Source organism: Hymenobacter sediminicola, assembly GCF_014250515.1.
Classification (GTDB): Bacteria; Bacteroidota; Bacteroidia; order Cytophagales; family Hymenobacteraceae; genus Hymenobacter; species Hymenobacter sediminicola.
Genome location: NZ_CP060202.1, coordinates 2,141,522 through 2,199,192 on the forward strand (window position 1 = coordinate 2,141,522; position 57,671 = coordinate 2,199,192).

Genomic DNA, 57,671 nt, shown 5'->3' on the forward strand with positions numbered 1-57,671 from the left:
GGCGTGACCATCTGGCGGGAGTGGGCCGACTCAACCGGCGAGTTGGGTCCCATCTACGGCAAGCAGTGGCGCAGTTGGGCAGCTCCCGATGGCCAAAGCATCGACCAGATTGCACAGATGGTGCACCTGCTCCGGACTCAGCCCGATTCGCGCCGCATGGTGGTATCGGCCTGGAACGTGGCCGAGCTGCCCCAGATGCGCCTGACGCCCTGCCACGCCCTGTTTCAGTTCTACGTGGCCGATGGCAAGCTCAGTTGCCAGCTCTACCAGCGCTCCGCCGACGTGTTTCTGGGCGTGCCCTTCAACATTGCCAGCTACGCCCTGCTCACGCTCATGATGGCGCAGGTAACCGGCCTGGAGCCCGGTGAGTTTATCTGGACCGGTGGCGATACCCACCTCTATAGTAACCACCTGGAGCAGGCCCGCCTGCAGCTCACCCGGGAGCCCCGCCCGCTGCCCCAGATGCGCCTCAACCCCGCTGTGCAGGATATTTTTGCGTTTCAGTACGAAGACTTCACGCTCGAAAACTACGAGCCCTGGCCGGCCATCAAAGCTCCCGTGGCAGTATAGCCGTTGGCAAGCTAGAAGGCACAGCGCATCAGCGGGCTCCATATTATCGCGCCGCAATGAAAAAGATACTGCCTGCGCTGCTGCTTGGTCTGGCCTGTGCAGCATGGCGGCCTGAGGCAGTCTGTGCCCAGAGCGCAGCTTACAACCGCTGGGATGCGCGGCCGGTACCTCCGGTTAAGCCAAAGTCCTCATCAGTGCCTCGGTCGGCAATGCGGTTGCAGCGCGGCATCGGGCAGCACCTCGCCAGCCAGCGCCGCCTGCCCGCCGATTCTCTCTTCTTCCGGTATGTGTGGGGTAAAATCAAGTATCCTGCGGCGGCGCTGCGGGCTGGTCTGGAAGGACAGGTGAGCGTACGGCTGACCATTGCCGCCGATGGTACTGTGACAGACGCTCAGGGGGCCGGCAGCAAGCTGCAGCAGGTTATTTCGGGAGTAACTCCGCAAGCCAAAGCAGCCGGAGAGGCCCAAATGGTGGAGGATGCCTGCCGGGTTCTGCGCGGGCTACTGTTTGAACCGGCCGCTACCAGCACCGAGGAAGTTATCAGCGTGAACTATGTTATCAGATAACGCTAGGCTTAGTATAGGACTTACAGAGGAATAAATGTTCTTAGTAAAATTTAATTGAACTATATAAAATCCAAATAAAAACCGGCGCCGTAAATGCTTGCATGACAGCAGCCGGTACCACCAGTCCGCCTTTCAGCCCCCTTTCCCGGCAGCACCGCGCCTGGATTGCACTTTATTCCCTGGATTCCTATCACCGCAAACGGGAGGAAGTCCTGCGTATCAACGACATCACTGAAGAAGACCTGCAGGAGTTTGAGGAAAGCTGGCTAAAGCTGCGTTGTCGGCCGGCAGGAGTCTTGCGCTAGGGCTACTACTCAGCTTGTAGTAGTTGTTGCAGTAGAGTATGCTCGGAAGGGTAGCGCGTTGTACCCAACTGCTGCACCACCCTGATGCCGGCCACATTTGCCGTGAATACAGTTTCTGCTTGCTGCAGTTCGTCTGGGTGGCATTGCACTTCCTGCGTGGGCAGGCCCATCTGCCGGGCCACCTGCAGCAAATGCGCCCGCCGCACGCCGGCCACGCAACCAGTTTCTAAAGCAGGAGTGAACAACTGTCCATCCCGGACCCAGAATACCGCAGCCGCTACACCTTCGGCCACATGGCCGGCCACATCCAGTAGCAGTAGCTCATCGAGGCCGCGCTGCTGCCGTTCGCGCGCCGCCAGCACGTAGGTCAGGGCGTTGGGGCCTTTGCAGAACGATACCGCGGAGGCCTGCGTGCGTACGGTTTCGGCAAAGCCGCAGGAATTTATTGGGGTATTATGCGGCTGAAAGGGCTGACTGGTTGCTAGCCACTCGGCCGCATCCGTAGCGGGAGTATACAGGCCGCCGCCGCCGCGCCACAACTGCAGCCGCACGCGGTATTCAGCCGAATAGGGCACCTGAGCACTTATGAGCCTACTCACTATGGTCGTCAGAGCCTCGGCAGTAGCCAGCGCGGCCGGCAACGCCAGCCCTAGCACGGCAGCGGCTTGTTGCATGCGGGCCAAGTGGTATGGCAGATACCGGACCGTGCCGGCTTCCCACACCATTGTCTCGAAGAAACCGTCGTTGAAAAATAGGCCCCGATTGGGCAGCGGCAAGGTAAACTCCGCTTCAGAGTGCAAGTGGCCGTTGAAAAGAAGCATAGCTGTTGGAGGCGGGTTGTCGGTCGATAATTGCTGGCTTTAGGCTATACCTCATGTGGCCGAACTAAACTGACAACCAACGAGCAGCCTACAACTCTCTACACAAGTACAAACCGCTTGCCGGGCAGGGCTTTCACCAGACTCCGGAATTCCAACCCGAGCAGGAGCGAGGCAGTGGTATGAATGGGCAGCTGGGCTTTCCAAGCCAGGTTGTCGAGGTGCTCTTCCCGGCCTGATGCGGCCTGCAACACCGTAACCAGCTGAAATTCTTCGGGACTGAAATCCAGCGCGTCGTAAACGGCCGGGCTTTTGGGCTTGCCGGTCAGGTGCAGGGCCAGGTCCCAGTTGAGTAGCTGCTCGATGTCCTGGGGCTCGGAGTAAAGCGCGGCGCGGTTGGCTTTGATAAGCTCGTGGCAGCCTTCGGACGCCGGAGAGCCCAGTGGGCCGGGCACGGCCAGCACGTCCCGGTCGTAGCCCTGGGCCAGGTCGGCCGTTATCAGGGCGCCGCCTTTGCGGGCCGCTTCCACCACCACGGTTCCGTCGCAGAGACCCGCAATAATCCGGTTTCTTGAAGGGAAGTTATACTTGTCGGGCGGCGTGCCGAAGGCGAATTCCGTAAGCAAGCCACCCTGCGTGAGCATCTTCTCGGCGGTTTTGCGGTGGGCGTGGGGGTAAAGCACATCCAGCCCCGTGGCCATCACGCCCACCGTTTCCAGGCCTTCCTGCAACGCCGCCCGGTGCGCCGCAATGTCAATGCCGTAGGCCAGCCCGCTCACAATCAGGGGCCGATGCGAGGCAACTCCGCTTACTATTCGTTCTGTTTGCTCGCGGCCATAATCGGTGGCCTGGCGGGTGCCCACAATAGCCAAGGTTTTGGCTTGATTCAGATCAGCAGTGCCCTGGTAGTAGAGCAGGGTAGGTGCATCGGGCAGTTGCTTGAGCCGGGCTGGGAAGTGTTTGCTGGTGTAAAACAGCAACTGCACACCTTCCTTTTCGGCTTTGCGAATGGAGTCTTCCGCCTGCTTTAGCGCTTTGGTGCGGTCTGCGCCAGTCAGGATAGCCTCGGTAGCCGGCCCGATACCCGGAATCTTGCGCAGCTTACCCGGCGGCAGGTGCAGCACGTTTTTGGCCGAGCCGCCGTAGCTCATCAGCTGCCGCGTCAGCTGCGGCCCGATGTTAGGGAAAAGCGTTAAGGCGACTTCGTGGAGAAGGGTGTCGTCGGGAGGATGAACATTATTGGTAGAAGATGGAAGCATAGCGTCGGACGGGTTAGCAAATAATCAGCGAGCAATAATCAAAGTACCCACAGTAATGACACAAGCATAGCCCACAAGAGCGGGAAAATGCCAGCCAGAATTCCGTTTGCCCATGCGCGGTATTGGCGCTTGTGCAGGTGCCAAATCAGCAGCAGAGCTAATACAATAAATAACAGCAGAACAGTAAATGCAGCCTTAGCGTCCTCATCTGAGCTTTTGCTATAATTCGCGACACCCGCCAAGAAGGCCAGGAACATCACAACCGCTTCGGCCAACAGGGTGAGGCAGAATGCCAACAAACCGGTCCAGAATCTTTGTATCATCCCTGCGCCTTCCCAATAGCATCCAGCTCCTTCTTCATGGTCACCATGAACTTGCGGACTTTCTCCAGGCTCTGAATCACGTCGATTTTTTCCTTGAGCTGGGGGCCTTTCTGCTTGAGCATGTCGCGGGCACCGGGAATGGTGTAGCCGCGCTCCTTCACCAGATGGTAGATAGTGCGGAAAATATCCACGTCCTGGGGCGTATAGAGGCGGTTGCCCTTCTTGCTTTTGCGCGGACGCAGCTCCTCAAACTCAGTTTCCCAGAACCGGATCAGCGACGGGGCCACATTGAACTGCGCGGCTACTTCGCCAATGGTGAAGTACTGCTTCTCGATGTCGCGCTCTTTGTAGGGCATGGGGGCAGGCAGTAGCGCTAACCGGAGTAAGACGTAAGTCAGGCTTCAGCTTCGCGGATGGTGAATCGATACTCGTTTTTGGCTGGAGAAGCCGCGAAGCTCGAGCTTCGCGTGACATTTCTCACTTCTATCAAAGTCGGCTAACTTTGCCCGAAGCGCTTTTCCACCGGAAAGGCGAAAAGTAACCAAAATACCGGCCGCCGCCAATTTGGAGTGGTCCGGTTTCCACTGAACCTCCCAACTCACCAGCCACGGGCCTGGTGTTCCGCTTATGTCACTCCCTACCGCCAGCCACGTCCGCCAGCAGTTCCTGGATTTTTTCGCCTCCAAAGGCCACCACATTGTGCCCTCGGCGCCCATCGTGGTGAAGGACGACCCCACGCTGCTGTTCATCAACTCGGGCATGGCCCCGTTCAAGGATTACTTCCTCGGTAACAAGCCCGCGCCGTTCAAGCGCATTGCCGACTCCCAGAAGTGCCTGCGCGTATCGGGCAAGCACAACGACCTGGAAGAGGTAGGCTACGACACGTACCACCACACCATGTTCGAGATGCTCGGCAACTGGTCGTTTGGGGACTACTTCAAGAAGGACGCCATTGCCTGGGCCTGGGAGCTACTCACGGAGGTATACAAGCTGCCGAAAGACCGCCTCTACGTGACCTACTTTGAAGGAGACGCCGGCGACAAACTGGCGGCTGACACCGAGACGCAAGATCTGTGGCGCCAATACACCACCGACGACCGGATTCTGCCCGGCAACAAGAAGGACAACTTCTGGGAAATGGGCGATACGGGCCCTTGCGGCCCCTGCACCGAAATCCACATCGACCTGCGCGACGAGGCCGAAGTAGCCCAGAAATCGGGCCGCGAGCTGGTAAACGCCGACCACCCGCAGGTGGTGGAGGTGTGGAACAACGTATTCATGGAGTTCCAGCGCTTGGCCGATAAGAGCCTCGTAAAGCTGCCCGCTCAGCACGTAGATACCGGTATGGGCTTCGAGCGCCTGATGATGGCTGTGTCGGGCGTGAAGTCGAACTATGACACCGACGTATTCCAGCCCCTGATCCAGTTCATTGCGTCGGAAGTAGGCATGGAGTACCACGGCACGGCCCCGGCCACCGTGAACGACCAGCCGGCTACGGAGAACGAGAAGACGGATATTGCCATCCGCGTTATTGCCGACCACATCCGGACCATCAGCTTCACCATTGCCGATGGCCAGCTGCCCTCGAACGTGAAGGCCGGCTACGTAATTCGCCGGATTCTGCGCCGCGCCGTGCGCTACGCGTTTTCGTCGCTAAGCCAGAAGCAGCCGTTCCTGTATAAGATTGTGCCCATCCTGGCCGATCAGATGCGCAACATTTTTCCCGAGCTGAAAGCGCAGCAGCAGTTTGTGCAGCGCGTGATTGAGGAAGAGGAAATTGCTTTTCTCAAGACGCTCGAAAACGGCCTACGTCGCCTCGAAACGCTGGAAGAAGGCTTCCGTCAAAACGGTAACCGCATTGATGGCAAAACCGCTTTTGAGCTCTCCGATACCTTCGGCTTCCCGCTAGACCTCACCGCCCTCATTGCCCGCGAGAAGGGCCTGACGGTGGACGAGGAAGGCTTCAAGAAAGAGCTGGATGCCCAGAAAAACCGCTCCCGCAATGCCCAGGAGGCCGAGCAGAGCGACTGGACCATCGTGCGCGAATCGGAAGAGCAGCCTGCGTTTGTGGGCTACGACCAGGAGGAGGCCCCAGCCCGCATCCTGCGCTACCGCCGCACCGACCGCAAAGGCAAAACCGAGTACCAAGTGGTGCTCGATCAGACGCCGTTCTACGCCGAATCGGGCGGGCAGATTGGCGACACGGGCTACCTGGAGTCGCCGCTGAGCAAGGTGCGCGTGCTGGACACGAAGAAGGAAAACGACCTCATCGTGCATACGGTGCTGGAGCTGCCCGAAGACGTAAACGGCGAGTTCCTGGCCCGCTACGACCACGCCCGCCGCGCCCAGATTCAGCGCAACCACACCGCCACGCACTTGCTGCAGGCGGCCCTGCGCGAAGTGGTTGGCTCACACGTGGCTCAGAAAGGCTCGTTGGTAAATGAGAAGCTGCTGCGCTTCGACTTCAGCCACTTCACCAAAGTAACCGACGACCAGCTCCGCCAGGTAGAAACGCTGGTAAATGCCCGCATCCGCCAGCAAATTCCGCTGGATGAGCGCCGCAACGTGCCCATCGACGAGGCCAAAAACCTAGGCGCAACCGCCTTGTTCGGCGAGAAGTACGGCGAATTCGTGCGTGTCATCACCTTCGACCGCGACTTCTCGGTGGAGCTTTGCGGCGGCACCCACGTGCGTACCACCGGCGACATTGGTTTCTTCAAAATTACCTCGGAAAGCGCGGTAGGGGCCGGTGTACGCCGTATTGAGGCCGTAACAGCTGAAGCGGCTGAAACCTTTGTGAACCAGCAATTGGAGCTTATAGGCCAGGTGCGTGAGGCGCTGGGCAACCCGCAGCATCTCATTCCGAGCATCGAGAAGCAAACGGAAGAAATTGCTGGCCTACGCAAGCAGATTGAGCAGTTTGCCCAGCAGAGCATCAACCAGCAGAAAGACCAGCTGGTAGGCCAGGTGAAGCCGCTCAACGGCGTGAACTTCCTCGCTGCGCAAGTGCAGGCATCCTCTGCCGATGGCCTCAAGACCTTGGCCTTCAACCTGCGTCAGTCGGTACCAAATCTGGTGGCCGTGCTGGGTGCTGAAATTGATGGCAAGCCACAACTCGCCGTAATGTTGGATGATGAGCTAGCCAAAAGCGGCAAGCTCAACGCTAGCACATTGGTGCGCGAGCTGGCCAAAGATATCCAGGGTGGCGGCGGCGGTCAGCCGTTCTTCGCTACGGCCGGTGGCAAAAACGTAGGAGGGCTGGGCGCGGCCATCGGCAAGGCCGAAGAATTGGTTTCGAAATCCTTGTAAGTCAGAACATATAAGTGGTTTGGGAACGGAGGTGGCGTTGTGCCAACTAGTTCCTAATCATGTCAAGGGCTACAACAACGGGGCCGGCTGCTCTTAGCGCAGCCGGCCCCGTTGTTGTAGCCCTTACTCGTGCCTGTAAGGCTTCGCGGAGCGTTAGGCTGTCGTTTTCTTTTCGGAGATATAGTCGTTTACTACCTGTTCCAGTACCTGCAGCGGCAAGGCTCCGTTCTTCAACACGACATCGTGGAAATCACGCAGGTCGAACTGTGGCCCCAAGGCTTGCCGGGCTCGTTCACGGAGTTCCAGGATTTTCAGCATACCTACTTTGTAGGCGCAGGCCTGGCCGGGCATCACAATATACCGCTCCACTTCAGCCTCCACATCAGACTGAGCCATGCCCGTGGTGCGGCGCATGTAGCTGATAGCCTGCTCGCGGGTCCAGCGCTGGTCATGGAGGCCGGTGTCTACTACGAGGCGGGCGGCCCGGAATAGCTCGGCCCGCAGCCAGCCCAGCTTGTTATATGGGTCTTTTTCGAAGCCTAACTCCGAGGCTACCCGCTCGGCGTACAAGGCCCACCCTTCAGAATAAGCTGTGAAAGGCACTATGGTGCGGAAGGTAGGCAACCCTTGCAGTTCCTGCGCAATGCCAATCTGGAAGTGGTGGCCCGGAATGCCCTCATGGTACGCCAACGTGCGCATCCCGAATTTGGGTGTCGCTTTCACGTCGTAGAGGCTGGCGTAGAAGATGCCCGGGCGCGAACCGTCGAGTGCCGCGGGCTCGTAGTAGGCGCCGGCCGACGTTTTTTCCTTGAATACGGGCACCCGCTGCACCTTGATGCGGGCCTTCGGGCGAATACGAAACGCGCTACCCAACCCCTGGTCTACTTCGGCTAGGATACCTTGGTAATCAGCCAGGATCTGGGCGCGGCCGCTGTCCGAGTCGGGGTATAGGAACCGGGCTTCTTCGCCCAGCCGTGCCATCGTCGGCCCCACGCTGTCGGCCCCGGGCACCTGCTCGGCTTGCAGAATGGCGCGCATTTCGGCCGTGATACGGGCCACTTCGCGCAAACCCAGCGAATGAATTTCGGCGGCGCTGAGGGTAGTGGTAGTGCTGCGCTGCAGGCAGTAGGCGTAGTAGGCTTTGCCGTCCGGAAACTTCCATACGCCCGCGTCATTGGTCGAGCGAGGGCGCAACGCAGTAAAGTAGGTTATCAGTTGGCGATAGGCGGGATACACGCTGCCTTGAATATGCCGTTTGGCCTCAGCCAGCACCTCGGCCTGAGCGGCCGGGGTAAGGTCTGCGACTTTTTTTGTTTTCTCGGCCAGCGACGTATAGAGAATGTTCTGCTCCGGCTGCTGCGCCACAAAAGCCGACATTTCAGCCAGCACCTTATCAATCACGAAAGTAGGCGGCACTATGCCGCGCTGCTCCCGAATTTTCAGACCTTCCAGCACTTGCGCGAACTTGAGGCGCACGGCCGCCAGCCGCTCGTTGTAGTAGTCAGCGTCGCGGCGGTTACGTACCTGGTGCACGTTGGCCATGAAGCTCGGAAACTCGTTTTGCACCCCAAACAGCTGATTGACGGGGTAGTTGTGGTGGCGGAACGCTTCCCCGGCCGCCGCGTTGGCCATGTACCAATCGAGCACCTGGTAGTTGAGGCGGTCCTGGCCCCGCATACCAGTGGTGTCGTAGCTGTGCAAAGTTGCCCGTGTTTCGCGCAGAAACTGAAACTGCCGGTTGGTCTCGGCCTCCGAGGCGTCGTCCAGTTTCCGGTTGTGCCCCTGAATACCCAGGCCCTCTACCAGCCGCAGCCGGGAAAGCAGTTCGGGCGAGTCGAAGGCGAATTTTACAAATACCTTCTCGTAGAAGGCCCGAATAAAGAAAGGTTTGAACCAAATGGTGTTGACAGCCAACACGGCCACTAGCAGCAGCACCGCCGTGAGTGTGCGAAGGATGATTTTTTTCATGTAGTATCTGGAATAGCAGGATAGTTGAAACTGCATGCTATTTAACAGGTATATTTCGTAATTCTTATATTATGTCCGGCTGCCACTTAGCACTAAGCAAGCCGGTAGGAGCGTCGGTGAGCAGCCATCAGCAACTGGTACACTAATGGAGCCACGCACGATTACGGAAGTCATTTCGGCCCTCGACAGCATCGTGCAGCAGTGCCAGCAGCGGCGTGACCGAGCCGGCTACTTTGCGGCCCTGTATAAGCGCATGACCGTGGCAGTAGCGGAAGGCATTGCGGCTGGGGCGTTTGAAGACGGACCGCGCATGGAGCGGCTCGATGTAGCGTTTGCCCGGCGCTACCTCCAAGCCTGGCAGGCCTATCAGCAAAAAGGCGAGTGCACTGATGCCTGGGAATATGCTTTCGATGGGTGCGGTAACCAGGCCCTGACCGTGTTCCAGCATCTGGTGCTGGGCATCAACACGCACATCAACCTCGACTTGGCTATTGCCGCCGCAACCGTAGCGCCGGGGACCCAGATTCATGCCCTGCATACCGATTTCAACCGCATCAACGATGTCATCAGCTCCCTCATGGACGATGTGCAGCAGTGCTTGGAGCAGGTGTGGCTACCGATGCGTTGGCTTAAGCGTGTGGCCGCTACCCAGCAAACCGATGTGCTCAACTTCAGCATTGGCGCGGCGCGGAAGGCGGCCTGGGCCAACGCCACACTACTGGCCCACCTGCCGGCAGCGCAGCAGCCGCCACACATCCGGGCCATGGACAAAGCGGTGCATGCGCTGGCCCAGCGCATTGGCAGCCCCGGCTGGCGGTCGAGGGCGCTGCTGCAGCTTGTCCGGGCCACGGAATACGAGGACGTGGCCCGCACCATCCGGCTGATTGATACAACGGTAGTCCGGTAAAGCAGTGGCTGCGGCGGGTTGGCTGTGTAACCCTTCTGTTTCCGCCTTCACCGCTACCCTTCACGGGCGACTTTGCTCTAACCTATGGCGGCCATTCGCACGCCGGAAAGCTTTTATAAGGTCGGCCAGCAGGCAACTTTTCTCAGGCAGATAGTTTTAACTTGCAGCCCCGGCGGCCAACCCGCCCTATTTTTCTATGGACGACAGCATCAAAGCCAAATACCAGCCCGTCATCGGCCTCGAAGTGCACGCGCAGCTGCTCACGCGGAGTAAAATGTACTCTTCGGATGAAAACGAATACGGTGCGCTTCCCAATAACAATCTGAGTGTCATTACGCTGGGCCACCCCGGCACGCTGCCCCGGGTGAACTACTCGGCCGTGGAGTTTGCCATGAAAATGGGCCTGGCCACCAACTGCCAGATCCGGCGCGAAAACCTGTTTGCGCGCAAAAACTACTTCTACCCCGACCTTCCCAAGGGTTACCAGATTACGCAGGACAAAACCCCGATCTGCACCGGCGGCCACGTCGAAGTTCGTCTTTCCGATGGCTCGACCAAGAAAATAGGCATCACCCGCATCCATATGGAAGAGGATGCGGGCAAGAGCATGCACTTGGCTGGCGAAGTGGAAACCCTCGTGGACCTGAACCGGGCGGGTGTGCCGCTAATTGAAATTGTGTCGGAACCGGATATCCGCAACGCGGAGGAAGCCTATGCCTACCTGGCCGAAATCAAGAAGCTGGTGGAGTACCTGGGCATCTGCGACGGCAATATGGAGGAAGGCTCACTGCGCTGCGACGCCAACATTTCGGTGATGCTGCGCGGGGCCGACAAGTTCGGAACCAAAGTGGAGGTGAAGAACATGAACTCCTTCCGGAATGTGCAGCGCGCCATCGAATACGAAATTGAGCGGCAGATTCAGATGGTAGAGGCTGGCGAAATCATCGACAGCGAAACCCGCGGCTTCGATGCGCAAACTGGTACCACCAACGGCCAGCGCAGCAAGGAAACCATGAACGACTACCGGTACTTCCCGGAGCCCGACCTGCCACCCGTTATCATCGACGATGCCTGGCTGCACCGCGTGCAGAGCGAGTTGCCGGCCCTGCCGCAGCAGCTCTACGCCCGCTTCACCGGCGAACTGGGCCTGTCTGACTACGACGCCACGGTGCTGACGGCCGAGAAGGAACTGGCGCTGTACTTTGATGAACTGACCTGCCTTACGCCCAATGCCAAAGCTGCCGCCAACTGGGTGACGGGCCCCGTGAAAGCCTACCTGAACGAGCGGGCACTTGCCCTCGACCAGTTCCCGCTGAGCACGCAGCACCTGGCCGATATCATTCAGCTGATTGACGACAATAAAGTAGGCCACTCGGTAGCCAGCAAGCAGCTATTTCCACACCTGCTCGACAACCCAACGCAGACTGCCGCCGCCGCTGCCGAAGCGCAGGGCTTGCTGCAGCAGTCGGATGCCGGGGCACTGGAAACCATGATTCAGCAGGTGCTGGACGCAAACCCGGCCAAAGTAGCCGAGTACCGTGCCGGCAAAAAGAGCCTCACGGGCATGTTTATGGGCGAGCTAATGAAACTGACCGGCGGCAAGGCCGACCCGAAACTGGCCAACCAGCTCCTGCGCCAGAAGCTGGACGCGTAACACTGCGCCACACGCTATGCAACCGAAACCCTCCTAGCTGGTCTCCAGTGGGAGGGTTTTTTATGGGTCAGCTCAATTCCGTTGTTATGCATTCTGCTAAGCTATTCATCCTACTTGTGGCCTCCTCCTTCGCGCTGCCTGCCGCCGCCCAACGTGCTGCCCGCTCCAACTACGTAGTGCGGGGCCAGCTCACGAACGCGCCTGCGGGCACTTGGGTCTACGTAACCGATTACCTGACCGGGCAGCACGTTCCGCTCGATTCTGCCACTACCGATTCCAAAGGCCGTTTCCGGATTCGGGGCCAGGTGGCGGCACCCGGCACCTACAACCTGCGCGTGAAGGGCCAAGACCGGACAGCCGGGCTGGCACTGGCTCCCGGCAGCCGCCTGCGGGTGCGGGGTGATGCGGCGTCGCTCTGGAGTACCGGCGAGGTAACCGGTTCTGCTGAGGCTGTGTCGCTGGCTACCATGAACCGGGAGCACGCCCGCATTCTGGCACATGTAGACGCGCTGGCCCAGCGTCGGCAGACCACCACCGACACCGCCACGCTGCGGCAGATAGGGCAGGAGTGGGACACCAGCTTCGCGGCCCTCACGGCCGCCTCTCTGCGGGTGGCTAGGCAGTCGTCGTATGTTGCGCCGTTTGTGGCGGCTTCGTTTCTGAGCGGCAACGGCGCCAACGTCGCCTTTCTGGATTCGGCTACCAGCCGCTACGCACAGCAGTGGCCGGCTTCGCCCTACACCAAGCAGCTGCTGCACTACCAGGCCATGCGCCGGGCCACCACCATCGGGCAGCTTGCTCCCGAAATCAATTTGCCCACACCCGACGGCCGGCCGCTGCCGCTGAGCAGCCTGCGCGGCAAGTATGTGCTCGTGGATTTCTGGGCCAGCTGGTGCGGCCCCTGCCGGCAGGAAAATGCGGTGCTGGTGCGCACGTACCAGCAGTTCCGACCGAAAGGCTTTGAGGTGTATGGCGTGTCGGCAGATAGCAAGCCGGAGGCCTGGCTGGCCGCTATCCGGCAGGACGGCCTGCTCTGGCCACAGGTGCTGGATGTGCCTTCTGCTACCAGTGTGGCCAGCACGGTATATAATATCTATGCGTATCCAACTTCGTTTCTGCTTGATCCGCAGGGCCGGATCATTGCCAAAGACTTTCGGGGTGATGCCCTGGCCCAAAAGCTGGGAGAGCTGCTGCCTTAGGTAAGGTGGGTGCTGTCAGCAGAGTCTAGTTTTGGAAAAACCACCCTTGGATATCCCACCAGGCGGTGGTTTTTCGTTAGAAGCCGCGAACAGAGGAAGAAATGAGGTTGTTAGCTTGCCGTAGCCGGACGATTGTTCTCAATTCCGGCGAAATCGGCAACTTGCAGCTGCAACCGTTGTCTTTTGCGAAACCATTGCCGGCGGGACCGTCGGCTTTCTTACTGAATATGTTGAAAATGAAAAGTCTGCTGTTTGTTGGAGCTGTGCTGGGCATGGCCAATGCCTGCACCAAAAACACGACGCCCACCACAACTGGGGCAGCCAACACGGCTGGCTACCAGCTCAGTGGCCAACTGACTAATGCTCCTGCCGGTACGAAGGTATACTTGGCGGAACTGGGCGAAACGCAGTTCATCTCGCGCGACACCGCTACCCTCGACGAAAAAGGCCAGTTCCGCTTCACGGGCACTGTGCCGGAGCCCGGACTTTATCAGGTGAAAACCACTGACCAGAGCCAGGTATTGCTGGCCCTGAGCAACGGTAGCACCGTGGAGCTGAGCGGCGACGCTAACAAGCTGGCCGAAACCTATACCGTGAAAGGCTCCAAGGACTCGGAGTTGCTGCAGCAGCTGAACCGCACCATGCAGCAGTCGAAGGAGCAGATGGGCAAGCTGGAGGCGCGCTACAACCAGAACGCTAACGCCAACCGTACCGACTCCATGCGGGCCATTGAGCAGCAGTTCTACCTGGCCCAGGCCCGCAGCACCAATAATGTGAAGGCCCTGGTGAAGCAGAATCCCAAGTCGGTGGTATCGGCTTTCGTGGTAGCCAACCTGATTAATCCGGAGGAGCAGTTTGGCTTCGTAGATTCCATGACTACCCAGTTTAAAACCACACTGCCCGAGTCGCGCTACACCAAGGTGCTGGCGGCCAAGCTGGAGCCCATGCGCGCCACGGCAGTAGGCTCGGCCGCCCCGGAAATCAGCCTCGCGGCTCCTGATGGCAAGACATTGCCCTTGAGCAGCCTGCGCGGCAAATACGTTCTGATTGACTTCTGGGCCAGCTGGTGCGGCCCCTGCCGCCGCGAAAACCCCAACGTGGTGAAAGCCTACAATAAGTACAAAGGCAAAGGCTTCGAAATCTACGGCGTAAGCTTCGACCAGGACCGCGAAAAGTGGCTCAAAGCCATTCAGGCCGATGGCCTCACCTGGAAGCACGTTTCGGACCTGAAAGGCTGGGAAAGCGCCGCCGGCCAGACGTACAGCATCAAGTCCATTCCCGCCTCCATTCTCCTCGACCCACAGGGCCGCATCATCGGCAAAAACCTGCGCGGCGAAGCTCTGGAAGCTAAGCTGGCATCGGTGCTGAAGTAAGTGCTGGCATTTCTACAAAAAAAGGCCGGCCCCATGCGGGGCCGGCCTTTTTTATTAACACTTGCTGTCCTGTATATAATGCTGAATCAAGGAATCTTCTTGTAGGTTTCCAGAACGAGGTAGGCAATGCCTGATTGGTTGTGACCTTCTAGTTCTACTATTAAAGTTTGAGCCAAACCACTACTACTTACTCTTATAATTTATATTAATGTAATTAGTACTACTTATTTCATTTTATTCTGTAACCAAAGGACAGTAAAGAAAAAAGCGTCGTTGGTATAAGAATTAGTATTACTATGATTGTTCTTCGCAGTCTTGCATCGTATAATTTATCAAAATGAGAAATTATATGTATCCCCTTATCCTTGTAAGAAAATATAATATAATTTAAAACTATGAAAGGTGACCAGAATAGAAGCGTGGGAATTTGAGCGCGCGCCCACGCACCGACAAAGTTAGTTAACGCAATAATGTATAAACAAATTAGCAAGTTGATAGACCAGAACGATCCATCTAACAAATCATCATTTTTCATATCAGGTTTTATACGACGCGCGAGGCGGGCAATCGAATAATAAAGCAGATGATAATAGTTCATGAAACTAATATTCTAGGCGTTGATATTCTTTCAGCGTTTGCAGTTTTTCTTGGCAAAAAGAATGCTTTTCCTTCTGCGTTGTCAATGATATAATCAACTACTCCTGTGTAATCGGACGACCATACAAATCCAGCAACTACTATAACGGGTGCCGCTGGGGCTATTTCCTACAGAAACATCCGCTGCATAGACTGCCACAGCTGCTTTTTGCGGCCGGCGTCGTATTCCAGCATCTTAATTTCGCTGGCGCCGAGGAAGGCGGTGTCGCCGTAGAGTAGCACCGGCTCGTAGGGTTGGGTGGTGTACACGGCCACATCAAGGAGGTTTTTGCCGAAAGCCAGGAACTGCCTGGCCGCCAGCTGCTGGCGCAGGCTGCACAGGGCCACCGGAAACTTTTCGTGCTCCACATTCACCAGCACCACGTCTTCCATCACCAGCCGAATGGCCTTGAGGATGTTGTTGAGGAACACGTTGCGGGGTAGCTTCTTGAACTCCTCGGGCGACACGCGCACCAGAATCAGCAGGCCGTTGGGGTTGCTGCCCAGCGTGGCAAACGGAATGTGCGCCACCGGCGACTGGGTAGGCGTGGGCTGAATACGGCCCGGCTGCGAAGGCGGCGCGGCTGGGGCAGCCGGCAGTTCCGCCAGCGTTGCCACATTAAACAGCGGCCCTGCCGCCGACATATCCGCTGTGGCCACAACCGATGGCGCGGCTGCGGGAGGCACCACAGGTGGCACTGGTACGCTGGCGGGCGGAACTGGCGCTGTAGCCACCGGCACCGGGCGCGGGGCGGGAGCAGCCGGAGCAGCCGGTATATCGGGGGTAGGAGCCGCGGCCACCGGAGCAGGCGCCGGAAGTGGGGTCGCCGCCGGGGTGGGCGCTTCTGCCGCCGCCACTACGGGCGGCACGGCAGCCGCGGCGAGCTCCGGCACCACATATAGCGAAACGCCGGTGTACAGATTCTGGAAGAAGGCCAGCGAGGCGGCAGTATCCATAAGATAAGGAGCGGGTACAGAAGTAAGATACAGCCGTTTCGGAGCTAGCCGTGGTGCCCGGCCCAAGGCTTCCAGGCCCGAGCTGGCGCTACTCGATAGCAAACATGGATTTCAGCTCCGTAGCATCTTCCGGCTTCAGGCGGCCAGCCAGGAGCAGGCGGAGCTGGCGGCGGCGCAGGGCCCCCTCAAACAGGCTATGCTCCTCAGGCGTTTCCGGCACAGCTTCCGGCACATCTATCGGGCGGCCCGACTGGTCCACAGCTACAAAGGTGAAAAAGGCCTCGTTCGACTTGAATTTAGTGCCGCTCGGAATATCCTCGGCCCACACATCAATGTGCACTTCCATGCTGGAGCTGAAGGCCCGCGTCACCTGCGCCTGTAGCGTCACGACACTGCCCAGCTTGATGCCTTCCCGAAACGACACATTATCCACGGAAGCCGTCACAACGATGCGGTTGGAGTGCTTCTGGGCCGCAACGGCGGCGGCAATATCCATCAGGTGCATCATGCGGCCGCCCATCATATTGTTGAGCGTGTTGGTGTCGTTGGGCAGCACCAGCTCGGTCATTATCACGAACGAGTCTTTTACGGGCTTCTGTTTGCGCGTCATGCAGGAATAGTTGATTCAGAGAAGAAGCCGCAAAGATAAGCGGCGGCCGGCAGGGCAGTAGAGCCGGCGGCAAAATCCGCCTGCAATCCGGGTTCAGGCCTTGCATTGCGGGGCGCAAGCACTGCTGGAAACGACAGAAACACCAGAAGCTGAGGTATAAGCGTGCCGTGAGCGAGAGGCATACGCACAAAAAAAGCCCCGCTTCCATGCAGGAGCGGGGCTTTTTTCAGGTACTACTCAACCGGAGGGCTAGTTCACCAGCACTTTGGTTGTGAAGGTCTGCTGGCCCAGGGTCAGGTGCACGAGGTACACGCCGGCCGTTAGGGTTTTGCCATCAGCGCCCTGCAGGCGGATGGCGTGCGCACCTGCACCGTAGGTTTTACCGGCAATGCTGGTCACGTCGCGGCCCAGCATGTCAGTGAGGCGCACGGCGGCACGCTCAGCGGTGGGCAGCGTGAAGTGAACGGCCGTTTCGGCGGTCAGCGGGTTGGGATATACGCTGATGCCCCGGCGGGCCATTTCGGCGTCCTGCGTGCCCAGTGGGTCCAGAATCCGCACGTTGTCGAGGTAGATGGGGTTGCCGGCATTGCTGATAGCCACAAACCGCACCAGGAACCGCTGGCTGCCCTGATAAGCAGAGGACAGCGGCACAGTGATGGGCTGCCAGTCGGTCACCGAAGTGGGCGAGAAGCCAACCTGCGTCACGTTGCCTTTGGTGTTGAGGGCAGCAGCGCTGTACGTCAGCGGCGACGACCAGGTCACGCCGCAGTCGATGCTGAAGGAAACCCGCAGCACATCATTGATCGTGGCGGAACGACGGGCATAAGCCCGGTCGAAGACCAGCGTAGGTGTGCTGCTGATGCTCGACAAGTTGATGTTAGGCGAAATCAGAATGCTTTCCGTGCCATCCGTCAGGAAGTTATTGGGCGCCATCAGGTAGGCCGAGCCATTGCTGGCTACCCCAGTCACCCGCTGCCAGCTCAGCGGCTCGTCGCCGGGCTGGTTTGAGAGCACACGCCAGTTGCGGATAGGCGCGTTGGCGTAGTTCTGCGGGAAATTCTGGTTTTCGAACGACTCCACGAGTGGAGCCCGCTCGCCGGAGTTTACGCCCTGCACCTGCACCAGCTGCGTACGCGTGAGCGTGTCGCGGCCGTTAGGCGTGATGACGATCAGCGTTACATCGTAGGAGCCACCCGTCGGGTACGTAACGGTAGGGTTGCGGGCCGAGCTGGTAGCCGGCGTGCCACCGGGGAAACGCCAGTCGTACTGGGTAGTGGCCGCGTTGTAGGTGAAGTTGTAAGTATAGTCGGTGAAGGTGAGGCTGCTGCCCTCACACACGCTGGTCGCCGACGACTGGAACGCCGCTACCGGGGCGCAGGGAGCCGCCTGGAATCCGTCGCTGGTGCCGGTTTCGAGCAGATTCTGGGCCGATACCAGCGTATTGCGGCACAGGCGCGTGAGCGAAGCCCGCATCACCATTTTCTGGCCCGTCGTGAACATCTTGGCGCAGGTGGCATAGTCCATGTAGTTCTGGACGTTGGCCAAAATGCCGTTCGGGTTGTTGTTGGGCGTGGTGGAGCCGGTGGTGCTGTTCGGGTTGCAGGGACGGTAAGTAGTAGAAGGGCAGCCCGAGGTTACGCCCGAAGTGTTCGGCGTGTCGGCAATGCCGTCGTCGAGGCCGCAGTTGGCGGGGTCACCAGGAGTATTGGTGCCGCCCCAAGTATGCGGCAAACCGAAGTAGTGACCAACTTCGTGGGTAAGGGAACGGTTGCAGAAGTTGCTGCCGCAGGAGCGCCCGATGCTGGCAAACTGCGTGTTGCGAATCACGATGCCATCGATGCCGGTGCCGGGGCAGGGCAGGTAGGCGTAGCCACCCGCGCCGCTGGCAATATTATCCACTACCCAGATATTGAGGTAACGGTTGGGGTCCCAGCGAATGAGGTCCTTTACGTTGTTGCCGGCCGAGGCCGTGAGCGACGAGTACGTACGGGTGATACCCGTGGTGCAGTTGCCGTCGGGGTCGAGCTTGGCCAAGCGGAAGCGGAAGCCCACGTTGGCGTAGAGCGGCTGGAACGCGGCAATAACGTCGGCGGTGTCGCGGTTGGTTTTGCTGTAGTCCTCGTTCAGAATGCGGATAGCATCATCTACCTGCGCATCGGAAATATTGGAAGCTCCACCCTGGTGAATAACGTGCACTACCACCGGCACCGTAACGTCAGGCGTGGCCAGAATGCGGGCCTGATCTTCCGCCGACATCATGGCCACGCCCTTGATAAAGGCGCGGTAGTCCTGCTCAGCGGCCGGATTGCGCCGCCATTCCAGCTGCTGCATGCTGTCGGAAGCGCAGCGGAAGCCATAGTACTGCTCCGGATAGCGGGTCCGAAGCTGCTGAGCTGAGGCCGAGAACTGCGTGAGCAGCACAGCCAGCAGGAGCAGCAATTTGGGTAAACGTTTGATCTGCATTTAAACAGAGAAAAGGATGAAAAAAAGAGTAAAACCAGGGTGCCGAACCTGCCGAAAAAGAAACCGGAAGGCCTGCCTGGCAGGTACTTCCGGTAAGGACACAGATAAGGACCGACAAGTTACAACACGGCTGCATAATTTATGCGCCGACCAGTGAGCCTAGCTGTTCCAGCCGGCCTGGCCAAGCAGCGGCACAAACCGAAACTCCTCAAACTGCTCACGGGTAAACTCTTCTTCGCTCACACGGGTTACGCGTACCATGCGCTGCACCTGTGCGTCGCCCACAGGAATGACCAGGCAGCCGCCTACCCGCAGCTGCCGCAGCAGCGGGCGGGGCAGGGTTGGGGAGCCGGCCGTCACCAGAATCCGGTCGAAGGGGGCATGCTGGGGCAGGCCCAGGGAACCGTCGCCGCAGAACAGGTGCGCCGCGCGGTGCATGTGCGCCAGGCGGCGGCGGGTGCGCTCAAACAGTACGGGCTGGTATTCGATGCTGTAGACGTGCGGCGTTAGTTCCAGCAGCACGCAGCACTGGTAGCCTGAGCCCGTCCCGATTTCCAGCACGCGGTGCTGCGGCTCGGGGGCCAGCAGCTCGGTCTGGTACGCTACCGTGTAAGGCTGCGAAATGGTCTGGCCCTCGCCAATGGGAAATGCTTTGTCCTGGTAGGCGTGCTGCTGGAAGGCGGCCTCGAAGAAAGCATGCCGCGGCACGGCTTGTACCGCACTGAGTACCCGCTCACTGCGGATGCCTTTGCGGCGCAACTCTTCTACAAGGGCGCGGCGCTGGCCACGGTGTCGGTAGGTATCGGCGTGCATAAGCAGGAGAGGAGCGGGCCAGTAGAAACCTATGGAATCCGGTTTATTGCCCTACCTTTGCTACACCCCAAAACAGGCCGCAGAGGCCCGTTGGGGCAGTTGTTCTGGTGCGAAAGTACCCATTCGTGCCCATAAAACCATCTGCTGGCTTTCCCGCCGCCCCGATTGCGCCGCCCTTGATTCGCACTATCCAACTACTGAAGCTGATAGCCGCCGACTTTCTGGCAGCCCTGTTGGCCTGGGTGTGTTTCTATATCGCACGCAAGTACCTGCTCAATGAAATGACGGGCTACCGGTTCACGGAAGGCGTGCTGTTCGACCTGACCGGCTCCGCTATTTTCATTGCCGCCTTCTGGACCGCGCTGTACGCTCTGATTGGCGAATACCGCGACATTTTTCGCAAGTCGCGCTTGGCCGAGATTATCCGGCTGGCTCGCGTATCGGTGCTGGGGGCGGTGGTTATTTTCTTCGTGCTGCTCCTCGACGACGAGGGCGTGCAGAACTACCGCTCGTACTACAAAACCATTTCCGCCTACTTCCTGCTGCATTTCACCATTACGGCCGTGCTGCGCACCTGGGCCGTGAGCAGCGTGCAGCATCTGGTGCGCAACGGCACTATTTACTTCAATACGCTGCTGGTGGGCTCCAATGCGCTGGCCCTGGAAACGCTGCAGGAGCTGCGCCGCACCGGCCGCCACCTGGGCCTGAAGCTGGTAGGCTACGCACCCATTGAGGAAGGCACCGTGGACGCAGCGCTGGCGGCCGAATTGCCCGCCCGCGGCTCCTACCGCCGCCTGCCGGCTCTGGTTCGGGCGCTCAAAATCGAGCAGATTGTTATTGCCATTGAGCCCAGTGAACACCGCGTGATTGAGGAGATTCTGACGCTGCTGGAAGGCACCCCAGCCCGTGTCAGCATCCTGCCCGACCTGTACCAGATGCTGCTGGGCTCGGTGAAGGTGAGCCACGTATTCGGTACGCCGCTCATTGAAATCAAGCAGGATCTGCTGCCGGTGTGGCAAAAGGTGCTTAAGCGCGTTATTGATGTTACTGCGTCGGCGCTGTTTCTGCTGCTGGCCTGGCCCGTGTATGCCTTCACGGCCATCATGGTAAAACTGTCGTCGCCGGGACCGGTATTCTACTCGCAGGAGCGCATCGGGCGGCAGGGGCACCCGTTCCGCATCTACAAGTTCCGCTCGATGTATACCGACGCCGAGAAGCAGGGTCCATCGCTCAGCTCCGACCACGACCCACGCATTACGCCCTGGGGCCGGTTTATGCGCAAAGTCCGGCTCGATGAGCTGCCGCAGTTCTGGAACGTCATCAAGGGCGACATGAGCATTGTGGGGCCGCGGCCCGAGCGACAGTTTTTCATCGACCAGATTGTGAAGATTGCGCCTCACTACCGCCATTTGCACCGCGTGCGGCCCGGCCTCACCAGCCTCGGGCAAGTGAAATATGGCTACGCTGAAACCGTAGCCCAGATGGTAGAACGGCTCAAGTTCGACATCCTCTACATCGAAAACATGAGCCTAGCTATGGACTTTCGCGTGCTGCTCTACACGCTCAAAATCATCATGGAAGGCCGGGGGAAATAGATTGGCTGCGTGAATTGTTAAAGAGGTAGCCGTTTATTCCAGCCGCGCATCACCACTCAGTACAGCAACATCATGTTTACCGGAATCATAGAAGGCCTAGGCACTATTGCGCAGGTTCGCCGCGAAGGCAGCAACATCCATTTTACCGTGCAGTCACCGTTTGCGGCCGAGTTGAAGATTGACCAGAGCGTGGCCCACGACGGCGTGTGCCTGACCGTAGTAGCCGTGGACGGCATGGCAGGTACCCACGTGGTAACGGCCATTGACGAGACGCTGCAGAAAACCAATCTGGCGCACTGGCAGCCCGGCCGCCGCGTGAATCTGGAGCGCTGCCTGGCCGCTAACGGCCGCTTCGATGGCCACATTGTGCAGGGCCACGTGGACCTGACGGCGGAATGTGAGGCCGTGGAAGACCAGAACGGCTCTTGGCTCTACCGGTTCCGGCATGCGCCCGGCCCCGGCCGCGTGACCGTGGAAAAAGGCTCTATCTGCATCAACGGTACCAGCCTCACCTGCTTCAATAGCACCGACGGCGGTTTCTCGGTGGCCATCATTCCGTATACCTACGAGCACACCACGTTCCAGGACCTGCGGCCGGGCCACCAAGTGAATCTGGAATTCGACATCGTGGGCAAGTACGTGGCCAAATTGCTAGGCAAATAGACGGCATGTGGCCTATGCGCATAGTAGGGACTATTCTAGTGGTATTGCTAGCCCATGTTAGCCAAGCGCAGGGCGTGCGGGGCACCTGGTACCTGATTCATCGTAGCGGGCTGGTGCAGTTCACCATTGGCGCCGACAGCCTGCTGAGCAAGCGCCTTTTTCCGGACTTTTCCCCTAAACAGGAGCCGCCCACTGCCAATGGCTACGAGCAGATAGTGTCTGTAGCCAACCGCCAGCTGATAATTTCCCGCAGCAGAAAAGAGCCGGCCGCTTACGCTGCGGTGACCTTATTCGATGTAGTGCCCGGACGGCATTTCAAGATGGCCTGGAACGCCCCGGATACTACCGCCGCTAGTGTGGCCGCCTTGGTGCAGCTGCATGCCCAAGACCGCCGGCCGCTTTTTGGCTACTACTATTTTCACCACGACTATATCGATGCGCTTCGGAAAATGAAGGCACCGGAAACCATGACCAAGCCGGATTTCGATGCCTTTCTTACCCAGTATGCCAATCGGCTGAAGGAGTCGGCTGAGACATTCAGGAAATACAATTACGGGTACGTCGCGGCTACCTACAATTTTGAGTTACTGGTGCAGGCGCTGTTTGAACAGGGGTACAACCCGTTGCAGAACGTGCGTACTATGGAGACTCTTTTTAAGCGGTTCTATGATGAGCAAGGGCTGGAGGACGCCCTAAAAGCGCGAATGAAGCCCTAGCATGTTCCACTTGCTACGCAGGCGTTTGCGCCTGCCTGTCCCGCAGTAAGGTTACCTGGCCGACGAGTGTAGAATAGAGCGACAATAGGCCATATTTACAGCACGTGCTCGTTCGGTTTAGCAAGCCTTCGTGTGCATCGCCTGACTGGGGCCTAACCCTTTAGGTTGTTTTTAGAGCCGATTAAGCCTTATTCCGCTCAAACAGCTCTGGCAGCAACCCTGTCTGTAACTGCCCCTATATGGCGTGTAGGCAACTTACGCCAGCTGAAAATGTGGTGTAGCAGAGGGCCTAGCCCCAGTACGGCGCCGGCCGGAACCAGAACAAGCAACAACGCCGGAAGCGTGAGAGGTTGGATGCCCAGAAGCTGACGAAACAGAGGCAGGTAGTAAGAAAGCAGCAGCAGAATGGTGCACAAAGCCAGCGCCAGCCAGACGTAGCGGTTGCGCAGTACATCATTGTCGGTGAAGTGCCGGTGCCGGCTGCCGGCCATATTGGACACGTGCACAAGCTGCGCAGTAGCCAGACCGTAAAACAGGATGGTGGTGGCCGTGGCAGGCCCGAAACCGAAGTGGTGGCGGGCCACATAATAGCAGCCCAGCAAGGCCGCTGTCATTAGCGCGGCATAGGCGCCGGCCAGTTGCCAATCCGTGGGGCGCATCATGGGGCTTTGCGGATCGTGGGGAGGCTGCTCCATGACGTGGCGGCTGCCTTTGCCCACACTCAGGGCCAGCGCCGGGAAAACATCGGTGAGCAGGTTGAGAAACAGAATCTGTAGCGGAAGCAGCACCGAATCAACTCCCGCCAGGCCCGCCGCAAGCACCACGAGCAGTTCGCTCAGGTTGCAGGAAACCAGATATAACACGAAGCGGCGGATGTTGGTAAAAATAATGCGGCCCTGCTCCACAGCCGCCACCACGGAAGCAAATGAGTCGTCGCGTAGCACCAGCGAGGCGGCTTCGCTGGCCACCTGCGTGCCATGCAGCCCCATAGCCACCCCGATATCGGCCTTTTTTAGCGCCGGCGCATCATTCACGCCGTCACCTATCATGGCCACCACATGGCCCTGCTGCTGGTAGTAGCTGATAAGGTCTAGTTTCTGGGCCGGACTGACGCGGGCAAATACGCAGGTCTGCTGGAGGCCGTGGCCGGGCACTGCAGGCTGGGCCAGCAGCGCGGCCAATTCGCTGCCGGTGATAGTCAATTCGGCAGTTTCGGGGGCCAGATGTACCTGCCGGGCAACAGTGAGGGCCGTGGCCGGATGGTCGCCGGTGACCATAAGTACCCGAATACCGGCCCGCTGGCAAGCCTCAATGGCCGGAATAACTTCGGGCCGGGCCGGGTCGAGAAAGGCAACCATCCCTAGCCAGGTCAGGTCACGGGCCAGGTCAGTCGGGTTTTCATCGGTCTGTATGCGCTGGGCCAAGGCCAGGGTGCGCAGGCCGGTTTGGGCCAGCTGCTCGGCGCGCAGCAGCCATTCGGCCTGCTCAGCCACCGCCAACGGTAAGGCCCCCGTGGCCGCTTGCTGCCGCATGCACAGGCGCAGCACATCCTCCGCCGCGCCTTTCACCGTAACCAGGCTGCCCGCGTTGGGCTGCCGGTGCAGCGTGGCCATCAGGCGGGTATCGGAGTTAAATGGCTGCTCTGCCAGCCGCGTCATAGCCTGAACATCAGCTACTGCAAAATGGCTTTCGGCGGCCAGCGCCAGCAAGGCTACTTCCAGCGGGTCGCCAAGCGCGGCTTCGGGATGCGCCGACGAATAGGTTGCGTTGTTGCAGAGTACGGCGGCCCGCAGCAGCCGCTGATACGCTTCACCGGCAGCCACAGCTTGCATGTGTCCTGTTGTAGGCGGAAAAGTTAGCTGGGCTTCGGGCAGCCAGACGGTATGCACTGCCATTTGGTTCTGGGTAAGCGTACCGGTCTTGTCGGTGAAGATGATGTCGGTGCTGCCCAGCGTTTCCACGGCTGCCAGGCGCTTCACCAGTACCTGACGGTGCGCCAGCCGCAGCATGCCGTAGGCCAAGGCCAGCGTAGCCACAATGGCCATGCCTTCGGGAATAGCGGCCACAGCCAGCACAATAGCCGTTTCCAGGAGCAAATGAACCGGCTTGCCCCGCCACAAACCCAGCAGCACATACAGGCCAGCCAGCCCAACTGTGAGCATCACGAGTTGACGGGTAAGGCGGGCCAGCTTGGCCTCCAGAGGAGTAGCTGTGCGTTCGGCCTGCTGCATAAGCCGGGCAATTTCGCCGAGCTGCGTACCGCCGCCTACCCCCGTCACAGTGGCGCGCCCGGTACCATTTACCACGGCTGTGCCTTTGAACAACAGCCCGCCAGTCTGCTCCGTTGGCGGAACTGCAGTAGCAGGAAGTGTTTTACTGACCGGCATCGACTCCCCGGTGAGGGTTGATTCGTTGACCTGCAGCTGCTGGGCCTCAAACAGGCGTGAGTCGGCGGCTACCACTTCGCCCGCTTCCACCAGCAGCACGTCGCCCACAGTTACTTCATCGGAAGGAATGGCGCGTACCTGCCCCTCGCGCAGCACCCGGGCGGTGGTCTGGCCCAGGCGGCGCAGTGCCGTCATCGAGGCCTGCGCATTCCATTCGAGCCAGAAACCGATACCGGCATTAATCAGAACGACAGCCAAGATGGCGTAACCTTCCGCGTAATCATGGAAAGCAAAGGAGAAAATGGCGGCACCACTGAGTACCGCCACGATGAGGCTGCGGAACTGCCGCAGTAGCACCCGTACCCAGGAGTCGGGGGGCGTGGCTTCCACCGCATTCGGACCGTAGCGCTGTTGCCTCGCCCGGGCTTCGGCCTCCGTAAGTCCTAGGGCGCGCACAGGTTGTGCAATAGACTTGGGTTCAGATAGTTCGGGCATCAGTAGGTAGATAAGAGCCGGGCCGAAACAGGCACGAGAGTGGTACGCCCGTATAAGGTAAGAAACCAGGCAGCGCCACCACTGCCGGCCTGTTGCAGGTGTGGCAGTAGCCAAGGGACTAAGAAAGCCACAGGCATGCTTGGTGGCCCTCGGCGTCCGAAATCGGGTACGCCAAGAGCCCGTATGCCGGCAAGCGTGAAGAAGTGCCGCTAATAGGCTGGCACGCCCTGCAAAGCTTGGAATTTGCCCGGCCAGTTGTCGTGACATGCATCATAGCCGAACATGATTTCGCTCATTCTTTTCCTGGCACAAGACCTGGATATTTGCTTTCGTACCTCACTGCTGCCCTATGAAAACCACAGTTTTTAGCACCAAGCCTTTTGAACGAGCCTATTTAAGTGATGCACTCGGTTCTGAGCACCCGCTAAGCTTCATTGAGGCCAATCTGACGGTCGAAACAGCGGCCTTGGCGCACGGCTCGGAGGCGGTAGCCATTTTCAGCACCGACGACGCCTCGGCTCCGGTTCTGGATGTCCTGCACGCGCAGGGAGTACGGTTTATGACCATCCGGGCTACTGGCCACGACCAGGTAGACTTAGAACACGCCCAGCGGCTGGGCCTGCATGTGGCCAACGTACCCGAGTACTCTCCATACGCAATTGCTGAGCACGCGGTAGCACTGATGCTGGCGCTCAACCGCCGCCTCATTCAGGCGGACCGTCAGCTCCGGGCCTATGACTTTCGGCTCGATGAGCTTATTGGCTTCGATTTGCATGGCAAAACCGTTGGTATCATCGGTCTGGGGCACATTGGCGGCATCGTGGCCGGTATTCTGAAGGGCTTTGGCTGCCGGCTACTGGGCTACGACCCACTGCCCAACCAGGAGCTGGCCCAGCGCCATGGCCTGACCTATACTACCCTGGAGCAGCTCTGTGCCGAAGCCGACATTATCACACTGCATGCGCCCATGGTGCCGCACGCTCCGTACCTGATTAATGCCGCGCTGCTGGCACAGATGAAGCCGGGCGTCATGCTGATTAATACCAGCCGGGGAGCCGAACTCGATACCGAAGCCGCCTTAGCGGCCCTGGATTCGGGACAACTGGGCTACTTGGGCCTCGACGTATATGAGCGGGAGCAAGCCCTGTTCTTTCAGGATCATTCGCAGCGCCCGCCCACTGATGCTGTGTTTGCCCGTCTGCTTACCTACCCCAACGTCCTCATCACCGGGCACCAGGCTTTCCTGACGCAGGAGGCGCTGCGCAACATTGCCGCCACCACCCATCAGAATCTGGATGCCTGGGCCAGTGGCCAATCTTTAGCCACGGAGCTAACCCACGCCCCAGTGCGCCAAGCCGCCCAACCAGTGCTGCCACACTAGCAACGCTGGCTTTCTACTTAGCTTTCCCCACCCTATGGAACCTGTCCCCACTTCCGGCCGAGATACATTCATCATTTCCGTCTTCATGGCGTCACTGGTGCTGCTGGCTGCCGTCATCCTTGGTCTGCGCTAAGCCATTGTCTGGCTATTAAAACGCCTGCTCCTAATTGCGGTGGGTCTATATGGGTATGCTACCCCACGATGCAAAGTGCATCGACGGTGCTTAGTCTGCTTGTTGGCCTCTCAGCTGCGCTCCAGATTTGCCCGGTCCCAGTGGGCCAGGGTTGCCGCCGCGTCGTAGGTGCTTTGCAAAAATCGCATGATAGTCTGGTGCGGGTCGGGCGCCGTGCGTGCGGCTTCGTAGGGCAGGAAAAACTCTCCCATTTCTTTACTATAGAATGCTTCAGCGGGCTGGATGGCGGCCTCGGCCAGTGCTGGTAGGCCGGGGTAGGCATAGCTGTAAAAGGCCGCCTCCTGCCCGTTGCCGCCGGGCCACCAGCCGGCCGCAATCTGCTCCTGCGAGTATGATTCGCGAGTTACCCAGTCGGCTAAATGGGGTATGCCGCCGGGGTGGGGTGGGGCCGGACGGCCCGAGAAGCGCGTGACAGCCAGATCGAAGCTGCCCCAGAAGAAGTGTACCGGGCTGCACTTGCCCAAGAAAATACTGCGAAACTCCTGCAGCACCCGGTCGGCGCTGAGCATAATGTCCCAGAACGTTTCTACGGCCGTTGCGTCGTAGGAGCGGCGGTCATGGTCCTCGGCAAAGGGGGTGGCGTCTTCTATCTCTACGGGCACGGGCCACAGCGTCACCTCAATACCGGCTTCGCGCAGCAGGGCCCGGTACGCATGGTAGAAATCTGCCACGGAGCGGGGCTCTAGGGCCAGTTGGTGGGTCCGTCCGTCGCAGGTATGCACCCGAAGCCGGTGTGAGCGGAAATCAAATACGACTTCACAGCTGCCAGCGGCGTAGGGCATGGGCCCAGTAGAAAGCCCCCGGGGCGTGATATACAGCGGTACCTGCCACCAATGGTTGAGCATGGGGCTCAGTGCTAGGCGGGTTTTGCCCACAATTTGGGTCCAGCGGTGGAGCGTTTCGCGGGTGGCCATCCAGGTATCAGCCGGTAAAGCCGGCCAGCGAGTGCCAGAGTGTTGATCAGTCATAAGGAAAAGATAAACAGGAATAAGTAATAAAATAGCGCCGGCCGATATTTCAAAGCACGTCCGGAAAAACAACGCCTGTTTACTGCCAACACACCCTGGCTACCAACCAGGCCCGCTGTCAATGCCCGCCGCCAATATTGCTGGGGCAGTGGCTGGTGCGGCTAGGGCTGCACGGGCAACACCACGGTAAACGTGGATCCTACGCCGGGCTGGCTCTGCACGCGCACGTGGCCCCCGGCATTCTCAGCAATGCGCTTCACCATGTACAGGCCCATACCCGAGCCCTCCACGTGGGTGTGCAGGCGCTGAAACAGGCCGAACAAGCGGGCCTGCTGCACTTTGTCTACCCCCAGGCCATTGTCCTGCACTTCCAGTACCAGCGTGTCGCTGGCGCGGTAGCAGCGCAGTTGCACGAGTGGCGGCCGCTCCGGATGACGGTACTTCAGGGCATTGCTGAGCAGGTTGTAGATGATGCTGCGCAGGTTTTTGGGGGCAAAACGGATAGCGCAGTCATTGGCTAGTGCTACTGTCAGGTGTGCCCCGGCCGCCTCTATTTTCGAGCCCAGGTCCAGCTGTACCGATTCTATCAGGGCCCGTAGATCTACTGCTTCGGCTGGCAACTCCCACGCCTGCTGCAGTTGAGCCACATCCGTGAGCTGGGCAATGGTGAGCTGAAACCGCGCTACGGCTTGCTCTATCATGGCCAGCAGGCGCGGCACCAGTGGGTCGGTGGGGGCCGGCGCGAGGGCCAGCTGCTCCTGCAGCGCCTCCACCAGGCCTACTAGGTTAGTGATTGGCTCGCGCAGATCGTGCGAAGCGGCGTAAATAAAGTTGTCCAGGTCGACGTTGGTGCGTACCAGCTGCTCATTGGTATGCTTGAGTTCGGTGATGTCAATGGCCGAGCCTACGTAACCGTACAGTTCGCCGTTGGCATAAAAGCTGGGCGCCCCCTGAGCCAGCAGCCAGCGGTACTGCCCGTCGTGGCGGCGCATGCGGTGCTCGAGCACATACAGGGAGCGACTGCGAATTGCCGTTTCCAAAGTATTCTGGGCCAGTGCAAGATCTTCCGGAAGGAGGTAGGCCGCCCAGCCTGTGGCCACGTACTGCTCCAGGCTTACGCCCACAAAGTCCAGAAACGCCTGGTTGGCGTAGCGAATACTCGAATCCGGGTTGACGGCCCACACCTGGTTGGGAGCCGCGTCGGCCATGATGCGAAACCGGGCTTCGCTTTCCTGCAGCGCGGCCGTGCGCTCCAGCACGCGGGTTTCCAGCTCCTGGTTCATCTGTTCGATCTGCTGGCGGGCGCGCACCGAGCCTGTCACGTCGTAGGAGAAGTTGAGCACTCCGGTTATCTGACCCTGGCCGTCGCGCAAAGCCAGGAAAAAGAAGTCGTAGTACACCTGCTGCAGCTGGCCAGTGCGCGTAAAGTCGGCCTGAACCGGTAGCCCGGATGCAATGAATGGCTCACCGGTCTGGTACACCCGGTCTAGCTCGTCGAGAATGCCATGGCTGGCCAACTCGGGCCAAACCGCACGAATGGGCTGTCCCAGCAGGGCGCGCCCGTTGGCTACGCGCAGGTAGTGAGGGTTGACGAGCGTGAATACTTGGTTGGGCCCCTCATGCACGGCCACGTGGGCGGGCAGCTGCATGAGCACCTCATAGAAGCGCTGGCGCTGAGCTTCTGCTTCGGCACGGGCCGCCTTTTCGGCCGCCTGTGCCGCACGCAGGGCTACTTCCACGGGCGAGCGGGGCTGGTCGGCCGTGTCGGTGAAGCTCACCCACAGTCCGTCGCCGGAGCGGCGAGCGGCCAGGCGGTAGTAGTTGTCGTAGCCGTCGGCCTGGTAGTTGATATTGTATTCGCGGGGTTCGCCGCTCACAAAGGCATCCACGTGAAAGTCGAACGTGCCGTGGGCCTTGCTGTGGGGCCACTGCTCGTTGTGCGTCACGGTGGGCACTTCCGGCATGCGCATCATGCGCTGGGCCGCTGGGTTCAGGTATTCGAAGCAGAAATCGATGATATTACCTGAGTCCGCCGGGTCGTAAATGGGCGTATAATAGATAATACCCGTCATCGACACAGCCAGCAGGTCTGCCAGCGCGGTAGCGGGCGGCAGGGAGCGGAGGGGACCCGGAACCGGCGAGACGGTCATAATACGCAGAGAAGGAGGGACGGGAAATCGGAGCGGAGGACGAGCAGTAGTGCTGACGAGCCGTAGTGCATTTTGCCACCAAGATAAGCACCGGTTCCACTACGACCGTTGCGTGGCGGCCGCGGCTACTGCTGGTTCAGCTGCCAGTTGTAGTCGAGGTAGCTGATTTTGGCGTTGCTGTCCATTTTGGTGGCGGCGTATCTGTTTACCCAGCCGGCTACTGTTTGCCCATTGCTGGTCCAGTCGCTCTTGTACCAGTCGAAGTACATGGACAATTGGGCCGAAGACTTACCGATCTTGTTTTTGGCCGGATTATTTAAGAAGTCGCGGCCTTGGTCATCAAGCTGGCTTTCCAGCCGGGCCGCCGTATAGGCTTCGGGGCGCAGGCGCGGGCAGCTGATGGAGGCGCAAACCAACGCAAAGTGAATGCGCGGATCATTGTATTGCTTGCGTAGGATGCTGTGCTCAATGTTATCCAGGCTCATCTTCTCGCCCCCGATGGAAAAGAATTTGGTAGCCCAGGGTGTGGTCACAAGCGGAATCTGGATTTTCGAGCCGATGTCCTTGATGCTTCGCACCGGGTAGTGGTCCAGCACCAGCCGGATGGTGTAGGCATTGTAGGCATTGATCCAATAAGCCATTTGCTCCGCTTTGCTCCAGCTGGCCGCCGGCGGATTCCGGCTCAGCAGCTGCAGGTACTGGTTGAAGGCCCCCTGGTCGGTTTTCCAGGCTTTGTAGTTGACCAGCCCCTTTTCGTTTACGTACTTTTTCAGGAGCTTATCGAACCCACTGTGGTCGACTCCGGCCGCTGCCGGGGCTGCGGGCAGAGGAGCCCCGGGAAGGTGCGGTGTGGGTGGCGGGCTGACGAAGGCGCTGAGAATCAGTAGGGAGCTGGCTGCCACCAGGCGCGCCGTGTTGCGGGAAGAAAGCAGGAGTAGTTGCATGGCCGGGCATATACGTGCGGCAACAGCGGAAAAGGTTTGGCGCCCGGTTTTTCGGGTTGCTTTTTTGTAGCGCCTGGCCCTTTTTTCTACCGGGTTGTGGCGCGGCCACGCTCATCCGGCAACCCGAGCGGGGGTGTTGTTCCTAGCATTTTTATCAATGTTCAGGCAACTAAATCGGCCTGCCGTTGCTTTTCGTACATCGGCGGCCGCTCCGTTTCCCCGATATTGGAAGCCAATTAGTCCGGCTTTCCCGACTTCTTCCCGCTGCTGCCACGCTTACTGATGATAAAATCCCTTCAGGCCACCAACCATCAACTCGCTGATTCGGCCTTTCAGCTCACGGTGCTTCGTCAGGAAGTTGCCGACACGCTGCACCTGCCGCTGTTTCATGAGCAGCTCCGGGGAGCCGGCCTGTTTCCGCTTACTCCGGTAGAGCCCACCGTGCTGCAAATCAACGTGGGCAAGATGTGCAATCAGGTTTGCCGGCACTGCCACGTAGATGCCGGCCCTGACCGCAAAGAAATCATGACCCGCCAGACCATGCAGTATTGCCTGGATGCGCTGGCTCAGACGGATATTCCGGTGGTGGATCTGACTGGCGGGGCGCCTGAAATGAACCCAGACTTCCGCTGGTTTGTGGAGGAAATCAGCCGGCTGGGGCGCAAGGTGCTTGTGCGCTGTAACCTGACCATCATCGTAGCCAACCGGAAGTATCATGATTTGCCGGACTTCTTCAAGCAGCACGGCGTGGAAGTCGTAAGCTCACTGCCTTTCTACACAGCCGAAAAAACCGACCGGCAGCGTGGTAACGGCGTGTTTGAGGATTCCATCCGAGCGTTGAAAATGCTCAATGCCGTCGGCTACGGCCAGGCAGGTTCGGGGCTGGTACTGAATCTGGTGTATAACCCCGCCGGTGCATTCCTGCCTGGAGGCCAGAAAGGGTTGCAGGACCAGTTTAAGCGGGTGTTGCTCAAAGACCACGGCATCGTCTTCAACGAGCTGTTTGCCATCACCAACCTGCCCGTGAGCCGCTACCTGGATTACTTGATAGAATCCAGCAACTATGCGGGCTACATGGAAAAGCTGGTCAATGCCTTCAACCCCGTGGCGGCGGCCGGTGTGATGTGCCGCAACACAATTTCGGTGGGCTGGGACGGAGGGCTCTACGACTGCGACTTCAACCAGATGCTCGACCTGCATGTAGCCAGCCCGGTGCGGCACATCCGCGACTTCGACGCGGCGGCACTGGCCCAGCGCGCCATCGTTGTGAACCAGCACTGCTACGGCTGCACGGCCGGCGCCGGGTCCAGTTGTGGCGGTACCGTAGCGTAACGGCTTCTTGCCGCCCTATGCGGCAAGGCTAGTAAGCAGCTAGAGAAATGCACTTTTCGTATCACGAGCAGCTGATTTGCCTTTTGCTATGAGCTACTTCCACCACACACTGCTCTCGTTCGGCTTCACTCAGATCCGGGAAGGGTTTTACACCCGGTCAGTCAGCCCGAAGGCCGGCGGCATGCTTTACTGCACCACGCAGGAAGATGACCGGCCGCGCAAGCTGCTGCTGTGGCAACCCCAGCGAGTACTGCTGCAAGGCGACGTGGTAACGCTGCAGGCGCTGGAACAGGTGCTGCGGCGAGTGCTGGGGCCAGAGGCACCCACTCAGGACCCCGGCCTTTCAGTATAGGAGGCTCCGAGGTTTGGGCTACACCGGCTGGTTTTCCGGCCACCACTTCGCGGCCTGCCGCTTGTAGAGTGTGGCGCAAATCCAGGCCAGCGCACTACCCAGCAGAGCTCCGGCCAGCACATCGGAAGGAAAGTGAGCTGCCAGGTAAATACGGCTGTAGCTCACCACCACGGCCCAGGCCAGCAGCAGCCACTTGGCAATCCGGAAACGCCGCGGCAGCACCAGCGCCATGAATACGGTGAGGGCAAAGGCATTGGCCGCGTGCGACGACATAAATCCGAACTGCCCGCCGCAGCCGTTTACCAGGTTCAGCGTAGCCGACAGGTCGGGGTTGTGGCAGGGGCGTAGGCGGGCAAAATACGGCTTGAACAGCCGGCTGGAAATGCTGTCGGCCAACGCAACGCTCAGGCCCAGCAGCGGCAGTAGCAGATAGGCCCGGCGCCCAAACAAATAGGCCAGTAGCACGAGCAGCACAAAATACGCAGGAAACCACACGAAACGCTCCGTGAAGAATACCATCAGCGTGTCCAGCTTGGCCGTGTGGTTGCGGTTGGCTGTCAGCAGCAGCCAGTTGTCGAAGGCTTGTAGGGTCTCGATCAAGCGGTGCGCGGCGTTTCGGTGAACCAATCGACGCCTTTGCGCAGCCAGGCCTGGGTAGCAGCTTCCGCCGAGCCGGGCTCAGGCGTGAGGTTGTAGTGCCACTCGGCCTGGGGCGGTAGGCTCATGAGGATGCTTTCAGTGCGGCCGCCGGTTTCCAGCCCGAAGCGTGTGCCCCGGTCGATGGCCAGGTTGAACTCGGCGTAGCGGCCGCGCCGCACCAGCTGCCATTTCTTTTCGCGCTCCGTGAATGGCAGGTCAGCATTCTGGCGCAGCAGCTCGCAGTATGTGCGGCCGAAAACTTCGCCCATTGCCCGCACGAAGGCAAACAACGCCTCCCGGTCACCGTCCTTTCCTACAATAAGCCGGTCGAAGAAGATGCCGCCGATACCACGGGTTTCCTGGCGGTGCGTGAGGTAGAAGTAGTCGTCGGCCCACTGCTTGAAACGGGCGTAATATGTGGGGTTGTGGGAGGCACAGGCATCGGCAATCTGCTGATGAAACCAGCGGGCCTGCTGCTCGTCCACATAAATCGGGGTCAGGTCCAGGCCGCCGCCAAACCACGCCTCGCCGTTGCCGGCCTCAAAATAGCGCACGTTCATGTGCGAAATCGGTACCATGGGGCTGCGCGGGTGCTGCACCACCGACACGCCGGTAGCAAAATACTCCGGGTTGGGCATCAGCAGCATACGGGCCGCCTGCTCGCTCATCGTACCCTGCACCGCCGAAAAATTCACCCCCCCTTTCTCAATGATGTTGCCGTTGGTCAGGACGCGGCTGCGGCCGCCCCCGCCGCCATGGTGCTGCCAGGCATCTTCCTGGAAGCGGCCCAGCCCATCGGTAGTTTCCAGCTGATGGCAGAGCCAGTCCTGAAACTGACGCATCCATTCCGCTACTGTGTCGCGGAATGTGGCGGCCGCAACCGGAACAGGAAAATCAGGGGAGGCAGAGGACATAACGTGCAGATGCGGTTGTTGCGGGGTAGCTAGCGAAAAAGCGGGAAGACCAGCCCGGGTATAACTTGCTGGCGCGGTTTCTTAAGCCGCGAAGGTACGAGTTTGGTGGGCAGAACCTCTAACGCCGCCCCCAGCCAGCTAGATGTTGATAGGGTTGCCAGAAAGCAGCTAGCAGCCGGTTTTACTGCCGGAAACCAGCTAACTAGTTGCTTTTCCCGACTTCAGCAGCCGTATCGACCTTCCGGCGCATCAGAAGCAGGTGCAGTGTCTGTTTGGGGATGCTTGGGCTGGCATCAATTGAGAAGGGCAGTACCTCGCCAGTGGCCCGAAAGCCCTGCCGCTCATACCAAGCAATCAGCTCATGGCGCACAGATATCACCGAAATAAGTATGCTCGCGCAGCCCACTTGGCGGGCATATGCTTCTGCCGCCAACAGCAGTTTCCGCCCGATACCGTGGGCCTGTTGCGCCGGATCCACCGCCAGCATACCTAAGTAGAGGTCGGGGTGCTGCTTTTTTAGATAGACGCTTCCCAGCAGTTGCCCAGCCGAATTGTAGGCAAGCAGGAAGGTAGTACCGGGTGCCGTGAGATGATTCCGTAGGTCGGCCTCATCGGTGCGGGGGCCGTCGAGCAGGTCGGCTTCGGTGGTCCAGCCCTGGCGGCTGGTCTCGCCGCGGTAGGCGCGGTTTACCAGTTCTACCAAGGCCGGAATAGCAGATTCGGAGGCAAAAGAAATGCGTAGGGAAGGCAACATGCCGCGAAGTTAGCGCCTCGGGCCGGCGTCTCTGGCCAGCAGAGCCTAGCATTCGTTCGGGAAGCTGTAATTTCGCCTACCAACCCATTCCCCATCCATGCCCACGCAAGCTGCCCCAATCCTGGAACCTGACTTTATCACCGCTCAGCCCGACCGTGCCACGCTGCGCCGGGCCTACCGCCTGATGCGCACGGCCGACGAAATGGCCCGCCTCTACGAAGAAAACAAAGCCGTAACGGCCAAATACGTGCACGCTACCGCCCGCGGCCACGAGGCTATTCAGCTGGCCGCTGCCTTTCAACTGCAGCCCACCGACTACGCCGCGCCCTACTACCGCGACGATGCCATGCTGCTGGGCATGGGCCTGGAGCCTTACGAGCTAATGCTGCAGCTCATGGCTAAGCGCGACGACCCATTCTCTGGTGGCCGCACCTATTATAGCCACCCGTCGCTGCGCCGGGCCGGGTTTCCGGTTATCCCGCACCAGAGTTCAGCCACCGGAATGCAAGCCATTCCGGCCACCGGTATGGCGCACGGCATCAAGTATCTGGAAGGGCAGGGGCTGCTTGGGGCTGAGGCTATCAACTCAGTTGATGGCCAATGGTATCCGCTGGTGCTGTGCTCCATCGGGGATGGGGCCATGACAGAAGGCGAAGTAGCGGAGGCGCTGCAAATGGCTGTGCTGCATCAGCTGCCCATTATTTATCTGGTGCAGGACAACGACTGGGGTATTTCAGCGATGGGCCGCGAAATGCGCGCTATGGATGCCTACGAGTTTGCGGCTGGTTTTAAAGGCCTGCACCGTCTGCAGTTTGATGGGGCCGATTTTCTGGCTAGCTACGCCGGCATGCAGCAGGCCGCCGACTATGTGCGCCGCACCCGCGGCCCGGTGCTGGTGCATGCCAAGTGCCCGCTGCTGGGCCACCACACCAGTGGCGTGCGCCGCGAGTGGTACCGCGGCGACGACCTGGCCACGCACACGCTCAACGACCCGCTGCCCCGCTTCCATCAGCAGCTGCTGGAGCTGGGTTTCGCGGAAGAAGAGCTAGGCGAGCTGGGAGCTGAGGCACGCGCCACCGTGCTGGCTGATTATCAGCGTGCCCTGGCCGCGCCCGCACCTGAGCCCGCCACCTTCGCCGACCATGAGTTTGCCCCGCCCGTTGTGACCGAGGAAACTGGTGAGCGTACGCCCGTCGGCGCCGAAAAGGCCCTGATGGTAGACGCGGCCCTGCACAGCGTGGACGATATTCTGCGCGAGTTTCCGGAGGCGCTGTTCTACGGCCAGGATGTAGGTGGCGAGTTGGGCGGCGTGTTCCGGGAGGCGGCGCTGCTAGCCAAAAAGTACGGCGACGCCCGCGTGTTCAATACGCCTATCCAGGAAGCCTACATTGTGGGCAGTACGGCCGGCATGAGCGCCGTGGGGGCCAAAGCAATTGTCGAAATTCAGTTTGCTGACTACATCTGGCCTGCTCTCAACCAGTTGGTAGAGGAACTAAGCAAGAGCTGCTACCTCTCCAATGGCAAGTTTCCGGTGCAGAGCCTGATCCGGGTACCCATCGGGGCTTACGGTGGCGGCGGGCCCTACCACTCAGGCTCCATCGAAAGCACGCTGCTTACCATCCGGGGCATCAAAGTGGTGTATCCCAGCAACGCTGCCGACATGAAGGGCCTGATGCGCGCCGCCTTCCTGGACCCCAACCCAGTGGTGATGCTGGAGCATAAGGGGCTGTACTGGAGCAAAGTGCCTGGCACGGAAGAAGCCAAAACCGTAGAGCCCGCCTCCGGCTACGTCATTCCGCTCGGCAAAGCTGCCATAGCCCAGGAAGCCGACGCCGCGAAGCTCCGCAACGGCGAAACTTGCGTGGTCATCACCTATGGAATGGGTGTTTACTGGGCCAAAACCGCCAGCCGCCAGTTTCCCGGCCAGGTGGAAATCCTGGACCTGCGCACCCTCAATCCGCTCGACTACGAGGCCGTGGAAGCCGCCGTACGCCGCCACGGTAAGGCCCTGGTGCTGACGGAGGAGCCGCTGATGAATTCCTTCGCTGAAAGCCTGGCCGGGCGCATCCAGCGCACCTGCTTCCGCCAGCTCGATGCGCCGGTATTCACGCTGGGAGCCGCCAACCTGCCCGCCATTGCCCTCAACGTAGAGCTGGAGCGCCAGATGCTGCCCAACCCTGATAAAGTAGCGGCAGCGCTGAATGAGCTGCTGGGCTATTAGCCGCAGAGAACAAACGCGCCTGCCAGTTGGTCTGCTATGGCCGGCACAAACAAAAAGGGCTTCCGATGAATCGGAAGCCCTTTTTGTTTGGCTGTGAAAACTGAGTTGCTAGTTCTTCAGCAGCTTCACCAGATAGTTCTGGCCCTGGCCGCTTACGCGCACCAGGTAGGTGCCTTTGGCATAGCCAGCCACCGGGAGGGCCACTTCGCGGCCGCCCTGGGCCTCGAAGCGGGTCATCAGTCGGCCATCAGCGGCCATGATTTCCACCGCATACGTGGCCACTGGCAGGGCCAGCAGATCCAGCGTAGCGTTGTCGACAGTTGGCGAAGGGTACACCGAAATGGCGGCTACCGTTGCTTTGCCATCGAAGCTAACCACCCGCACTTCGCTCACGGATTCTTTACCATCCTGGTCTACCTGACGCAGGCGGTAGTAGAGCGTGCCCGCCGAAGCGCCCACGTTCTTGTCTGTGAACGAGTAGTCGGAGCGGCGGCTAGTGGTGCCTTTGCCTTCCACCGTACCAGCTACTACAAACGTGCTGGCGTCAGCGGAGCGCTCCACTAGGAAGCGGGCATTGTCTTTTTCAGAAGCCGTGGCCCAGGTAACCAGCGCGTCGCGGCCAGCCGCTTTAGCCTGGAAGTTGATCAACTCCACAGGTAGAGGAGTTACCACTGTCAGCAGGCGGAAATCGGCGTCGCTCTGCGAAGCCACACGCTTGGGCAACGACGACGGAGAGCCGCCATAGGCTGGATCGTAGAGGTCAACCAAACCGTTCCGGTTATCATCATGGAACCAACCATTATTGTCCGAAGAGTCTAGGAAATTTGGAATGCCATCTTTGTCAGCATCCAACATCCACAAAGGCGCTTGAGTGGCCCCGATGCCAGACAATGTATAGTAGCCGGCACGAGCTGCATTGGCAGTAGTCCAGGCGGCAGCACGGCTTCTGTAATCGTCCACCGACTGACCATTGTGGTTGTCATCAAAACCTTCTACCCAGTCAGGGAACCGGTCATCGTCCGCATTAGCATCGATGTAATCGACAACACCCGTAACGTCGTAATGTGCATCGTAAGGAACGATTACGCCGCCGCCGCTTGCATCGAAGCTGTCGTCCAGACCATCACCATCGGCGTCGCTGCCGCTTACGGCACGGTAACCGGCTGTCGACTGTCCTTCCCGAATGTCGAGAATACCGTCGTTGTCCGAATCCAGATCCTGATAGTCCGGACGTCCGTCGCCGTCGGTGTCTAGGCTCGGGCCACCGAATGCAGGCGTTGTATCAGGGTCGGCATCGTTGTGTTGGCCGTCACCGTCGGAGTCGTTGGCGCTGCCGGCAATGAAGTAGATGCGGCCTTCTTGGTCTGACTGCGAGTTGAACAAAGCGCCCCGGTTGGCTTCGCGCATGTCGGAGATGCCGTCATTGTCCGAGTCCAGATCCAAGTAGTTCGGCAGCGCGTCCCCATCAAGGTTGATCAGGAACATAGAGGTATAGCCGGCTCCTGTGTCCGGATCAACGGCGTTGACGATGCCATCGGCATCAGAGTCGTTGGCAGCAGCGTATGCAACCGGATAGTTGCCGTTGTAAGTGGCGTTGGGCAACAAGATGCCTCTGGAAGCTTCCAACTGGTCCGGAATACCGTCGTTATCGGCATCCAGGTCGCGGTAGTCAGGCATCCCATCGGCATCGAAGTCACGGAATGCATCATTGCCAGCTCCAGGCTGTAGGGAGCGGTTATCTAGCATTCCATCACGGTTAGCATCACCGGCGGTGATGATAGTGGCCAGAATGCGTCCTTGCACGTCGGAGTCGGAAGGAACCAGACCGCCCCAACGCTCTATCCCGTCGGGCAGACCGTCATTATCCGAGTCCATATCGATGTAGTCGGGCAAGGTAGCCATAGCGCTGGGGTTCGTCAGGGAATTGGTTGACGAATTCCAGGCATAGAGCAGGGCTGTTGAGCCGCTGAAGTCAGGATCGAATCGGTTGTCGATACCGTCGCCATCCGCATCGGCGCCCAGTGGGGCACGGAAAGCCAGGCCGTTGCCGGCGGCAGCACGGCCTGCGGGAGCATTGATAGAAGACTGTACCTCGAACAGGTCGGCAATGCCATCATTATCTGAGTCACGGTCCATGATGTCCAGTACGCCGTCACCGTCGTGGTCCAGGTTGGCAAAGATGGAAATACCGCTGTTGTTGCTGGTCTGGGCATTCTGTGGCATACCGCGGGCAGCACCCGAACTGCTGACCGCGCCCGTAATACGACCCGTATTGGGGTTGTAGTTAGACACTGGCTTGCCGTTGTTCGCTTCAATGGCATCCGGCAGACCGTCGCCGTCAGAATCAGTATCCAGGTGATTGGGAATACCGTCCTGGTCGATGTCGAAGTAGTCGTTCATACCATCGGCATTCGTGTCGCGCCACGCACCACGGCCCTGAGGCGTTGTGTAGCCGCCGTCCAGATAAATCGGAACGCCAGTACCATCGGTCTTGGCCACGCCATTGAGCGTGTAGGTCTGTGGATTAACTCCGTAGCTCTCGTCCACATCCTTGATACCGTCGTTGTCGTCGTCCACATCAAGGGCATCATCTACACCGTCGCCGTCGAAGTCACAGTTGTAATTGTAGCTGTATACCTGCTCGCTGGCGGCGGAAATAAAGCCATACGTCCAGGTATTGACCATATAGGCATTGCCGGGCGAGTTGGTGGCATCACCCCAGCGGTGTACGCCGTTGTCGGATATCACACCGTCGAGGCGCTGGTTACTGTCGTCGGGAGCTGGTAGCGAAACTGGAAAGTTTGCAGCAGCCAAATTGGTGTCATCCCAATACAGCCGGTCATAGTAGGCATTGCCACCCGATGAAGGCCGGATGTTCTGTACCCGGAAGCCATCGGGGTTGCCTTCCGCATCAAAGAGCGGGAAGTTGACGGCAGCCCCGGTGCTGGTGAATGAGAGACGTATGGTGGCGCCGGTAGCTACGTTCTGGTTTGCTGCATTGCGGCCGTCCCAGGAAGAGGTGACGGGCACACCTGCCGTCGTCACCACCTGCTCAATCAGCACATCGTTGCCATCTTTCACCCCGTTGTTGTTCAGGTCAACGAGGATATTGACGCTGCCGGTTTCGCTGCTGACAGTAGTGAAAGCGGCAGAGCCCCGGCTGAGAATGGAGTTACAGAAGGCCTGGTAAGTGCGCGCGAAGGTAGGGGTAGGAGCACTGGGCCAGATGTCGGCGTCCGGGTCGTTCACGAAATTGAAATACTGCGGGTAGCTCAGGTCGGAGGTCTGGCTGCGGCGGCGCTGCGCTATCGTAGTCCGGTTCGTGCCCGACGTTGCGCCAAATTCATTAGCTACAAAGAAAAAGTCAACCGGCCGCATACCAGCCAGTTCCAGCTGCTTTACATAGTACCGGTTCGGTGTCTGCGCGCTTTCAATCAGCGTGTACATCTTGAAGTTAGCCGACAGCCGGTTCTGGAAGCCAGCTGTGGTTCCATTCAGAGGATACGAGGAGAAAGCCCAGTATTTACTGAACAACCGGCCTTTCTTCTCAACGCCTCCGGCATCCTTTACCGTGAAATCCCAGAAGTCATAGTACGACCACTTCGCATTGTCGCCGAGGTTCGCCTCGTTCTGCTGCGTAAACTCAATATAAAAGTCCCGAGTCTGGCCTGTGTTGTTGGTGTAGGTCAGCGGCACATAGCCAAACGGGTTGAGCACAGACTGTGGACCCAGTTGGTTCTGCTGCGCGTCGACAATTACGCCGGCCTGCGGGAGCCCCAATACCCCTAACGCGGTAAGCAGTGGGGAGCGGTTTAGGTTGTTGTTGGCAGTGTTGTTGGTGGAGTCGCGGTAGAGCTTGGTCTGTTTTACAATGGTACCCGCGTTGGCTCCGTAGCGCAGCGTCAGGATCAGGTTCTGCTGGCGTGCTGCAGTAGATACCCCCTGGCCGTTGTAGATACGGTGTACGCCGTAGTTAAGCGTCTCGCCCGGGTTGAGGCGCACATACAGCCGATGGTCGGGTGAGAACGTGCCTCCATCTGCCCATGTGCTCGGCTTCAGAAAGCCCTTTGATACCAGGTTCGGATTGTTGGAATCGTGGATTAGAAAGCCCGACCGGTCATTGCGTACGTCATTCATTGCGAATGACTGACTGTTCGGTGTGAGCTCCCGTGAACCCTCAGCATGACTATCATGCAACCCAAGCAGCACCGTGCCGAGCGCAACGAAAGCCGCACTACATAATCGTAAGTGTTTTTTCATTTATTTAAAGAAGAAAAAAAGAAGTTGAATTTGTGAATTACCAAGAAAAAGCAATGGCTGATAATTCGGCAAAAGTAGTAATGAATCAGGATGTTAGCTTCATTTTCTTCGAAAGAAATTCAAATAATAATGCAGAACCTCCTGCTACTAGGCTGTTATCCGCGAAGGGATAAGCAGACTAATAGCAGGAGGTACGACTAGGTGAATCAGCTTAGAAGGGATACCCGATGCCTAGGTTAAACGCCGTCTGGTCCTGGCTCTTGAACAAGCCGGCGTTGCGGATAGACCATTTGCTGCCGGGCGCCGTAGGGTCGTAGACTTTGGTGGCTACGTCGAGGCGGAGAATGAGGAAGGTAAAGTCGAAGCGCAGGCCGAACCCGGACCCTACCGCAAACTCCTGATAAAAGCGGTTGAAGTTAAACTGAGCGCCCGGTCGCTGGTCGTCGGGCTGTAGGGCCCACACGTTGCCGAAGTCAGTGAATACTGCCCCGTTCACGAAGTCAAAGAGCGGAAAGCGGTACTCAACACTGCCTTCCAGCAATAGTTCGCCTGGCTGCTCGATATTATAGTTGCGGATCAGATTGCCACTCTCGTCGCGCTTGGGCGTGACGCCGTCGGTTTCAAGTACGTACGACGTGAACGTACCCGGTCCTAAACGCCGCGGCTTCCAGGCCCGGACGCTGGTGCTGCCGCCCGCAAAGAAATATTTGTCATAGGGGATAACACTGTTGCTGGGCCGCAGCGGCTGGACGATGCCTCCGTTCAGGCGATATACGAAAAACGACTTGGGCCCGAGTTTATGGTAACGTCGGTAATCCGTATTCAGGCGGTAAAAATCCGTTACCCGAATTCCATTACCATCCTTATTGAGCAGGTCCTGGTACAAGGGGCGTGTGATACCACCCACCTCTGCGAAAACCCGAAAGTACCGCGCGTCACGAGTCTGGTTGAAATCGTTGGAATTGTATAATGAGGTGAAACTCAGGCTTGGGACAAATTGACGATTAAATGTGAATTCTGCGGCCTGGCGGTTAGGGAACCGACTAACTAATTCATTGAAGAACGCTTGGTCTAAATAAGGCGTGTTTACTAGGCTCAGATCAATAGGGGTAAAGACGTATTGATGAAAAGCCGACCGCTGCCAGATATAGTCAAAAGTGCCTTCCAGGTTGGTGCGGGTGTATTCTGGCCGGCTCACAAAGTTGTAGCCGATGCTAATGCGGGTGCGTGGGTTATAGCGAGTCAGGAATTGGTTGGTACGCCACGGCACCAGAAACTGAGGCAGCACCAGGTTGATGTTGGCGCCTAATTGGGTGGTTAGTTGGCTCTTGAGCTGCTGTTCATCATCGTTGCTGGCCAACTCGTATTGCCCTTCAAAGCCGGCTCGAAGGCCTAGTTCCAGCACTTCGGCCCCACCAAATGGGTTGCGGGCCTTCAGGCGCAGGTTGCCGAACGGGCCCGGCAGGTTGGCTACATAGGTCCCGCCAAATTCCACGGTTTCCTGGTAGCGCTTGGCCGGCGACGCCGTGACTATAGCATCCAGCTGGTGGCGCAAACTGTCCTCGGCGGTGCGCGGGCGCACCCGAACGTAGTTCACCGTCGTGAAGCGAAAAATGTCGAGCTGGCTGATTTGGCGCTGTGTGGTCTGCGTATTGGTCAGATTGTAGTAGTCGCCGGCATGAATGGCCAGTTTGCGGTTGAGCAGCCGCGTGCTGATGCGGTGACGGAAGGCCAGAAAATACGTTGAGTCCTGCACGATGGTGTCCCGCTTCTGCCCGAAGCGGACTGTGCCGGCGTCCGTAATAAAACGCACCCGCCGAATGGTGTAGCGAGGGTGCGCTAGCTCGGTGGCCGGGCTGGCCACCATGGTGCGGAGCCGCACGGTAGTTGGCGCGTAGCTCGTATCGGCCTCCAGCGTGATGTACTGCTGGCGAAAATCAAAGTAGCCGTCGTTTTTGAGCAGTGCCTCAATTCGGGCGCGCTCCTGTCCGATTACCTCCTCATCGTACTGGTCGCCGACGTGCAGCAGCGTGGCGGGCTGCGACGCCAGCACCCGCCGTGCCACGGCCGTGTCGGCAATGTCGTAGTCGAGCTGTGAGTAGTGGAAAGGCGCATTTTCCGTGACGGTATAGGTCACTGCCACCCGGCGGCGGTGTAGGCTGTCGGGGCCACCCAGCAGGCGGCCCAGCGAGAAGCGCCGGTCGACTAGTGTGTCGGTGTAGCGCACGTGGCTACGGAAAAAGCCTTTCGATTTAAGGAAGATGGCAATCTGCTCCGCCGTCTGGCGCGTCAGGGCCGAGTCGTAGATGACCGGAGGCTCGCCCAGCCGCATGATGGCATTGCCCTTATCGAGGGCCAGTTGCAGGCGACGGGTGCGCCGTTCCCGCTTGGTCAGCAGCTTGCCTACCTGCGACGAGTCGGGGCGGGCATCTAGGATGCGCTGGTCGAAGAGGGCGCGGGTGTCATCAAGCTTGCGCTGCAGCCGTTCAGGATTGTAGAAGCCGCGCCCTAGCTGATAGATTGCTAGTTTTGGCAGCGGAAAACGGCTGTTGGGTTTCTGGCGGTATAAGGCCTGAATCCGTTCGGCGTCAGCCTGCTTTACTCCCTCAAGCTGCACCTTGCTAAGCAGTTGCTGCTTGGGGCCCAGCAGGCGCAATGGCGAGCAGCCTGCTGCCAGCAGCAGAAAGCCAGCTAGGGCCGGCAGGGCATAACGGCCCGTTTTATGTATCATCTGAGGCCCTTTGGGGCGTCTGTTCAGCACAATATATGGTCTCAAAAGCAGTGACAAAATACGTACACGCGCTGCACCTGAAAAAGTATCGGCTCCGGCACGGCGCTTTTCTGGTGGAGGGCGGCAAAAGCGTGCTGGAGCTGCTAAGTTCTGGACTTCAAACGGAACGCGTGTTTGTAACGGCTGAATTTGCGTTAAAATTACCTGCTCAGCTTGCACAAAGTCTTGTGGAAGTAGTCAGTGAGGACGAACTAACTCGCCTCGGAACCCTGGCCACCAACAACACCGCCTTGGCTATTGCGCGCCTGCCCGCCGAGCCATCGCTGCTGCCCGGCGCTACCAGTGGCCTGTTTCTGGCCCTGGACCAGGTGCGCGACCCTGGCAACCTGGGTACCCTCATTCGCCTGGCCGACTGGTACGGCCTGCCCGGCGTGGTGCTCTCCGAAACCTGTGCCGACCCGTGGGCGCCCAAAACGGTGGCCGCTACCATGGGTTCGTTTACACGGGTGCCGGTGTGGCAGCGCGAGTTGCCTGGCTGGCTCAGCAGCCTGCCCGCTGGCCTGCCCGTTTATGGCGCCGACCTGCACGGCGACAATGTGCACGGCCTCACGCTACAGCCCCAGGGCGTGCTAGTGATGGGTAGTGAAAGTCACGGCCTCACGCCGGAAGTGGAAGCCTGCTTGACCCAGCGCCTGCATATTCCGGGCCGGGGCCAGGCCGAAAGCCTGAATGTGGCCATTTCTGCCGCCATCCTGCTCGACAACTTTCACCGAAACGGGTAAATGGGTGTGAACTAGAGCTGCACGCCGAAGCTTCGCAAAGCAAAGAAGCCCTCGACATGCAAACGTCAAGGGCTTCTTTGCTTTGCGGAGCTACAGTGCTTAGTCGAAATCCGACAGGGAGATGCCGAAGCTCAGGACGTTGGCCTGCGGGCCGCGGTTGTCTTTAAATACCTCATTCAAGTTGTATTTGGCGAAGAGCGTAACGCTGCGCAGCCCGATCAGGCCCTGCAAACCGTATTGGAAATCTTCGAGATTGTAGGAGCCCCGGTCCTTGTCTTTGCGGGTGCTGCCTTCCTGCTCGTACTTAATCTTGGTGTGCGACGCCAGCCGGTAGCCAACAAACCCACCGGCTCCGATGCGGAACGCACTGTTGTGCTTGTCGTCGCGGAAGTTGAGCACAGGCATCAGGGGCAGGTTGATGACTGTCGTGGCCAGCTTGCTTTTCTCTAGATTCAGGTCCCGGTCGTTTACTACATACGTCGTATTGTTCGCCGCCAAAAACCGGTTGTTGTTATCGAGCATGTAGTTATTGAACGACAGTTCCGGGCCGGTCATGATGTAGAGCGGGCTGCGGCGGCTGCCGATGCGCTGGATATAGTGCCAGTTTAGGCTGACGTAGCGGGAACCCATGGTGCGCAGGTCCAGATTGGGCTCGTTTACCAGGTTCTGCTTGTTCACCAGTGCGTTCAGGCCCAGGTCGATGCTGAAGTCGCTACGACCCGAACGGTCGGCTTTGGCCTGGCGCTTGGCTGCGGCCAGCGAGTCGTCCTTGGTGGTGCTGCCCAGATGCACCGATACCCGGTCGCTGCCATCTTCGGCGGCATTTTCTTCCACTTTCACCCCAAACAGGCGGCCCATGCTCACTTCTACCTTGTCACCGCCTTTGCGTGGGGCATTGTCGTTGTGCAGCGTGATGCGGATCTGCTCGGGTACCTGCTTGCCGGGTTGGTCTTTGGCAGGGTAAAACTCCATCGTCACCTGCTCCGACTTCGACGACTTACCGGCCGCCTCTGCTTGGGTGATGTACTTATCCAGCAGAATCATCAGCGAGTCGAGCTTGTAGTTGCGCAGTTCGCGGAGTTGCTGCTTGTTTTTGACGAACAGCGTCATGGTGGCCTGGTTGGGCAGTTTCACCAGAATCGTGTCGTCGAGGTGAGCAGGGACGGTAGCGTGGGCCGAGCAAGGCGCGGCCAGAACCAGCAGCAGGAAGGCGGCCAGCAGGGCGGAGAGGCGTTTCATGACAAGAAAAAAATTAGAGTTGTATCACTTTGGTAAGCGTGCGGCCGGCCACGCGGGCCTGCACCGTCACGGTTTCGGGCAGTCCGGCATCAGCCAGAGTCACCCGGTCGCCGCGCACTGCGCTGCGGCCCAGGCGTAGCAGTTGGCCCAAACGGGGCCGCGTGCCGGAGTCTGCCTGGTGAGCGGCCGTGGCCACGGCCGTTTCAGCATCACTGCGGCGGACTTCTACCTCAATTGGGCCGGTAGGAGCAGCCGGGCCAGCTGCGGTCAGCGCCGTAGCTGGAAGCTGACGCGGTGCTGAAGGAGCTTCCACCAGCTCCGAAATACGCTCCGGTTGCGTTTTTGGGAGGGTGGTAGCCAGGACTTCAGGAGCTGGCGCGTTGCTCAGGCTTTTGGAAACAGTACGCTTAGAGTGGCTTTCTGAAACCGGCGCGGCGGCTAGCTGCCGCGCCGGCAGGTGCGCATCCTGGGGCTGGCGGGAGGAAGGAGCGGGGGCTTCAGCAGAGGCTTCTTTCGAGGTGGTAGATGCAAGCGTCTGAAGTGGGGTTGCCTGGGTTTCAGTAGCGGCATCCGATTTTTTTTCGGGTTGGGCGGAGGCTCCGGGTTGCGCTGTCTTCTGTTGCGGCGCGGTGGCCAGTGCACCTTCGCCGGAAGGCACCGAGGAGCCCAGTTGCAGCCAGAGCACGCCGCTTACCAGCAGCAGTGCCACGCTGGCAGCTGCCGCCCATAGCCAAAGCACGGGGCGTTTCTTTTCGGGCTGCAGCTCTTCTTCGAGCTGGTTCCAGAGGTAGGCGGGCGGGGTGGGCGCGTGCTCCGCGAGACGGTCGCGAAACAGCTTATCAATATCTTCCGGTTGCATACAGTTCTTTCGGTGAGGAGGTGGAGGATACGGCCTGCTGGCTGGCCGCCGCGAGGCGGCGCTGGAGCATGGCCCGTGCCTTACTGAGCTGCGACTTGCTGGTGCCCTCCGAAATACCGAGCAGCTCGCCGATTTCGGGGTGGGTGTAGCCCTCCAAGGCGTACAGGTTAAATACCGTGCGGTAGCCGGCGGGCAGCTCTGAGAGTAGCGCCAGCATATCGTCGGCGTTGAGCTGGCTTTCAGCGGTGGCCGCTGTGGCTGGCACGTCGTAGGTGAGGTCGTCGATGGCCAGGTGCAGCGGCTCCTTGCGGCGGAGCTGCCCCAGTGCCTCGTTCACCATGATCCGGCGAATCCAGCCCTCAAAAGAGCCTTCGTGCCGGTACTGGTCGAGGGCCCGAAATACCTTTGCAAAACCTCCAAGCATGGCCTCTTCGGCATCCTCGCGGCGGCGCAGGTAGCGCAGGCACACCCCCAGCATCAGGCCTGCAAACCGCTCATAGAGCAGCTTCTGGGCACGGCCGCTGCCTTGGCGGCAGGCAGTGATGAGGTCAGCGTCAGTCACAGGTTCGAAGGTAAGGTTTGCGTCAGGAGCAGGGCGTTTGATGAGGTAGATGCAACCTTTCCGAGGGCGGTTGCCTCAGCGGCTGGCTTTCCTGCTGAATTTTTTATGCGCTTTCTGAATGTGTTCTTCATGTAATTGTACACCAAGTATTTACACTTGGTGGTATATGGAAAGCCAAAGTGAATGAATCAATCTGGATGCATAAAAAGGCCACTTTCTTTTCAGCACAATCTGCCAGAATGCAGATTGTGCTGAAAAGAAAGTGGCCGGATGCCGCGCCGAAAATATCAGGGGCGCCAGTTGAGCAGGTAGTCGGTGGCCTGGCCGTAGTGCTGGTAGGCGCCCCAGGTAGAGCCGCCGCTGCTATAGATGCAGTTGCGGGCCGAGGCAATAGCTTTGCCCAGGGTAGAAGGCTGACTTCCACTCGCCTCCGGTTGGGTGCCATTAGGAGTGGTGCTGCCGTTCATTTCCTGCGGACTAAGGCTGGAGTAATTAAGCAATGTGCCTGCCGACTGGCCCACCAGCACCTGCGCATAGAATTCACGGGCAAAGGCCAGGGCAAGGTCGTCGTTCACAGGCCAGCCGGTGCCGAGGTAGTTGCGCACGCCCCGCTCGAAAAATGCTTCTGCAATGCCCGCCAGGCTACCGTTCAGCTCTTCGGCCGCAAACGGGGTACCTTCCCGAATCACCGATGAGAAACAGGCGTTGGCAAAAACCAGCCGCGGTACGTGCCGGGCTCGGAATATCTCGCGGGCCGTCAGCACCCGGTCGCGCCCGAACACCCAGCCCTGGCTGTTAGGGTCGTCGGGAGTAAAGATGCCGTGGCCTGCGAAGTGAATCACGTCGAAGCTACCGTTGAGAATCAGCGCCATGATTTCCAGGAAATCACACTCGGCCTCGCCAATTCGCTCCACCACATCCAGCTTAATGGTGGCCGCGTGGGCCGGTTGTAGCCGGTTCAGAAATGCTTTGATGGTGCTGAGCATTTCCACTACGGCCCGGCCTTCGCGGCGGGCGCCGGGCAACTGCAGTTCCGGCTCTGGTGCAGGATCCGCAATGACGAGCACGCGCAGGCTGCGGTTGCGGGGCGGCGGAATGCCGGGCTTGGGGGAGAGCATAGTCCGGAACTGGCGGGCCAGCTGTAACTGCCGGCTCAGGGAGCGGCGGGCGCCGGGCGTCCGGCCCTCGTTGGCCATGCGGTTCTGCAACTGCGCGAAACAGGCCATTTCCCAGGGCAGACTGGCTGTGCTGCGGTCCAGCACAAACGTGAGCGGCTCGGCAAAATAGTCCTGAAAATCCAGCGGAAACAGCAGCGTCGACATCAGCTCGCCGTAGGTTTCCTGCTCCCGCAGCATCACGGCATCCATGAGCCGGCCGGGCAACGTGCTCGGGAAGTAAGGCTGCACGTCCAGCTCCCGCACCGGTATAACGGCGCCATCTATCAGGGCCGTGAAGCGGTAGCGCGTGCCGTCGCGCTCAATGGTGATGCGCGGACCCCGGTCGGGCTTGGGCAGGTCGCCGGGCAGGCTCGGTTTGGGTGCGTCCGGGGGCGGGGTAGTAAAGTTGTCGGCGCAGCATTCATCTTTCCGAAACAGCAGGTCCAGTCCATCCACTAGGTCGCGGTTGGTGGCGGCCGTCCGGTTGAAAAACTCCACTTGCCGGTCGAATTGGGCTTTGTCGCGCGCAATGAGGGTAATGTCGAGGGCCAGCGGCTCCGAGCCGTTGGTGGGGCCGCAGCGGTCCAGCCCTTCCGCCACGCCCTGCAGAAAGCTAACCAAGGCTCCTTCCTCACTGAGGCCACCGCGCCCGTCGCGCCCACGGGTGCCCAAAACTACGGCCGCGAACCGCAGTATTCCCAGTGAGGCCGCCGTGAAACTGGCGTTGCTCATCAGAAAACGCAGGTCGTGGTGGGAGTAATAGCCCTCCTCGCCCATGCCCAGCAGCAGCAGGGCGCGGGCCTTCACGCCCACCGACCCGGCCGCGCCAGCGGGGCGGGGCAGATAAAACACCTTGCCCAACTCGGCGCTGAGCAGGCCCTGATCTACGGCCCGGCGAATCCAGGAATTCAGGGCTCGGTCTAGGTCCAGGAGGCGGTTGGTGAGCGGCGCGCCCACGTAGCGGCCCACCAGCAGCAGGTCGGTGTCTACCTGCCGGATATCCTGCTGCAGCACTCGTACCGTTACTTTTTTGTGCAGCTCGATGGTGCGGGTGGCATCCGAAGGCAGGTTGTCGAGGCGCAGGGTGGGGTTGGCCTCACCGGCTGCGGCGCGCACCAAGGCTTCTTCGGCTGCCAAGTATTCTGCGGGCAACTCCTGCTTGGGCTTGTTGCGGGAAGGGGCCAGGCGCTCAGCAATGGCTTCGAGGCCGGTGCCGGCTAGGTCTTCGCCAATGGGGCGGTGCCAGTGCTTTTCGCGCTGCGTGAGGGTGCGCGTAATGATGGGCCGGGTCGGGAGGGTGGACGTGCGCTGGTTATACAGGATTTCGCCCACCGATTTCAGAACTAGTGGGTTGCGCAGCAGGCTGCCGTGGCTCTCGTCTATATAATACGTAGGAATGTCAGCCAGCGCATTACTAGCTGGTGCTTCGTCTGTTTCATCCGTCGCTGCCGCTGCCACCCGAAACGCCACCCGGCCGTCGCCGTGCAGCGTCTCATGAAACCGGAATTCTCCCGTCGATACCACATCCAGCCGGTGGATAGTAGGCTGGTTGCAGCCCATGATGGCCACCATACTGCCTCGGTCGAGAGAGTTTGGCTGGCCAGCCAGCTTCTCGTGCAGGTGGCAGGCGCTTTCCAGCAGGTGCTTGCGCACGGGCAGCGGCACCCAGGTACCGCGCTGGTAAAGCTCCTTGGCCACGCCCTCCAGCTGGTCGCGGGGTGGCAGCAGCTCATATGTCGCCGGAAACGAGTTGAAGATGCGTAGCACATCGGGCAGGCTGTTGTGCAGGTCCAGCTTATCGAGCCAGCGCACCAGTTTGTCGGCGCCGGTCAGGAGCTGCACGGCCCAGTAGGTGCCTTCATTGGGAGTGCCCACCATCACGAGGCGGTTGTCCTGGGCGTTGCCGTGGGCCGGGTACCACTGGCTGGCATTCTGGCGCACAAAGCAGCGGGCCAGCAGCCCACCGGAGCCGTGCGCTACCAGCCGCAGCGGGCGTTCGGCCAGGCCACGCTGCTGCAAAAATGTCGACAACTCTTTGGCGCTGTGCTCCAGGCTCAGGCGCCAGTCGTAGGCAAATACGTGTACTTCCCAGTAGCGGGCCAGTGTGAGAATGGCGCGGGCGTAGAGGCGCAGGTCGGGTCCGCCCACTGTCACTTGCGGCATCGGGTCCGGCCACTTCTCCTTGCTTCTGTCTACTTCGTGGTAGACCTTCAGCTTGTTGAGTCCGCCCGTAATGGCATCCAGATTAAGCCAGAACTGCTTGCCATCGATATGCAGCTCGGAGCCCATAAAATCGGGCAGCAGCACTACGGCCTCCCGGGGCGGCTGGCTGGTGGACGTGTCCTGGCCGTTGGATTTCAGTAGCTCATTTTTCAGAATGAGGCCGCTCAAATACTGAAATTCCTCGTCGCCGAAATACTGTCGGAGCTGGTGCTCCTGGGGCAGTGGCGGGCCGGCCTGCGCCTGGTTGTGGGCCACCACCTGGCACAGGTCGAGCAGCGGCTGCGGCCACAGCGGATGGATGGGAGAGGTGCTCATCGGCAGGGTGGGGCGGGTGACGGCAGGCACCACCATCCGGAGCGGGTTATAGCTCCGGATAGTGGCCTGGCGCGGTTAGGCGTGCTCCGGGCGGAGGGCTTGCAGCAGCAGAAAGTTCTGGGCCTCGTCGCTGCAGTCGATGGTGGGGTGCTGCTCGTAGCCGACGTTGGCGAAGGCCGCCTCAATCTGGCTCATGAACTGCCGGTGGGTACGGCTTTCGGCGGGCGTTTGCAGCAGCGGCAGCGCAATGCTCGTAAATAAGCCTTGGCCGTTCACCTCGTAGGCATACTCCGTAGCCTTGCAGGCCGTGAAGTTCACGGCCCGCAGCAGCTCCCGGCCACCCGCCGGCGTGCCGGTGGCCGCCCGGGAGCGGGCAGCCGCTTTGGGGTGCTGGCTCAGGAAGTTCTGGCGGGCTTTGTTGGGTAGGCGCATGTAGCGTTTGCGCGCATTGGCCGGCTGCCGCCCGAACACGGCTTTGCGGGTGTTGCTTTCCGAATGGCAGCAATCCATGAAGCAGGTCACGTTTACGCCTTCCGGAATCAGCCGGAATACGTCCCGCAGGTCGTCGTCCAGAATCAGGCCGCCATCGTTGTAGTCGTAGGCGCAGAGGGCCTCGTCCTGCGTGTCGAGCTGGTTTTCGTCGGTCCGCTCGTCGCCGTCCTGGTCGGGTACCTGCGTGCCGTGGCCGGCGTACTGCACCACCACAATGTCGCCAGCTTTGCTGGTGGTTACCAGGTCGGTGAGGCGCTCCAGAATGGCGGCGCGGGTCGCCTGGGCATTCACCAGCAGCTGCGTGCGGAAGCCCATTTTTGCCAGCGTGCCTTCCCATTGCCGGGCATCGGCTACGCATCCCATCAGCGGCGCATCGGGGTAATTATCGATGCCGATGCACAGGGCGCGCCGCCGGTTGGCAGGCGCTTCGTCATCTGCCGCCGCAGGCTCGGTATCGGGGCTGCTGGTGTTATGGCCGTTGGCATGATGCCCGTTATGACTGTGACCATTAGCGGAAGCCAAGGGCGCTACAGGTGTCTGAACGGCGGCCGTTTCAGTAGCAGCACCCGAGCCTGTACCTGCCGCGCTGGCCGCCTGTTGCAGCAGTTGCTCCTGAGCCAGCAGAAGCAGCGCTTCCGGCAGCGCCACCGGTTCGGTCCAGGGGTCGGGGAGGGCACGGGGTTTGGGGAAGGGCACAATTGTGTCCTGATCCAGCACGCGGCGCGCCACGCTTTCCATCGTGGCCGCGTCGTCGTCGAAGCCGCCGTGGGTGGTGCTGGTGCTGGAGCTGCGCCCCGACGCTTCCTTGGTCTGCGACCAGACTACCCGGGCCGCCTGGTTGGGCTGCCCGTTGAGGCCCAGCAGGCGGCGCATTTCCTCATCATTGCGCAGCGAGCTGTCGAGGCCCAGAATGGGCGTGTCCCGCTCCGATTCGAGGGCGTAGTAGAGCAGATACAGCAGCGACTTGCGGTACACGCCGCCGCACTGGTCGTCGCGCTCCAGCGTGTCGCGCATCGTATACAGCGTCAGATGGCCGGCATTGCCGCCCACCTGCCCGGCCAGCCGCTTCCGGAACTCGTCTACCCGGATGGCGGGAGCCAGCAGGTGCAGTGTCCGGAAGGCCGGCACGCCCATCTGCCAGGCCAGCGGCAGGAAATGCGCATGGAAAATAGAGCCGGCGCTGTGGCCCACGGCGTGCAGCCGGATGCTGCCCTCGGCCAGGGCGGCCGTGTGGCGCCGGCAAAACGCCAGCAGCTGCTGGGCCACGTAGTGGCCGCCGCCACCGGGCGCGGCGGCCCATTCGGCGCTGTCTTTCATGTTTTTCCAGATGGGCCGGCCGGGAGCACGCACGGCGTTTTCCACCAGCGTGTCGGTCCAGTCCGTGACGCCGCGCGTGGCGGCGGCCCGGCGGCGCTGCCCGCGCAACAAGGCGCCCAGCGTGCCCATCAGGCCCGTTTCCCACACGAAATAGATGGGGTAGATGTGGTTCTGCGTCCACCATGGAATATAGCGGGCCGCGCTGTCGAGGCCGGTACGCTCAGCTACCAGCCCGCCGTGCGCATAAAAGAGTAGCTGCAGCGGGCGGCCCGCTTGTTGGGCCTCGCGCAGGGCCTGTTCCAGCCGCCATCCAAAAATGGTATCCACATCGGCTGGTGTGGTGCTGAACTCGCCCTTATCGGAAAAGCCGCCTTGCTCCAGATTGATGACGTGGGAGCGAAGCAGCTCTACAGTAGCCGCAGGCAGTGGTGGCGGCCCAAACAGGCCCCGGCTGCCCTCAGGCTGAGTAAGAAGCGCAATTTCGCGGGCGTCCATGGTTTCCTCTTCCAGCTCGCCTTCCTCAGGCGTCCGCAGCAGACTGCGGGTGGCAGTGGGTGGCAGCGTATCTGGTTCTTGGAGCAATGCCAGCAGCCCTTCGGCCACGCCGTCCGCTTCGGCTGGTATCGGCGCTTCCCGGCGGCCTAGCTTCGCCATGATGACTTTTACATCGGCCAGGGTTTTGTCGTAGTCGATGCCGGAGCCGGGGCAGGTTTTGGTCGACATTTCGCGGTGGAAGTGCAGCGCCTTGGCCGGCAGCCCGAAGCGGTGTAGAATGTGCGCTACCACGTGCAGCGCGGCCTCCCGCTGGGCACCCCCAAACGGATCCTTACCCTTGTCGAAGTCGCCGACCATCTCGAACATGAAGGGCCCGAGCTGGCTGTTGCCGTTGTGGCCGGAGGCACTAGCCGGGGCCTGGTTCCAGTTGCGCCCCGTCCAGATGGAGCCGTCTTTCCCGATAGTGACGTGCTGGGCAATGTCGCTCCAGCCGTTGGTCTGGGTGTGGTAGCGCCACATGGCCTCGATGCTGGCCTCGCCCTGGTACTGGGCGTGGTTGGGCCGCCAGGTATGGTGCATGTGCACGGCATTAATGCGGCGGGTGAACGGGAACCGGTTTACCAGCGCGGTAAACTCGGCCAACGTCAACTTTTTGAAACGGCCAGCCATAACGAAAAGGAGTGGGATAGTGGAGAATCGAGCCACTGAAAGCTCACAGGACGACTAGAAATATATAGTTAAATAATTTAACTAAAAAGATGTACTTAAATTATATTTTAAATATGTTATATTATTGACTAATTGAGACATTGCATAGTCAAGATCAAAAGAAAAGAGGCCCGCACATGTGCGAGCCTCTTTTCTTTTGCTTCGGTTGTCTGTCTGGCGTCTAATACTGGCCTACGGATAGCATGACCAGCGTGCAGGCTTCTTCTGTCCGGATGCCACGCTCCTGGGCCATCCGCTCCAGTTCCGGGTTTTCGGTGCCGGGGTTGAAGATGATGCGCTTGGGCTTGAGGTCCAGAATGTAGTCGTACCAAGCCGGCTGGTTCTGGGGGCCTACGTAGAGCGTTACCGTATCTACATCATTGGCGGCGGGCCGGTCGAGGCGGATATCGAGGCCGCCAACCTGGCCTTTGCGGATACCGACCGGCACTACCTCGTGGCCGTGGCGCTGCAGCCGGTGTACTGCCTGGTAGGAATAGCGAGACGGGTTGTCGCTCGCGCCGAGAACTAAGGTCTTTTTCATGAGAGTTGCAGTAAGAGCATCGTCCTGAAGGCAGCTAAGCGAGTTTGCTGCGCTGCCGGCCGACGCGGTTCGTCGCCTTTTAACGGTTATTTTGCCGCAATGGCTGCCAGCGCCGCCTCTGCGCACCGCTCACCGTCCATGGCCGCCGATACAATGCCACCGGCGTAGCCCGCGCCCTCGCCGCACGGAAACAGGCCGCGCACCTCGGGGTGCTGCAGCGTGTCCCGGTCGCGCGGAATGCGCACGGGGGAGGAGGTACGGCTTTCCACACCCACAATCTGGGCGGCATTGGTGGCGTAGCCCGGTATCTTCTGCCCGAAATTGCGGAAGCCCTGGCGCAGCCGCTCAGCCAGGTTGTTGCCCAGTACCTCATCCATGGCCACGGGCACCAAACCGGGCTGGTAGCTGGTTTCCAGCAGCTCCGCCGACACGCTGCCTTTCAGGAAGTCGCCGAGGCGCTGGGCAGGGGCCAACTGAGTATTGCCGGCCAGGCGGCAGGCGCGCTGCTCTATTTGCTGCTGCAGCCGCAGACCCGCCAGGGCCCCGTACTGGCGCAGGTCCATGTCTTCGAGCTCAATGGCGGCCACGATGCCCGAGTTGGCAAAGCGGGAGTCGCGGCGGCTGGGGCTCATGCCGTTCACCACTACCTCGCCGGGCGCCGTAGCCGAGGGCACGATAAAGCCGCCGGGACACATGCAGAACGAAAACACGCCCCGCTGCCGGCCCTGCACCTGCGTCTGGTGTACTAGCGAGTAGGAGGCGGCCGGCAAATCACCCCGCTCACTGAGGCGGTACTGGGCGCGGTCAATCAACTCCTGCTGGTGCTCGACGCGCACGCCCAGCGCAAACGGCTTGGCCTCAATGAGCACGCCGCGGCGGTGCAGCAACTCGTAGATGTCGCGGGCCGAGTGGCCGGTGGCCAGAATCACGGCATCGGCTTCCAGGGCCTCGCCGCTGGCCGTCACGACGCCGCGCAGGTGGTTGTTTTCCAGAATCAGGTCGTCGACGCGGGTTTCGAAGCGCACTTCGCCGCCGGCCTGACGGATACTTTCGCGCAGCGCGGCCACCACGTAGGGCAGCTTGTTGGTGCCGATGTGCGGGTGCGCATCCACCAGAATATCGGGGGTGGCGCCGTGCTGCACCAACAGGCGCAGAATGCGGCCGACGTCGCCGCGCTTGGTGGCGCGGGTGTAGAGCTTGCCATCGGAATAGGTGCCCGCGCCGCCTTCGCCGAAGCAGTAGTTGGAGTCGGGGTTGACGAGGTGCTCCTTATTAAGCGCGGCCAGGTCGCGGCGGCGGGTGCGCACGTCTTTGCCGCGCTCCAGCACAATCGGCTTCAGGCCCAGTTCAATGCAGCGTAGCGCAGCAAAAAGCCCCGCTGAGCCGGCCCCGACGATAATAACCGAGCGGCGCGCCCGGCTGACATCCGGATACTGAAACCACGGGCCGAACAGGTCGGCGGGCGGGGGCGTCTGGTAAATGTCGGCACGCAGGCGAACCAGCGGCTGGCGGCCGCGCGCATCAATGGAGCGTTTGCGCAGGTGCACGAAGTCGGCTTGGCCGGGCTGCAGGCCGGCTGCTTCCAGCAGAGCCTGGTAGCGGGCAAACTCGTCGTAGGCTACGGCCGGGGGCAGCAGCACTTCAATCTCGCGAAGTAAATCAGACATAAAACAGGTGAAAGGTGGCTATCCTTTGGACCACAACATGAGCCGCTCCGGCAGGAGCAGAAATCGGAAAAAGCCCAAATTTACGCAGAAAGACGCAGGTGGCGCCAAGTGCCGACCGCAAACTTACCGGGCAGCAGCAGGGAAGGTATCCGGCAGTGGAAGTCAGACACACATCGGTCTGGTTAACGGTCCGAAGTGGCAAGGATCTGCTCTACCGTGCCACTGGCATCCTGCAGCGCCGGCATAGCCGCCAGCGGAACTAGATAGTTGGGGCCACCGCGCTGGTAGGCGTCCCAGAGCAGCTGAGCCCGGCGCTGCACTTCTGCCTCGCGGGAGTCGGGACGGGGCGGGTGTTTCTCAAACCGCCGCAACAGCTGGTAGCAAAGCGTGATTTCGGCGCTGGCTACAATAGCCGGTAGGCGCCACTTTTCCTGCTGCCACCAGAGGGTAGTACCCATCTTTCGCGCGCTGTCGATGGTGGGAAATACGGCGGCCAGCTGCTGTCTGACCCGAGGCTTTTTCGGAACCTCCTTCTTTTGCTTCTTGCTTATCCTGTCCGTCTGAAGCTCGAAGTCGTTGGCAATGGCGCCGATGATGCTGCTCACAATCTGATAAGCCGGCTTGTTCCCGCCGGGCTGCCGATACAGCTGCTCGTAGTTCTGGCTGCGTACCCGGCGCATAAATACCGAGGTCAGGAGCTTGAGGGTGCTGCCGAGCCGCAGGGCCAGCAGCTGCCTGAGCTGCGGCACGGATAAGCGGGCCAGCCGCGGCAATACCCAGTCCGGGAGGTTCGGGCTCTGGCTGTGCAGCATCCGGCGGAGCTTGCCAATTCCCCAGCCCGCTACCAGCAGCCCGAGGGCGCCCACCGTTCCCAGGCCCGCCAGCACGC

At 59.9% G+C, this 57,671-nt stretch carries 41 protein-coding genes (2 of these 41 running past the window's edge); 16 read left to right on the forward strand and 25 right to left on the reverse strand.

Annotated elements, in window-relative coordinates; genetic code table 11:
- From H4317_RS09085 to H4317_RS09095, 3 genes are all read left to right on the forward strand, one after another.
- Positions 1-570, forward strand: the 3' portion of a protein-coding gene (locus tag H4317_RS09085; RefSeq protein ID WP_185889801.1) for a thymidylate synthase. 225 nt of this gene lie to the left of the window's left edge; only the last 570 of its 795 coding nucleotides appear in the window; its start codon lies beyond the left edge, outside the window; it ends in the stop codon at positions 568-570.
- Between the two features lie 56 nt (positions 571-626).
- Positions 627-1,136: a TonB family protein gene (locus H4317_RS09090; protein ID WP_185889802.1), complete on the forward strand. Its 510-nt coding sequence runs from the start codon at positions 627-629 to the stop codon at positions 1,134-1,136.
- Positions 1,137-1,237: 101 nt separating this feature from the next.
- Positions 1,238-1,441 carry a hypothetical protein gene (locus H4317_RS09095; protein ID WP_185889803.1) on the forward strand — a complete coding sequence of 68 codons (204 nt, stop codon included), beginning with the start codon at positions 1,238-1,240 and terminating at the stop codon, positions 1,439-1,441.
- Positions 1,442-1,446: 5 nt separating this feature from the next.
- Here H4317_RS09095 and H4317_RS09100 read toward each other — a convergent pair whose 3' ends face one another.
- The 3 genes from H4317_RS09100 to H4317_RS09110 all read right to left on the reverse strand — a co-directional run bounded on the left by H4317_RS09100 (position 1,447) and on the right by H4317_RS09110 (position 4,197).
- A complete protein-coding gene (locus H4317_RS09100) occupies positions 1,447-2,262 on the reverse strand; it encodes an aminotransferase class IV (RefSeq protein WP_185889804.1) in 816 nt (271 codons plus the stop codon).
- A gap of 98 nt (positions 2,263-2,360) precedes the next feature.
- Entirely contained in the window at positions 2,361-3,518 is a 1,158-nt protein-coding gene (dprA, locus tag H4317_RS09105) for a DNA-processing protein DprA (RefSeq protein ID WP_185889805.1), read from the reverse strand.
- 319 nt (positions 3,519-3,837) lie between these two features.
- Entirely contained in the window at positions 3,838-4,197 is a 360-nt protein-coding gene (locus tag H4317_RS09110) for a MerR family transcriptional regulator (RefSeq protein WP_185889806.1), read from the reverse strand.
- 271 nt (positions 4,198-4,468) lie between these two features.
- On the opposite strand from H4317_RS09110, the gene alaS reads away from it, so the two are divergent.
- On the forward strand, positions 4,469-7,150 hold the full coding sequence (gene alaS / locus H4317_RS09115; protein ID WP_185889807.1) for an alanine--tRNA ligase: 2,682 nt from the start codon (positions 4,469-4,471) through the stop codon (positions 7,148-7,150).
- Between the two features lie 153 nt (positions 7,151-7,303).
- Here the strand turns inward: alaS and H4317_RS09120 are convergent, their stop codons facing one another.
- Positions 7,304-9,118, reverse strand: a complete 1,815-nt coding sequence (locus tag H4317_RS09120; RefSeq protein ID WP_185889808.1) for a DUF885 domain-containing protein — start codon at positions 9,116-9,118, stop codon at positions 7,304-7,306.
- 145 nt (positions 9,119-9,263) lie between these two features.
- On the opposite strand from H4317_RS09120, the gene H4317_RS09125 reads away from it, so the two are divergent.
- From H4317_RS09125 to H4317_RS09140, 4 genes are all read left to right on the forward strand, one after another.
- The gene (locus H4317_RS09125) at positions 9,264-10,025 is read left to right on the forward strand and encodes a DUF5995 family protein (protein ID WP_185889809.1); all 762 of its coding nucleotides are present in this window, start codon (positions 9,264-9,266) and stop codon (positions 10,023-10,025) included.
- 196 nt (positions 10,026-10,221) lie between these two features.
- Positions 10,222-11,679: an Asp-tRNA(Asn)/Glu-tRNA(Gln) amidotransferase subunit GatB gene (gene gatB, locus H4317_RS09130; RefSeq protein ID WP_185889810.1), complete on the forward strand. Its 1,458-nt coding sequence runs from the start codon at positions 10,222-10,224 to the stop codon at positions 11,677-11,679.
- 86 nt (positions 11,680-11,765) lie between these two features.
- Positions 11,766-12,878 (forward strand): TlpA disulfide reductase family protein, encoded by a 1,113-nt coding sequence (locus H4317_RS09135; protein ID WP_185889811.1) that lies wholly within the window; start codon positions 11,766-11,768, stop codon positions 12,876-12,878.
- 236 nt (positions 12,879-13,114) lie between these two features.
- Positions 13,115-14,251, forward strand: a complete 1,137-nt coding sequence (locus H4317_RS09140; RefSeq protein WP_185889812.1) for a TlpA disulfide reductase family protein — start codon at positions 13,115-13,117, stop codon at positions 14,249-14,251.
- Between the two features lie 765 nt (positions 14,252-15,016).
- Here H4317_RS09140 and H4317_RS09145 read toward each other — a convergent pair.
- The 4 genes from H4317_RS09145 to H4317_RS09160 form a co-directional block, all read right to left on the reverse strand.
- Positions 15,017-15,844, reverse strand: coding sequence for a hypothetical protein (locus H4317_RS09145; protein ID WP_185889813.1), 828 nt, complete (start codon positions 15,842-15,844; stop codon positions 15,017-15,019).
- Positions 15,845-15,932: 88 nt separating this feature from the next.
- Positions 15,933-16,454: an acyl-CoA thioesterase gene (locus H4317_RS09150; RefSeq protein WP_185889814.1), complete on the reverse strand. Its 522-nt coding sequence runs from the start codon at positions 16,452-16,454 to the stop codon at positions 15,933-15,935.
- A 249-nt stretch (positions 16,455-16,703) separates the two neighbouring features.
- Positions 16,704-18,917, reverse strand: a complete 2,214-nt coding sequence (locus tag H4317_RS09155) for a M43 family zinc metalloprotease (protein ID WP_185889815.1) — start codon at positions 18,915-18,917, stop codon at positions 16,704-16,706.
- Between the two features lie 159 nt (positions 18,918-19,076).
- Positions 19,077-19,730, reverse strand: a complete 654-nt coding sequence (locus H4317_RS09160; RefSeq protein WP_185889816.1) for a protein-L-isoaspartate(D-aspartate) O-methyltransferase — start codon at positions 19,728-19,730, stop codon at positions 19,077-19,079.
- Positions 19,731-19,906: 176 nt separating this feature from the next.
- Between H4317_RS09160 and H4317_RS09165 the strand changes: the two genes are divergently transcribed.
- The 3 genes from H4317_RS09165 to H4317_RS09175 all read left to right on the forward strand — a co-directional run bounded on the left by H4317_RS09165 (position 19,907) and on the right by H4317_RS09175 (position 22,704).
- Positions 19,907-21,325 carry a sugar transferase gene (locus tag H4317_RS09165; RefSeq protein WP_260625871.1) on the forward strand — a complete coding sequence of 473 codons (1,419 nt, stop codon included), beginning with the start codon at positions 19,907-19,909 and terminating at the stop codon, positions 21,323-21,325.
- Between the two features lie 72 nt (positions 21,326-21,397).
- A complete protein-coding gene (locus tag H4317_RS09170) occupies positions 21,398-21,988 on the forward strand; it encodes a riboflavin synthase (RefSeq protein WP_185889817.1) in 591 nt (196 codons plus the stop codon).
- Positions 21,989-22,002: 14 nt separating this feature from the next.
- On the forward strand, positions 22,003-22,704 hold the full coding sequence (locus H4317_RS09175) for a hypothetical protein (protein WP_185889818.1): 702 nt from the start codon (positions 22,003-22,005) through the stop codon (positions 22,702-22,704).
- A gap of 197 nt (positions 22,705-22,901) precedes the next feature.
- On the opposite strand, the gene H4317_RS09180 is transcribed toward H4317_RS09175, so the two are convergent.
- Positions 22,902-25,586, reverse strand: coding sequence for a cation-translocating P-type ATPase (locus H4317_RS09180; RefSeq protein WP_185889819.1), 2,685 nt, complete (start codon positions 25,584-25,586; stop codon positions 22,902-22,904).
- A gap of 349 nt (positions 25,587-25,935) precedes the next feature.
- On the opposite strand from H4317_RS09180, the gene H4317_RS09185 reads away from it, so the two are divergent.
- Positions 25,936-26,967, forward strand: coding sequence for a 2-hydroxyacid dehydrogenase (locus H4317_RS09185; protein ID WP_185889820.1), 1,032 nt, complete (start codon positions 25,936-25,938; stop codon positions 26,965-26,967).
- A 243-nt stretch (positions 26,968-27,210) separates the two neighbouring features.
- On the opposite strand, the gene H4317_RS09190 is transcribed toward H4317_RS09185, so the two are convergent.
- From H4317_RS09190 to H4317_RS09200, 3 genes are all read right to left on the reverse strand, one after another.
- Positions 27,211-28,128, reverse strand: a complete 918-nt coding sequence (locus H4317_RS09190) for a DUF5996 family protein (protein ID WP_185889821.1) — start codon at positions 28,126-28,128, stop codon at positions 27,211-27,213.
- Between the two features lie 161 nt (positions 28,129-28,289).
- On the reverse strand, positions 28,290-30,278 hold the full coding sequence (locus H4317_RS09195; RefSeq protein WP_185889822.1) for a PAS domain-containing sensor histidine kinase: 1,989 nt from the start codon (positions 30,276-30,278) through the stop codon (positions 28,290-28,292).
- A gap of 125 nt (positions 30,279-30,403) precedes the next feature.
- Entirely contained in the window at positions 30,404-31,222 is an 819-nt protein-coding gene (locus tag H4317_RS09200) for a DUF547 domain-containing protein (RefSeq protein ID WP_185889823.1), read from the reverse strand.
- Between the two features lie 285 nt (positions 31,223-31,507).
- On the opposite strand from H4317_RS09200, the gene arsS reads away from it, so the two are divergent.
- A complete protein-coding gene (gene arsS, locus H4317_RS09205) occupies positions 31,508-32,554 on the forward strand; it encodes an arsenosugar biosynthesis radical SAM (seleno)protein ArsS (protein ID WP_185889990.1) in 1,047 nt (348 codons plus the stop codon).
- A gap of 88 nt (positions 32,555-32,642) precedes the next feature.
- Positions 32,643-32,906, forward strand: coding sequence for a hypothetical protein (locus tag H4317_RS09210; RefSeq protein ID WP_185889824.1), 264 nt, complete (start codon positions 32,643-32,645; stop codon positions 32,904-32,906).
- A gap of 18 nt (positions 32,907-32,924) precedes the next feature.
- On the opposite strand, the gene H4317_RS09215 is transcribed toward H4317_RS09210, so the two are convergent.
- The 3 genes from H4317_RS09215 to H4317_RS09225 form a co-directional block, all read right to left on the reverse strand.
- Positions 32,925-33,506 (reverse strand): phosphatase PAP2 family protein, encoded by a 582-nt coding sequence (locus tag H4317_RS09215; protein WP_185889825.1) that lies wholly within the window; start codon positions 33,504-33,506, stop codon positions 32,925-32,927.
- Positions 33,503-34,459, reverse strand: coding sequence for an oxygen-dependent coproporphyrinogen oxidase (gene hemF / locus H4317_RS09220; protein ID WP_185889826.1), 957 nt, complete (start codon positions 34,457-34,459; stop codon positions 33,503-33,505). The genes H4317_RS09215 and hemF overlap by 4 nt, the downstream gene beginning before the upstream one ends.
- A gap of 202 nt (positions 34,460-34,661) precedes the next feature.
- Positions 34,662-35,213 carry a GNAT family N-acetyltransferase gene (locus H4317_RS09225; RefSeq protein WP_185889827.1) on the reverse strand — a complete coding sequence of 184 codons (552 nt, stop codon included), beginning with the start codon at positions 35,211-35,213 and terminating at the stop codon, positions 34,662-34,664.
- 97 nt (positions 35,214-35,310) lie between these two features.
- Here H4317_RS09225 and H4317_RS09230 point away from each other — a divergent pair, with 97 nt between their 5' ends.
- Positions 35,311-37,434 carry an alpha-ketoacid dehydrogenase subunit alpha/beta gene (locus H4317_RS09230; RefSeq protein ID WP_185889828.1) on the forward strand — a complete coding sequence of 708 codons (2,124 nt, stop codon included), beginning with the start codon at positions 35,311-35,313 and terminating at the stop codon, positions 37,432-37,434.
- A gap of 108 nt (positions 37,435-37,542) precedes the next feature.
- On the opposite strand, the gene H4317_RS09235 is transcribed toward H4317_RS09230, so the two are convergent.
- On the reverse strand, positions 37,543-41,571 hold the full coding sequence (locus H4317_RS09235; RefSeq protein ID WP_185889829.1) for a T9SS type A sorting domain-containing protein: 4,029 nt from the start codon (positions 41,569-41,571) through the stop codon (positions 37,543-37,545).
- A 334-nt stretch (positions 41,572-41,905) separates the two neighbouring features.
- Positions 41,906-44,425: a translocation and assembly module lipoprotein TamL gene (gene tamL, locus H4317_RS09240; RefSeq protein WP_185889830.1), complete on the reverse strand. Its 2,520-nt coding sequence runs from the start codon at positions 44,423-44,425 to the stop codon at positions 41,906-41,908.
- A gap of 35 nt (positions 44,426-44,460) precedes the next feature.
- On the opposite strand from tamL, the gene H4317_RS09245 reads away from it, so the two are divergent.
- Positions 44,461-45,207: a TrmH family RNA methyltransferase gene (locus H4317_RS09245; protein ID WP_185889831.1), complete on the forward strand. Its 747-nt coding sequence runs from the start codon at positions 44,461-44,463 to the stop codon at positions 45,205-45,207.
- 99 nt (positions 45,208-45,306) lie between these two features.
- Here the strand turns inward: H4317_RS09245 and H4317_RS09250 are convergent, their stop codons facing one another.
- The 8 genes from H4317_RS09250 to H4317_RS09285 all read right to left on the reverse strand — a co-directional run.
- Entirely contained in the window at positions 45,307-46,446 is a 1,140-nt protein-coding gene (locus tag H4317_RS09250) for an outer membrane beta-barrel protein (protein WP_185889832.1), read from the reverse strand.
- Positions 46,447-46,459: 13 nt separating this feature from the next.
- The gene (locus tag H4317_RS09255; protein ID WP_185889833.1) at positions 46,460-47,305 is read right to left on the reverse strand and encodes a hypothetical protein; all 846 of its coding nucleotides are present in this window, start codon (positions 47,303-47,305) and stop codon (positions 46,460-46,462) included.
- Positions 47,286-47,867 (reverse strand): RNA polymerase sigma factor, encoded by a 582-nt coding sequence (locus H4317_RS09260; protein ID WP_185889834.1) that lies wholly within the window; start codon positions 47,865-47,867, stop codon positions 47,286-47,288. The genes H4317_RS09255 and H4317_RS09260 overlap by 20 nt, the downstream gene beginning before the upstream one ends.
- Before the next feature lie 287 nt (positions 47,868-48,154).
- Complete coding sequence (locus tag H4317_RS09265; RefSeq protein ID WP_185889835.1) at positions 48,155-51,562, reverse strand: CHAT domain-containing protein; 3,408 nt, start codon at positions 51,560-51,562, stop codon at positions 48,155-48,157.
- A gap of 75 nt (positions 51,563-51,637) precedes the next feature.
- Positions 51,638-54,535 (reverse strand): caspase family protein, encoded by a 2,898-nt coding sequence (locus H4317_RS09270; RefSeq protein ID WP_185889836.1) that lies wholly within the window; start codon positions 54,533-54,535, stop codon positions 51,638-51,640.
- 220 nt (positions 54,536-54,755) lie between these two features.
- Positions 54,756-55,115 carry a CoA-binding protein gene (locus tag H4317_RS09275; RefSeq protein WP_073289162.1) on the reverse strand — a complete coding sequence of 120 codons (360 nt, stop codon included), beginning with the start codon at positions 55,113-55,115 and terminating at the stop codon, positions 54,756-54,758.
- Positions 55,116-55,201: 86 nt separating this feature from the next.
- Positions 55,202-56,782, reverse strand: coding sequence for an NAD(P)/FAD-dependent oxidoreductase (locus H4317_RS09280; protein ID WP_185889837.1), 1,581 nt, complete (start codon positions 56,780-56,782; stop codon positions 55,202-55,204).
- A gap of 182 nt (positions 56,783-56,964) precedes the next feature.
- A protein-coding gene (locus H4317_RS09285) for a patatin-like phospholipase family protein (RefSeq protein ID WP_185889838.1) crosses the window boundary here: on the reverse strand, positions 56,965-57,671 show its final stretch. 1,057 nt of this gene lie beyond the right edge of the window; 707 of the gene's 1,764 nt are visible here — the last part of the coding sequence; the start codon falls outside the window, past its right edge; its stop codon occupies positions 56,965-56,967.

Bases quoted from the DNA above. Each gene is read 5' to 3' on its own strand.
- H4317_RS09090 (WP_185889802.1), top strand. From the start codon at position 627: ATGAAAAAGATACTGCCTGCGCTGCTGCTTGGTCTGGCCTGTGCAGCA.
- H4317_RS09095 (WP_185889803.1), top strand. From the start codon at position 1,238: ATGACAGCAGCCGGTACCACCAGTCCGCCTTTCAGCCCCCTTTCCCGG.
- H4317_RS09100 (WP_185889804.1), bottom strand. From the start codon at position 2,262: ATGCTTCTTTTCAACGGCCACTTGCACTCTGAAGCGGAGTTTACCTTG.
- dprA (WP_185889805.1), bottom strand. From the start codon at position 3,518: ATGCTTCCATCTTCTACCAATAATGTTCATCCTCCCGACGACACCCTT.
- H4317_RS09110 (WP_185889806.1), bottom strand. From the start codon at position 4,197: ATGCCCTACAAAGAGCGCGACATCGAGAAGCAGTACTTCACCATTGGC.
- alaS (WP_185889807.1), top strand. From the start codon at position 4,469: ATGTCACTCCCTACCGCCAGCCACGTCCGCCAGCAGTTCCTGGATTTT.
- H4317_RS09120 (WP_185889808.1), bottom strand. From the start codon at position 9,118: ATGAAAAAAATCATCCTTCGCACACTCACGGCGGTGCTGCTGCTAGTG.
- H4317_RS09125 (WP_185889809.1), top strand. From the start codon at position 9,264: ATGGAGCCACGCACGATTACGGAAGTCATTTCGGCCCTCGACAGCATC.
- gatB (WP_185889810.1), top strand. From the start codon at position 10,222: ATGGACGACAGCATCAAAGCCAAATACCAGCCCGTCATCGGCCTCGAA.
- H4317_RS09135 (WP_185889811.1), top strand. From the start codon at position 11,766: ATGCATTCTGCTAAGCTATTCATCCTACTTGTGGCCTCCTCCTTCGCG.
- H4317_RS09140 (WP_185889812.1), top strand. From the start codon at position 13,115: ATGAAAAGTCTGCTGTTTGTTGGAGCTGTGCTGGGCATGGCCAATGCC.
- H4317_RS09145 (WP_185889813.1), bottom strand. From the start codon at position 15,844: ATGGATACTGCCGCCTCGCTGGCCTTCTTCCAGAATCTGTACACCGGC.
- H4317_RS09150 (WP_185889814.1), bottom strand. From the start codon at position 16,454: ATGACGCGCAAACAGAAGCCCGTAAAAGACTCGTTCGTGATAATGACC.
- H4317_RS09155 (WP_185889815.1), bottom strand. From the start codon at position 18,917: ATGCAGATCAAACGTTTACCCAAATTGCTGCTCCTGCTGGCTGTGCTG.
- H4317_RS09160 (WP_185889816.1), bottom strand. From the start codon at position 19,730: ATGCACGCCGATACCTACCGACACCGTGGCCAGCGCCGCGCCCTTGTA.
- H4317_RS09170 (WP_185889817.1), top strand. From the start codon at position 21,398: ATGTTTACCGGAATCATAGAAGGCCTAGGCACTATTGCGCAGGTTCGC.
- H4317_RS09175 (WP_185889818.1), top strand. From the start codon at position 22,003: ATGCGCATAGTAGGGACTATTCTAGTGGTATTGCTAGCCCATGTTAGC.
- H4317_RS09180 (WP_185889819.1), bottom strand. From the start codon at position 25,586: ATGCCCGAACTATCTGAACCCAAGTCTATTGCACAACCTGTGCGCGCC.
- H4317_RS09185 (WP_185889820.1), top strand. From the start codon at position 25,936: ATGAAAACCACAGTTTTTAGCACCAAGCCTTTTGAACGAGCCTATTTA.
- H4317_RS09190 (WP_185889821.1), bottom strand. From the start codon at position 28,128: ATGACTGATCAACACTCTGGCACTCGCTGGCCGGCTTTACCGGCTGAT.
- H4317_RS09195 (WP_185889822.1), bottom strand. From the start codon at position 30,278: ATGACCGTCTCGCCGGTTCCGGGTCCCCTCCGCTCCCTGCCGCCCGCT.
- H4317_RS09200 (WP_185889823.1), bottom strand. From the start codon at position 31,222: ATGCAACTACTCCTGCTTTCTTCCCGCAACACGGCGCGCCTGGTGGCA.
- H4317_RS09210 (WP_185889824.1), top strand. From the start codon at position 32,643: ATGAGCTACTTCCACCACACACTGCTCTCGTTCGGCTTCACTCAGATC.
- hemF (WP_185889826.1), bottom strand. From the start codon at position 34,459: ATGTCCTCTGCCTCCCCTGATTTTCCTGTTCCGGTTGCGGCCGCCACA.
- H4317_RS09225 (WP_185889827.1), bottom strand. From the start codon at position 35,213: ATGTTGCCTTCCCTACGCATTTCTTTTGCCTCCGAATCTGCTATTCCG.
- H4317_RS09230 (WP_185889828.1), top strand. From the start codon at position 35,311: ATGCCCACGCAAGCTGCCCCAATCCTGGAACCTGACTTTATCACCGCT.
- H4317_RS09235 (WP_185889829.1), bottom strand. From the start codon at position 41,571: ATGAATGACGTACGCAATGACCGGTCGGGCTTTCTAATCCACGATTCC.
- tamL (WP_185889830.1), bottom strand. From the start codon at position 44,425: ATGATACATAAAACGGGCCGTTATGCCCTGCCGGCCCTAGCTGGCTTT.
- H4317_RS09245 (WP_185889831.1), top strand. From the start codon at position 44,461: ATGGTCTCAAAAGCAGTGACAAAATACGTACACGCGCTGCACCTGAAA.
- H4317_RS09250 (WP_185889832.1), bottom strand. From the start codon at position 46,446: ATGAAACGCCTCTCCGCCCTGCTGGCCGCCTTCCTGCTGCTGGTTCTG.
- H4317_RS09255 (WP_185889833.1), bottom strand. From the start codon at position 47,305: ATGCAACCGGAAGATATTGATAAGCTGTTTCGCGACCGTCTCGCGGAG.
- H4317_RS09265 (WP_185889835.1), bottom strand. From the start codon at position 51,562: ATGAGCACCTCTCCCATCCATCCGCTGTGGCCGCAGCCGCTGCTCGAC.
- H4317_RS09270 (WP_185889836.1), bottom strand. From the start codon at position 54,535: ATGGCTGGCCGTTTCAAAAAGTTGACGTTGGCCGAGTTTACCGCGCTG.
- H4317_RS09275 (WP_073289162.1), bottom strand. From the start codon at position 55,115: ATGAAAAAGACCTTAGTTCTCGGCGCGAGCGACAACCCGTCTCGCTAT.
- H4317_RS09280 (WP_185889837.1), bottom strand. From the start codon at position 56,782: ATGTCTGATTTACTTCGCGAGATTGAAGTGCTGCTGCCCCCGGCCGTA.